Below are 57,671 nucleotides of genomic sequence, written 5' to 3' on the forward strand. Positions count from 1 at the left end.
TGAGAACGGCGGAGCAATATTCGACCACGGTAGCGGCGGGATAGTCCTGCTGCGGGCGGCGTAAAAGTCGTCCACCTTGAAGCCTTTCTGCCGAGTCAGGGAGGTGTGGGGATCTACAGCGTGGAACTTTATCTTCAGGTCCGTCTGGCTTGCGCGGATGGCATGAGCCAACGGGCGGCGGCGAAGCGTTTCAATGTGTCGCGCGAAACGGTACGCAAGATGCTGTCGTTTTCATCGCCGCCGGGTTACCGGCGCCAGTCCGTACCGCAGCGCCCGAAGCTGGACGGGTTTGTGGCGATCATTGATGGATGGCTTGAGGGTGACCGCAGTGTCCCGCGCAAGCAACGCCATACGGCGAAGCGGGTATTCGACCGTTTGCGCACCGAGCATGGTTTCACCGGCGGCTATACGATCATCAAGGATTACATCCGGGAGCGCGAACAGCGCAGCCGGGAGATGTTCGTGCCGCTGGCGCACCCTGCGGGAGATGCGCAGGCCGATTTCGGGGAAGCGCTGGTGGAGATCGGCGGGGTGGAGCAGAAGGCCTACTTCTTCGCGCTCGATCTGCCGCACAGTGATGCCTGCTATGTGCGGGCCTATCCGGCGGCGGTGGCGGAGGCCTGGGTGGACGGACACGTGCATGCCTTCGCGTTTTTCGGCGCGGTACCGCGCTCGATCGTCTATGACAACGATCGCTGCCTTGTGACGAAGATCCTGCCCGACGGCACGCGGCAGCGTGCCACGCTGTTCAGCGCTTTCCTGTCACATTACGTGATCCGCGACCGCTATGCTCGCCCGGGCAAGGGGAACGAGAAAGGCAATGTGGAGGGGCTGGTAGGCTATTGCCGGCGCAACTTCATGGTGCCGATCCCGAAGTTCCCGACCTGGGAGGCGTTCAACCTGTGGCTGGAGGAGCAATGCCGCAAGCGCCAGCAGGACAAGGTGCGCGGGCAGAGCGAGACGATCGGTGAGCGGCTGCAGCGCGATCTCGCGGCCATGCAGCCTCTGCCCGCTACACCCTTCGAGGCCTGCGATCAGAAAGGCGGGAGGGTCTCCTCGCAATCCCTGGTGCGCTACAGGACCAACGATTATTCGGTTCCGGTGGCCTGGGGCCATCAGGAGGTCTGGATCAGGGCCTATGTCGATGAGGTGGTGATCGGCTGCCGCAGCGAAGTCATCGCCCGTCATCCTCGTTGCTATGCCCGCGAGGAGGTTGTCTTCGACCCGCTCCATTATCTCCCGCTGATCGAGCAGAAGATCAACGCATTCGACCAGGCTGCGCCTTTGCAGGGCTGGGACCTGCCCGAAGCGTTCACGACACTGCAGCGGTTGATGGAAGGGCGCATGCACAAACATGGCAGGCGCGAATATGTGCAGGTACTGCGCCTGCTGGAAACGTTCACCCTCGCCGATCTCCAGGCGGCGGTCGAACAGGCCATCGATCTTGGCGCCATCGGCTTCGATGCCGTCAAGCACCTCGTCCTGTGCCGGATCGAACGCGTACCGCCCAGGCTGGACCTGGACGTCTATCCCTTCCTGCCACGCACCACGGTCGAGAAGACCTTTGCCAGAGCCTATCTGAGCCTGCTCTCCGACCGGCAGGAGGCCGCATGAGCGATCAGGCCCCGGAGATCCTTCTCGCTCACCATCTCAAGGCGCTCAAGCTGCCTACGTGCCTGCGTGAGCATCACAAGCTCGCGCGGCAATGTGCCGCTGAAGGCGTCGATCATATCCGCTTCCTCGCCCGCCTCGTCGAGATGGAAATGATCGACAGGGAGCGTCGCATGGTCGAGCGGCGCATCAAGGCCGCGCGCTTCCCCGCCGTCAAAAGCCTCGACAGCTTCGACTTCGCCGCCATCCCCAGGCTCAACAAGATGCAGGTGCTCGAGATGGCGCGCTGCGAGTGGATCGAGCGGCGTGAGAACGCCATCGCTCTGGGGCCATCAGGCACCGGAAAGACGCACGTAGCGTTGGGGCTCGGACTGGCAGCATGCCAGAAAGGACTGTCGGTGGGCTTCACCACCGCGGCAGCGCTGGTCAGCGAAATGATGGAGGCCCGCGACGAGCGCCGTCTTCTGCGCTTCCAGAAGCAGATGGCCGGATACAAGCTGCTCATCATCGACGAACTGGGCTTTGTGCCGCTCTCCAAGACCGGCGCCGAACTGTTGTTCGAGCTGATCTCCCAGCGTTACGAACGCGGCTCCACCTTCATCACCAGCAACCTGCCCTTCGACGAATGGACCGAAACCTTCGGATCTGAGCGTCTCACAGGCGCGCTCCTCGATCGCCTGACCCATCACGTCAGCATCCTCGAGATGAACGGCGAAAGCTATCGCCTCGCGCACAGCCGGGCCCGCAAGGCCAAAACCAGACCCTGAAAATTACACCAATGCCGGGGGGAGTGGCCCTCGGGCTACGCCCTCACGCCACTCCCCCCGGCATGTAACACGATGGCCTGGTTTTACGCCGCCGAATGGCCGACTTTTGCTCCGCCGTTGACATTCGCGGTTGGGGGACTGTTCCGCACGTACCAGCAAGGCTAGGTCCAACGTTCCAAGACGGTGCAGAAGCCAGGGACGGGCTGGCTCTGAATAGCGTAAAAGGCTGTGAACTGCTTTCTTGGCCGACATCCACAAGGCTCGTCCGCGACGATCGGGCGCCATATCATGTTTGATATGGCCATAGGCCTGGAGAGCAAGACTTTCCCGCCTGCCCGGAGGCCTGCGGCCGACGACAGTCAATGAACTGTTCAGGATTTCGTGGCGATGCTGGAAAGCCTCACCCGTCGTAAGCAGGGCGGCAACCGACTGCCCGTCGATCCTGTGCTTACGAGCGAACGCGTTGAGAAGCCCCAGCTCTTGCCCGAGGTCACCCGGCCGCCGCGCGCGTGCGGATGCTCCATGAAGCAGCGGCCCACCCAGTCATGCGCGTTTCCTATTCCCGTGGGCATGACCGAGGTCGAAGCAAGCAGCAGCCGCGCGTTCTCGATACCGCCCGCCGCAAGTACATAATGGCGCGCTCGGACCTTGATGCGTTCACCGGACGAATTGGCAACGTCGAGATGATCCACGACTGCGCCATTGGGAGCGACTCTGATTTCCCTTACGGTTGCATGCGTGATGATGCGACATCGCGGATGTTCCTCCAGATCCTTACAGTTTGGAAAAGAGAAGCGGCCATGCACGTCGTCGAACGTCCAGATTTTCGGACGAATGCGATCTGGATCAAAGACAGGAATGGCAATGTCTGATGCGGCCAGGCGCCCCACCATCGGCGGATCCTTCAGCCCCAGCAGCTTGCGCGCTCTACGGTAGTAGGGTTGCATTTCGGCCCAGCTGATCGGCCAGCCCGAATGGGGTATCCAGGGACGTTTCTCGAAATCGATTGGATCGAGTTCCGCGCTGCGCCCACCCCATATGGCAGTCGTCCCGCCGAAGAAGCGCAGCCGCGCGTGCTCGAGATCATAATAATCAAGACCGGAAATTTCGCCTTTGTTGAGCGCGGCTGTCCCGGGCTCATAGTCGAGGCCACCACTTTCCAGGAGCATGACATCGTGTCCCGCCTCGAGCAGAAGGCGTGCCATGCTGATACCCGCTGCGCCGGCACCGATCACACATATTTCGGTCAGGAAATCCCGGCCAGCGACCGCGCTGAGGTCACGATGCATGATTTGCTCCACGATGATCTGCGGTCCCCTGCCCGGCTCCCTCCGAAGCACAGTCTGATGGCGCATCCGAACTCTTTGTACTTGGCGCAGGATCGCCCTGCTCGACGGAGGTCTCTCCCTCGGAAAACCGAGATGCCGTCCATGATGGATCGCTGTCGGCGGAGTTTTGACCACGCGGGGCGGGCAGCTTGTATTGGCTGACGTCCTCGATCCTGGCGTTATCACCAGCCGGCTCAGTATACACTGCGCTGGTTTTTCCGCGCAATGCGTCGATCTCGCGCGCTCGGCGACGCAGATACTCTTCGCGAACTGTCGAGAATGGATCCTCCGATCTCTCGTGGACTTCGCGAGCGCGTACGCCGGCCTCTGCACGCTCATCCAGCAACCTTATCGTCGTCGTAGGGACTACGAAGGCAGGATCGTTGAACGGCGCGCCCACGGCGACTGGAAGCACCGCAAGATCAAGCATCCGCCCGGAGAGGTCGCGGACGGTGGTCGGACCGATCAACGGAAGATAGAGGTAGGCTCCCGGCCGAACGCCGTAGTAGCCGAGCGTATTGCCAAATCCGTTTACCCGGCGTGGCAGCTTAAACGGGGGCTTCGAGGCTACATCAACAAGGCCGGCGACGCCTGCGGTCGAGTTTAGGGCGAACCGTCCCGCTGTCTCCGCCGCCTTCCCGGGTTTGATTTGCAGGAGATAGTTCACGAAGTTCACCGGCTCCTGAAGGTTCCTCAGGAGATTGCGGATGCCCGAGCGCATGGGGCGTGGCACCGCTTTCCTGTAACCATCAGCTACCGGGCCAACGAAAGCCTGGTCGGCAGCCTGAACCATATTGAAAGAGGCCCTGTTGACTGCCTCGATAGGATCGTTTGATGGCGCGCGCGCCCGGCCTGTTACGATAATCGACTGTTGCCCATCGCCGTCCATGGGCGAAGGATCGGATAAGCTTTGCCCTTCGCCACCTTGCTCGACTACCTGTCGTCCGCAAATTACTTCCGTGGCCACCTCGCTTTGTGCTGACCCGGCAAAATTGGGAGACGACGGAGACAGGTTTTGATGTGTCGGACCGGGTAGAAAAGGGCCTGCAAACGCAAGGGTCAGATGGAGGATGATGGTTGGTGACGACACAGCCGGTTCCTTGCGAAAGTCGGCGGCAATCTGGTCGTGCGCCAAACGGTTCGAAGAGAGATTAGGAGCGAGCGCTCACTCTCATATAAATTTATGCTTGGCAGGATCGGCTGTCAACCACTCAACGGTGCATGGCCATAGGCGGTGCGCCAAAAAACACTTCAAACTGCGGCCGCTAACATGGCATTTTTGAGAGACGACGTCTCACTGGCATTAAGCGACCGATTGCGTGTTGCCTGTCAGGCAAAGAACGAGAATCACATCGCCCCAGTTGGATATTGGATGATGCTCGAAACTCGGGTCGAGTACCGTTTCAATGCAATCTCGAGCGCCTGCAAGAGGGCGCGAATTGCCTTGATCGAAGGCCTGCGGCAGGCGTCATATAGTCCAGCAGGATAGCGTCCGAGGGCTCCTCAGTCTTGCTCGGGATCACCGACGATATGCCGCCGGGGTTTTCGGCAAGAAGCGCCCCCGCGGCGGGAGACAGGACATAAGCGGCGCAATGTGCTTTCATAAACTTGTCCCAGTCGGGCTCGGCACGCGCTCCGATGGTTTCGTTCTTGAGAAAGCGCCGCTCCTTCATCGCGAGAACCAGTAGAAAATGTCAAAAGACCAAAGACCGCAGTTCATGATCGATTTTCTCACGGCGCTTCGCTCATCAGCTCCCAAGGATGAATGTTTCGGTGCCCTCGCCGGGGCGGAGCGGGAGATGATACTCGGTCGATAGCACTGCCTTCTATTGGACCTGACAATCAGCTGATCTGGGCAGCCGCCAGTCTTTCCCGCGCAACTTTCTGGGGGCCAGCGTTGAGGGTACGGATTGGCAACCTCGCCAGAGCAAGCATAAGTCGTGGCATCAGCCAAGCCGCGTGTTACGAAGCCTTCGTGCCGCTCGCTACCTCCTCTTCAGCGGAGGCAGAGCGTGATCGCTTCTCAGTTCTTGGCGTTCACGGGGTCTTTCTGCTCGATCCGTGCCGCCTCGGAGTCTGCCGTCACGGCCATGCAAGCCGACGCCCAGGCGTCACTGTCGTGCTTGAGTGCCAGTTGGAGATAGGCAAGCGTCACCTTCTGGACGACCGCCACCCGTTCGGGGCTTTCGTCCGTGGTCTCCGTGACCTCATAGCCCGAGATACCACCAAGCATATGCTCGCCCCTGTGAAGCGTGAGCAGCGCCTCGCCGCCCGGGCTGAGGTGGAAGGGATCGCCGAACCAGTCGGGTCCGCGCACCGTCAGCGGAGACTGATCCGCGTCACCGGCGACGACGAGCGTTCGCGTCGTCATCTCGGCAAAATTCGAGTCGAGATATGGGGTTATCTGGCGTCCGAGATCGCTGAGGTCGGCCCCGCCCCGGCCGCCGGACGCCAGGAGAATGCCGGCCTTGATCCGCCGATCGGACAGATCCTCGCCCTGCTCGCCGTCACCGATCATCCGGGCGCCAAGCAGCATGCTCACCGTCTGTCCACCGAACGAGTGGCCCACGGCCGCGACAAGGTCGCGGTCCATTCGCCCGGCAAGACCCGGCAACGCCCTTTCGGCGAGATCGAGATGGTCGAGGATCCGTTTCATGTCGTCCACGCGCGTCCGCCAGATCGATGGACGCCGCGGATCGTCGGGTGTCAGGCCGAGCCGTCTGGCGTCGAGGAAGGTTGGCTGGATCACGACAAAGCCGTGCGAAGCCCAGTAATCGGTAAGCGGGGCATAGCCGTCCATTGAAGAGCCATGGCCGTGCGCGAACAGGACGATGGGCAGCGTCTCACGGCCTTCAGGTGCCGAGATGCGCAGTTGCAGATCCTCGCCGCGCTCGGGCGCTGACAGTCTAAGTCCGCGCACCGAGTGAATGGCACGTGGGGCACTCATGTTCGCGTCGCGCAGGAGAGAGTGGCCGGCCATAGCATCAACCTTTCGAACTGAGCCGACCGGGCAATGGTCGGCGACTTTAAGTCACTACAATTGACCTGCTCCAGATATGTGACCTATTTGACCGGGACAAGAACGCATATTTTTGGAGCCAGGTCATATGGATGCGACCGCTTCGCTCAATTTGTTCGAAAACTGCAGCGGCGTGGGCGAAGTGCTGAGCCGTATCGGGGACAAGTGGACCGTCCAGGTCGTAGTCGCGCTTCATCAAGAGCCGCGCCGGTTCAATAGCCTGAAAAAGCTGGTGCCCGGCATCTCGCAGCAGATGCTGACGCGTACCCTCAAGGCGCTGGAAAGGGATGGAATGGTCAAGCGGATTGTGCACGATACGACGCCGCCGCAGGTCGAATATTCGCTGACCGAGCTTGGCCTGTCGCTTTCGGACCCTGTCCGGCGTCTCGCAGAGTGGGCGATCGCGCATCGTGATGTAATCGGGCGCTGTCGCGATGTTTTCGACACACGGTCACAGAGGTCCGCCAAAGATGGGCAGCATCGCGGCCAGTAAGTCGCAGGAATGGGCCGGTGCTGCGCCATCGTTGGCGGACGAAAGCGCCCGGCGCGAATTAGACAAAGGAATGAGGTCTTCAACCACACAGGACCAGTCGCCAGCGTCGCGACATTTCTCGATCGCGATCTTGCTGTCGAAAAGGGGGGAATGCGGATGTCAATGAACTGCGCAAACTTTTGCCAGGCTGGCTTACGCTCGACCAATGGTCGCGCGCCCTGGAGATAAACGGCTGATGGAGGCTTTCGACACGCGGTCCAGCACTAGCGCCATGCTTCGACAGCGCAGGCTTCTTTGCCTTCATCCCCTTCCTCATCCACGGTAGAGTCTGTCTGATGAACAATTCCGCGAAGCGAGCGCTCCGCTGAGTGCCGCTCAGCCCGCAAGCATAGCTCTTCTGCGGCCCCGATCGCGGCGGCCAGCGCGCAATCATCATGTTCTCGCTCATCCGGAGCTGTCCGCTCAACGATGTCGCCCCCCGGGACTGGCTTGCCGCCCTCCTCGTTCGCATCATCGATCATCCCGTCGATCGGCTTACCGATTTACTCCCATGGAGTTGGAAATCGACGGTGTTGAAGCTCGAGCCGTAATCTCATAGCATCACCCTATGGATCTTGACCCCCAACCCGAACTGATCGAATCCTCTTTTAGCCGGTCTATGGAACAGGCAGGGGTACGGCTGACCATCAACATCGTGCGGCTCGCCACCGAGCGCGGCTGGTCCCTCGAGGTCGTCAACGAGCACGGCACATCGACTGTCTGGGACGACCTCTTTGCAACCGACCGCGATGCAGATGCGGCATTCCGCGAAGTCCTCGCCAAAGAGGGCTTTGAGGCATTCATCGGCAAGTAAGCCACAAGATCCGGCAGAGAACCGCGTTCAACTGCGGCCTCTACCGGATGCATACGGTTGTCTGCGCCTGCGACTTCAGTTGCGGCGAGCGGCCCAAAACCTTCAGGAAGGCCTGTCGCTATTGCGGTGTGCTCACCCAAGCTTCGACGAAGAACTTATCAGTCGGCTGTCAGGTGATCGCGGCCGTGTCGGCGGTCAGGGCGGTGCATATAGTCAGCCTGCCAGCCGGACGTACGATGAAAACAATCGCAGATTTCTCGTGGCTCTGCGAAGCGGCCAAGGGACGTCAAGCTCCGTTGCAGCTCCGCGTCGGGCCGTCAGGGGGCAAAAGACCGACAGGCAGCGATTAAGTCGTTTCGATGCGAAAGGATTACTGTTCATTTTGGGCTGTGCACCAAATGGTGGCAGGAACCGGGCGAAGCGAGCGGAGTGCTCGACCTGGTTCCTGCCATTCGCACCGTCAGTCACGGTGAGCGTGCACGGCTCAGTCAGCGAGAAGCGCGGTGACCGTCTTGGTTTCGGTATAGTGGAGGACACCCTCCTCGCCGACCTCACGACCCCAACCCGACTCCTTGACACCCCCAAAGGGCGCGGACGGATCATTCATTCCATGCGTGTTGATCCAGACCGTGCCCGCCTGCAGACGCCGCGCAGTCAGGTGCGCGCGGGACAGATCGCGGGTCCAGATGTTCGCGGCAAGGCCGTAACGCGTATCATTCGCAGCAGCTAGGGCTTCATCGACATCATCGAAGGGCGTCGCGACCAGCACCGGACCAAATATCTCCTCGCGCACGATGCTGGAATCCGGTCCTGGATTAGAGAAGATCGTCGGTTCCACGAAATAGCCGCCCTCCCCGCCAACGCCACCGCCGGTCACGATTTCCGCGCCGCTCGATCGCCCCTGTTCGATGTAATCGAGGACACGTTCCTGCTGCGCCCGCGAAACGAGCGGACCAAGCATCGCGTCGGGGTCGCGGCCATGACCAAGTTTGAAGCTTCGTGCGGCCTGCGCCACCCCTTCGACTACGCGATCATAAACCGAGCGCTCAACATAAAGCCGGGAGGCGGCGAGGCATACCTGGCCCGAGTTGAAGAAGATGGCGAGCGCAGCGCCGATGCTCGCTTTCTCGAGATCGGCGTCTGCGAAGATCAGCGAGGGAGATTTGCCGCCCAGTTCGAGCGTGACGCGCTTCAGATCCTTCGCAGCGGTTTGCACGATCTGCTTCCCTACGCGCGTGGAACCGGTGAAGGCGATCTTGTCGATACCGGGATGCTCGACCAGGGCCTGTCCCGCCTCATGACCATAGCCAGTGACAACATTGAGCACGCCTTCGGGAAGTCCTGCCTCGAGCGCCAGTTCGGCAAGACGCAGCGCCGTAAGGGGTGTGACTTCCGACGGCTTCAGGACGATGGTACAGCCGGCTGCCAAAGCCGGCGCGATTTTCCAGGCGGCCATTGCCAGCGGATAATTCCATGGAACGATCTGCCCTACGACACCGATCGGCTCCCGGACCGAATAGCTGTGATACTGCCGCCCGTCACCGGAAATCGGGTTCACCTGACCACCGATCTTGGAAGCCCAGCCTGCCATGTAGCGAAAAATGTCGGCAGCGGCGGGAACGTCAACCGCCATCGCGTGATGGACTGTCTTCCCATTATCATAGCTTTCGAGGAGCGCGAGTTCACCTGCATTGTCCTCGATCTTGCGGGCGATCGCCTCGATGATCCTGGCGCGGTCGAGCGGCCGCATTCGCGACCATGAATGGGACTCGAAGGCAGTCCGAGCACGACGAACGGCCTTGTCTACATCCTCCGCCGTTCCGGCAGGCACGCTCGCGAAGACCTTACCCGTCGCTGGGTCTTCGATGTCGATCCGCTTGCCGGCGCCCGCTTCATATCGCTCACCGCCGATCAGCATCCTCGTATCGGGAAGCCGAACCTCAAATCCCGGTTCGCCATGCAATTGCGGATCGATCATCGTAAGCGTATTCATGTCAGGTCTCCGAAAAGAAAAAGAAGGGGTCGCGCTCGCCTTCAAAGAGCGCGACCCAGGGGAGAGTTCATAACCGGACCGAGAGGCTGAGACCGAACGTGCGCGGACGTCCAGCGAACCTCACCGTCGTGTCGGTAATCCGTGTTGCGTTCGACCAGTAATATTCATTCGTCAGGTTTCTTACGAACGCGCTGATCTTGTAGCGTTTGTTGTCGAGGTTGAGGCCTGCACGCAGATCGATCAGCGTATAGTCTGCGATGGTGAGGCCGCCTTCTGCGGTGAGCGCCGGCGATGGCGTCTGCCTTGCATCGCCAAGCACGGCCTTGGTGTCGCTCTGGAAGCTCATGTTCGCGCCAATGAATGCGCCGACATCATCACTCAAAGCCCAATCATACTGCCCGTCTATGACGATCTGGTATTTCGGCGTATAGGGGAAAGCAGAACCGCCGAAATCGGCCTGATTCCCGTAACTATCATAGTTGACGAAGCTCCCCTTGATCTTGGTGTTGAGGTAGGTCCCGCCGATGCTAAAGCGCAGGCCATCGGTTGGCGCGAGATCGAGTTGGATTTCGGCGCCCTGTACGCGTGACTTGGGAACGTTGACGAGCGCCTCAAGCGGACCGAAAATGTCGGGATTTGCAACGACCCGACCCTTCAACTGTTTGTCGCTATAATCGTAGTAGAAAACAGCGCCATTGATTTGCGCGGTTCGGTCGAGCAACGTCAGTTTTGCGCCCAACTCATAGGCAGTGACCGATTCCTGAGTGACCGGATTGAACTGGTTGGCGTCGCTCGCCGAGAGCAACGGGAAACTGCCGGACTTATATCCTTTGCTGACCGACGCGTAGAGCAGAATGTCCCTGTTCGGCTTGAAATCCAGGCCAGCCCGCCAGGACACATTGTCTTCATCGAGCGATCGACGAACTTCACCAGCGGTCAAGGTCGAAGCATCGATAGTAACGCAAGCGTCAGGTTGAATGTCGATTGGGCCGAGTCCCGCGCCTCCCCTGATGAAGTTCAGCAGATTTTCTATTCCCACGCCCAGCGCGTTACCGCGATCGGCCGTGCATCCCGCGAAGTCGATGTTGGTCTTCGTGTAACGAATGCCGCCATGCAGCGTGAAGAAGTCGCCGATGTCATAGTCGAGATTGGCGAAGACAGCTTTGTTCACGAACTTCTGTTGGGCATATTGGTAGTAACGGAAGAACGGAACGCCCACGCCGGCATCGACCAGCTGGTATGCCGAGGTTGAATCGGGGTACGCTGCTTCGTCATGCTGATAGGTCTTTTCGCGGGAATAGTTACCACCGATGATCCAGCTCAGGTCGCCCGTCTTCCCGCCCAGACGAAGCTCTTGCGAAAGCGCGGTGATACGGCCGGTCGTGTTGTAGAAATAGCCCTGGAGGGCAACGCCGTCCGGATCGATATCCGCGTCGATGTCGTATTTCGACCAGCTTGTGATCGAGGTCAGAGTGATGTCGTCGTTGAGATCGAGATCGCCACGCAAGGACGCCTGATAATACCAGTCGTCGCGTTTGGGATCCTGGCCCGGTGTCCAGTCGGCGGCCCGGTTATTGTGAGGCGCGATCGGGTAGCTGTAAAACTCTCCCGCGCGCGCCGGGTTGCCCAGCGGCACCACGCCTATGAGTTGGGCTGCCTGTCCATCACTTTTGTCGATGAAACCATTGAGGTTGAGCTCAAAGCGCAATGCGTCGGAAGGCTCGAAGTCGACGAGCAGACGGCCTGTCGTGAAATTCCGATCGCCAAGCTTTTCATCGCGTGTGTAACTGCGCTGCCAAGCACCGCCCTGCTCGGTGCGGACGGCCACGCGCGCGGTGATCGTGTCGCTGATCGGGCCGCTCACGAAACCGCCGGCTGTCACCTCGCCAAAGCGGGCGATACTCGCGTCGAGGCCAGCCTTGAACGTCGTCGTCGGCTTGGCTGCGATATAGTTGATCGCGCCACCGGTCGCATTTGACCCGAAAAGCGTGCCTTGCGGGCCCTTGAGTACCTCTACGCGCTCGAGATCGAGCGTCGCGCCGCGCGTCATGATTGAAAAGGGTATCGCGACCTGATCCTGGTAAATGCTGACCGTAGGCTTGGCAGCGAGCGAGGTATCGTAGAAGCCGATACCGCGAAGGGTGTAAACCGGCGTCGCAAAGGCGCTCTCGGTATAGTTGAAACCCGGAACGATCTTCCCAAGATCGGCAACGTCGGTGATACCTTGGTCCTGCAATTTCTCGCCTGAAGCCGCCGTGATAGACAGCGGGACATCATTGAGCGCCTGCTCTCGCTTCTGCGCGGTCACGATAATGTCGCCGATCCCGGATTCCGCTTGCGGCTCTGCGCTCGCGGTCTGGGCAATCGCCGGCGATTGCATCGCAAATACGGAACAGCCGGCAACAAATAGAATCCTTCCTCTCATAGCATTATCCTCCCTCAAGATCGCCCATATCTTACAGGCTTGTTTCCCGGACTTGATTGACCGGTCTATTGGCTATTGCCGACGGGGCGGGCACGAACCGCCTCGTCGGATATCGTAAGTCAGTTTTTGGTGAAGCGGATCGGCAAGCTCTTGTACCCGCCCACGAAGTTGGTTTCGACCAGCCGCGGCTCACCGGCCAGTTCCACGGACTTAAGATGCGGAAGCAGTTCTTCGTAAAGAACCCTCATCTCGAGCTTGGCGAGATGCTGGCCAAGACACATGTGGGGGCCAAAACCGAAGGCGATATGCTGGTTGGGCGATCGCGTTATGTCGAATCGATCGGCATCTGCGAACACTTCCTCGTCGCGACAGCCGGACGGGTAGCAGATCATCAGACGGTCCATTGCACGGATAGTCTGTCCGCGCAGCTCGGTATCCTCGGTCGCGTTGCGCATGAAATGCTTGACCGGCGCGGTCCAGCGAATGGCTTCGTCGACAAGCTTGGGTATCATTGCCGGGTCGGCTTTCACCTTGTCCCAATTCTCGGGATAGAGGAGCATGCCGTGCAACCCGCCTGCAGTCGACGAAGAGGTCGTGTCATGTCCGGCGGTCGCGATGGCGACATAATAGCCATTTGCCTCCGCCCGCGGGATCGGCAGGCCATTGACGCGGGAGTTCGCGATCAGTGAGAGCAGATCGTCGTTGGGCTGCTCCCGGCGCGCCGCGCTGAGCTTGTCGAAATAGCCGTAAAAATCTTCCAGCGTCGCAGCCCACATTTTAGCACCGACAACCGGATCGGCCGCAATTTCCGGGCGCTGCTCCTCAGGATCATGAACGCCGAAGAACTCCTGCGTCAGCTTCAGCATGCGGGGTTCATCTTCGGGGGGAACGCCGAACAGCGTCATGATCACGCGCAACGGATAGTGCAGCGCAAAATCCTTTACGAAGTCGCACTCGCCATCGAAGCTCAGCAGATTTTCGACCGACTGTCGTGCAAGAACCCGCACCTGGTCCTCGAGCTTGCTGATCTTACCGGGGAGAAACCAGTTCGAGGTCACGGAGCGGAAGCTGCCATGCTCGGGCGGATCCATATACGTCAGCGACGAGAGAATCCGCAGCGATCCATTGTTGATCTCGCGCGTAAACGCATCGGATGCCTGGTCGTTCAGCACCGGATTGTGATCGGCGTTGTGAAACAGCTTCGCGTTTTTTTCAACTTCGCGGATGTCCGCGTGCTTCGTCACGATCCACAGCGGATCGTAACCGGGTACTTCGGCTACGCCGAGCGGCATATTCTCGCGGAGCCACTTGAAGGCGCCATAGACGACCTCGTCATTGGTGTAGGATTTGGGGGAAATCACGATCCTGGCGATGTCGTCCGGAATCATGGGACGGGTGTCGGATTCAAACGTAGTGGCCATGCATATACCCTCTCCAGCGGCTTAATCAGCCCTGCTGCGTTGCGTGTGCCGCAGACGTAACACTGGACTTTGACCATCGTCAATCTTATAGGGCGGTCAGACCATTTAACCGCACCTCCGATAAAGATACGTGTAATCAGTTAGTTATCAGCAGGTGCAGAGCATCCACCCTCCGCAATTCGAATAGCGGAACCGACTTTGAATGGGAGAGACATATGCAGATACGCGCGGCAGTTTCCAGGAATGCAGGTGCGGATTTCAGCGTCGAGACCCTTGATATGCTAGATATCCAAGCCGATGAAATACTGGTGCGCGTTGTGGCCACCGGGCTTTGCCATACCGATATCGCGGTGCGCGACCAGATACTGCCGGTTCCCCTGCCGGCCGTCCTTGGCCATGAAGGGGCCGGCCTCGTAGAGGCGATCGGAGCAGACGTTCAAGGCCTCAGCGTCGGCGACCACGTCGTGCTGGGATTCGCGGCCTGCCGGCAATGCCCACAATGCATCAGCGGGCAGCCGGCCTATTGCCGCGAGTTCACACCGTTGAATTTCAGCGGACGGCGCCGGGACGGAACCTCATGTCTGCACGATCAAGATGGTGAGGTAAGCAGTCACTTCTTTGGCCAGTCGTCATTCGCGACCCATGCCATTGTAGCGGCCAAAAACGCCGTCAAAGTGACCAAGGATGCGCCGATCGAGCTCCTTGGCCCGCTTGGCTGCGGTATCATGACCGGCGCCGGTGCCGTCTTCCACGCTTTGCAACTGAAGCAGGGTGAAAGCCTGCTCGTCACTGGAGGCGGCCCCGTCGGACTAAGCGCGGTGATGGCGGGAGTGGTCAGAGGGGCGGATATGATCCTGGTGTCCGACCCTCTTCCCTCGCGCCGCGCAATGGCTATCGATCTCGGCGCCACCCACGTGATCGATCCAGCAGCCGGGGAACTCGCGGAGCAGGTTCGTGCTATTGTGCCAGCCGGCGTCGAGAACGTGCTCGACACCTCCGGCATAGCCCCGGTCATCGAAGCCGCGGTTGGTGCTCTGGCCGTGCGTGGCAGGCTGGCGACGGTTGGCGTGCCCAGGTCTGCCGATGCTGCAGTTTCGCTCAATATCCTGCAGATGCTCTCGCTGGGCATTCAAATTAGCGGCGTCACCGAAGGGAACGCCGATCCCCAGACCTTTCTTCCGCAGCTTGTCGACCTTTTCCTGGCAGGCAAGTTTCCGATCGATCGCATGATCAGCTCATATCGCCTGGATCAGATCAACGAGGCCATCGCCGATCAGCATGCCGGCCGGTGCGTGAAGGCCATTCTCACGATGTAGCCGGGAGTTCGTCGGGCGGCGGCCGATCGCTGCCGCCCGTATGCAGTTTCTCGAGATGCCGGAAAAATGCACGCTGTCGAAGCAATCCAAAGAAATCGAGCATAAGAGGCAAGGCCTGCTCGATAAGATCTGCCGCTTCGCGCGTTGTGACACGCTCGTTCGTCCGCTCGAAGAACGTTTGGGCCTCCCAGCTGCCGACAAACTCCGCGGCCTTCGTGTAGAAGCCCAATATATCAGGTGAGTAAGTCAGTCGCTGGTCGAAGCCGGCCTTACGCATCTGGCCCCAGATACGGACGAGATGCACTGCGGAGATGGAAAGTGCTTCACCATCCGATGTCTCAATAATCTCCAATATACCGATCCTGGCAAGGATATGGGCATCCTCCAGCGCTTGCGGATACTCCCGCTCTAGCGTGGTGATCAGCACCGGTTGCCCATCCCCACCCGTGCGGTGATCAACTAATTGCTCGAGCTGATCGAATGCCGCGGCATCAAGCCGAGCCTCGGCCGCCTCGCCGTCCATAAGGGCACGAATCTGGGAAAGCGTGAGGCGATTTTCTCGCTGAAGGCGGCGTATAGCCGCGATGGCCTGGACATGCTCCTCGCCATAGATCGCAATTGTCCGGCGGGGTCGCGCGGGTTCGGGGATCAACCCGTCTCGCAAATAGACGCGAATCACCTCCCTATGGACCCCGGTCCGTTGCTCAAGTTCGCGCATCTTCATAGAGTTCTCTAAAGCATGGGACAGGAGAGCGAGCAATGCGTGCTCTCGCTACGCTGACGACAGCCAGAAGGCGGCTCATGCCGTCTGACGCAAAGCGTCGCGTTCAAACTCAAATTGCGCCTAGGCAACAACCACTATCCTGACCGCACCGAAGCGAGGCACGGGGGGGCGCTACATCTCCGTCGCAGATCTGCCCCCGATCAGGAAGCCAACGGATCTTCCGATGGAAATATCAGCGCGTGGAACAGGCGGGTTTCAAACTGATAAATCTGAGAGCGGGCTTTCTCATCGGCATTCTCCGTCCCGTGAGCGGCCATCCGCGAAGAAACGATCTCTCTTAACCCGGCGCGATAACTGGCAAGGCGGTCGCGAAAATTTGGATTACGGGCTGCCTCGAGAAATAGTTCGACGCGCGCAAGGGCGCGGGTCCGATTTCCCGGAGCTGTAAAATGCTCGAACAGCTTGTCAAAATCGACAGATCCGTCTGCCCGAAGGCGCTCACGCGAGTCTGCCAGATCTGCGCTCAGCACTGCGTCCATGGCTAGTTCGAGCAAAGCTTCTCTCGTGCGACAATAATATGCCGTCGAACTCGACGGCAAACCGGCTGCGGCATCGACGGCACGGTGAGTGAGGCCACGCGCGCCCTTTTCCGCAAGGGTATCGATGGCGGCCCTGGCGATAACTTCTCTGCGGTCGTTGCGCATATCTCTCCTTACAGAACCTATACAGATGTATTGCCATGAGCCTATACAGATGTATAGACCCATCAATGTGCGGCGCGGTCGCCCTTTCGACGAGGTTTGGAGATCATCATGGACATGGCGGGACGTGCCGGCAGTGTTGGCGCAGGTCGATGGCTGTTGGGAATATCGGGTGCCGTCCTGGCGCTCGTCGGACTGGTCCTCCAGATCGGCGGGATACAACTCGTCATGGTCGGTGGCTCAGGATACTACTATATTACTGGGGCGCTGCTGACCGCATCGGGTGTGCTGATTGCTCTTCGGAGAGTGTCTGGTGCCCTTGTTTTTGCGATCGTTCTATTTGGAACGCTCATCTGGTCGATTTGGGAAGTGGGTTTTCAGTTCTGGCCGCTTGTTCCGCGGATCGGGCCGTTTCTCATCATGAGCTTCGTTATGCTGCTTATCCTGCCCCGCCTGACCGGCGGCAGGGGCGCGAAGGTTGCAAAGCTTGGAGCTGGGGCGACCGCGCTCTTGATCGGCATGGGCGCGATCGCCATGTTCTACCCGCATGGGGTGGTCCGCAATCCATTCTCCTCGGCCGATGAGAGCGGTCCTGACGGTGAGTCACGCTGGCAGTTTTTTGGAAAAGACGCATCCGGTACAAGATATGCGCCATATAGCCAGATCACGCCCGGAAATGTCAATCGCCTGAAGGTCGCATGGACGACGCGGACCGGGGATTTGACCGCGCCGGGAGTGGAAAGCCAGAACACGCCCTTGCAGATCGGCGATACGCTCTATGCCTGCACACCCCGCAACCAGGTTCTTGCCCTTGACGCTGATACGGGGAAAATCCGGTGGCGGTTTGATCCGGGAATTCGCACTGCGGCTTACAGTCGATGCCGCGGCGTTGGCTATCATGACGCCACTTCCGTGCAATCTTCCGGACTTGTGCCTGGAAACAGAGCCGCCCCACTGCCCTGCGATCAGCGCATCATCATGACAAGCGTCAAGGCGAGAATGTACGCTATCGATGCCCGGACCGGGCGTCTGTGCACTGACTTTGGAGAAGATGGCGTTGTTGATCTGCGCAAACAGATGGGCGCAGGCAATCCAGACTTTTACTTTCAGACATCGGCGCCAACTATAGCCCGTGACCTTGTAATAGTCGGGTCCTTTGTCATGGATGGTCGCGCCGAGAAGATGCCCGGCGGCGTCATCCGGGCTTTCAATGTGCGGACCGGGCAGCTTGTCTGGGCTTTCGATGCCGGACGGCCAGATGTGACGACGCCACCACCCGCGGGCGTGGACTTTGTCGATAGCACCCCCGACATGTGGTCGACGCCTGCCTACGACGACAAGCTGGGAATGATCTATCTTCCTCTTGGTGGGGGAGCCGACGATTTCTGGGGCGCCAATCGCACTCCGGAAACCGAGGCTTACGCAACGTCAATTCTTGCGCTCGACATCACGACCGGCAAGGAACGCTGGAAATTCCAGACCGTTCATCACGATATCTGGGACTATGACGTTGCCTCGCAGCCGGCGCTGTACGACCTTCCCGATGGCAAAGGAAGCATAACGCCTGTCATAATCCAGCCGACCAAGACTGGACAGATTTTCATGCTTGATCGCAGGAATGGCAAGCCCTTTGCCCCTGTTGCCGAACGCCCTGTACCCCAGGACGGCCAGCCGGGAGATCGGATTGCGCCCACTCAGCCGCATTCGATCGGGATGCCTCAGATCGGTGTTGAGCCCCTGACCGAAGCATCGATGTGGGGCGCGACGTTCCTCGACCAACTTTCCTGCAGAATTGCCTTCAGGAAGGCGCGCTACGAAGGTCCGTTTACACCGATCACGACCAAGCCGACCATCTTCTACCCGGGCTATTACGGCGGGTTCAACTGGGGAGGTGTCTCGGTGGACGAGAAGCGTGGACTTCTGATCGTCAATGACATTCGGATGCCGCAGGTCATCTCTCTCGTGCCTCAAGCCGAGGTTGACCCGCGTGAAGTGTCGGACGCGCATGCGCTGGGGCTGTATCCGCAAAAAGGGGGGCCCTTTGCGACGCGCCATGACACCCTGATGTCGGTGTTGGGTATCCCATGCAATGCGCCGCCATGGGGCACCATGACCGCGATCGATGCGGATTCCGACCATCGCGCGCATGTATTCCGATCTGATGCCGCGCAGCGTTCCGATCTGATCGCGCGCAGGTGGATCATCTGATCGTTGGGTGAAGATGTCATTCCTGTTCGTTGTTGGTCAAGCGGCTTGAGCCGGGAGATTCCGGCGCATGGACTCGCCGGAGAGTTCGAGGCGATGAGCGTTGTGAACGAGGCGGTCCAAGATGGCGTCGGCGTAGGTCGGATCTCCGATCAGATCGAACCAGCGGGCCACAGGAAGTTGGCTGGTCACGAGGGTTGAGCGACGGCCGTAGCGGTCTTCAAGGATCTCGAGCAGGTGGTGGCGGGCATTTCCGTCGAGCGGTTCAAGCCCCCAGTCGTCCAGGATCAGCAGATCGACCCTGCCAAGGCTCTTCATGCGTGCAGCGATGCGGCCGTCCCCTTTGGCCAGCGACAGGTCGTCGATCAATCGCGGCAGGCGCGTGTAGAGGACCGAGCGATTGTCGCGGCAGGCCTTGTGGCCGATCGCACAGGCAAGCCAGCTCTTGCCGACCCCTGCGGGGCCGATGATGGCCAGGTTCTCGTGGGCGGCGATCCAGTTTCCTTTGAGCAACGTTTCGAACAGCCGGCGGTCGAGCCCGCGCGCGCTGCGATAATCAACGTCTTCAGGCACCGCATGATGCCGCAACTTGGCATGACGCAGCCGAAGCGCGAGGCGCCGATCGTTGCGCCAGGTTGCTTCATGATCGAGCAGCAGGGCCAGCCACTCGGCATGGCCGAGGCCTGCGGCGTCACCATTGCCGTCCAGTTCGGCAAAGGCATGGGCCATCCCGGTCAGCCCAAGCTGGTTCAGTTGATCAAGGGTTGGGTGTTTGAGCATCGTCGCTCCTCTCAGTGGTAATATTGGGAGCCCCGGATGTTGTCGTGCAGGATCGGCTCGCGTTCCGGGGCTTTGGACACGGGCACCTTGTCGAGCCCCTTTTCGAGGATCGATTTGACGGACGGGTAATTGCGCGCCTGGATCTCCAGCGCGCGCATCGCAGCAGCCTCAAGCCGATCGGCGCCGAAGCGTTTGGCGAGGCCGATAATACCAAGACACGAGCGGTAGCCCTGCTCGGGATGTGGTCGGTCCGCGATAATGCGCTCGACCAGCAGCGACAGCATCGGCCCGATCCGGGCAGCCTCTTCCCGGATTTTGGCCGGCGTCCATTCCAGATAGCGCCGGTGGCTCGAAGGCATATGCTCGGGCACCGTCGTATGCCGGCCATTGCCGCTGCCACGCATATGAACCGCGATGCGCTCGCCGCCCAGGAAGATCTCGACGGTGCGCGCGGTGAAGCGGGCCTCGACCTCACGACGGGCGAAGCGATGTGGCACAGAGTAATGGTGATGATCGAGGGCGATATGGTAATCGAGCCCGACACGGCATCGCTTCCACTCCGCGTGCACCCAGGGCTCGGCGGGCAGCGGCTTGAGATTGGGCGCGTCGATTTCCTCGAACAACTGGCGGCGGGTGCGACCGAACTGGCGAAGAACCCGCGTCTCATTGAGATCGGCGAGGCACTCGGCGATAGCGGCGTTGAGCTCAGCCAGGCTGTAGAAGACACGGTTGCGCAGTCGGCCTAGCACCCAGCGCTCGACAATGCCGACACAGGCTTCAACCTTCGCCTTATCGCGCGGCCTCCGGGGCCGCGCCGGCAATACGGCCGTCCCGTAATGACGGGCCATGTCATTGTAGCTGCGGTTCAGCATCGGATCGAAGTGGCAGGCCTTGATCACCGCGACCTTCGCGTTGTCGGGCACCAGCAACTGCGTGACGCCACCGAAGAAGGCGAAGGCGGCATTGTGCCCCTCGATCCAGTCGGCGAACTGCTCGGTCCAGGTCGCACAAGCGAATGACAGGCTTGAGCCGCCCAGCACCGCGACGAACAGATGGGCGTCGCGGATCTCGCCGGTTCGGCGGTTGATCACGACGGGGACCGTGTCGCCCGCATAATCGACGAACAGCTTCTCGCCACCGGCATGGCTCTGACGCATCACCAGCGACAGCCGCCCCTCCCAGCGCCGGAACAGGTCACACCACCGGCTATAGCGATATCCGTCAGGCTGAGCGGCGATATACTCTTCCCACAGGACCTGGAGCGTCACGTGCTTTCGCTTCAGTTCGCGCGCCACCAACGACCAGTCCGGTTCCGGCTGCTTGCGGCGTCCGGGCTTCACGCCCGGAATGCCGTACAGCCTGGCCTCCAGCTCCGCTTCGGTCATGTCATCGGGAACCGGCCACGCAAGACCCGCCAGCCTCAGCCGCCTGATCGTGTCCCGAACAGTCGTTGGACCCACGCCTGTGCGTTCGCCGACAACTCGTGTGGAAAGCCCGGCATCCAGGCTCAAATGCAATATCTCGCGCACTTGGCGCATCGAAACCCTCCTCGTCGGCATCCATTCCTCCGGTCGCTATGCGACCGTAGAAATGACCCAACGATCAGGTTCTCCACATCTCAAACTGCGCGCGATCAGCTCGGAATACTGCGCGGACAATTCTCGGAACGCTGCGCGCGATCAATTCGGAAGCCCGCGCGCCATCAAATCGGAATGGTGCGCGCGATGACCTCGGAATCCGCAGCGATCGATTTGCGCAGCCGTCAGATCGTGTGGCAACGGCCGATGGGCTCGATAAAGGATTCCGTGCTGCCGGTTGGCATCAAATCTCCTCTGCCCATGCCGGTCGGCATGCCCACCCTGGGTGGTCCGATCAGTACGCGTTCCGGCATCACATTCTACGCGGGCACGCAGGACTTTTATCTTCGCGCACTCGATACGCGCACCGGTGAGGAGCTTTGGAAGGGGAGACTGCCCGTGGGAGCACAGGCAACCCCGATGACATATGTCTCGCCCAAGACCGGCAAGCAGTATGTCCTGGTTTCTGCGGGCGGCGCCCGTCTTTCGCCTAATCGTGGCGATTACATTATCGCATACGCCGTAACGAGGTGAGAATGTCGCTGTGGGGCGACCGGGAGGCAGCCCCTTAGCCATTAAATGCGTAATCCAGAAAAGGCTGGCGAATAGGCGGCTGCCTATCGATCTAGATCAGTCTTGGCGAGGTGGAGCGCCGCGACGAATGGTAGGATTTTTAATCGCTTTTCGTATTTTCAATTAGTGCGGCCCCGCGATGATACCTACCCTATCCTGCAAAATGCTATTCTGCGAGAGGGACATGAGATGCTGATAGGTGCTCCGAATTTTCGCGATCTCGGTGGCCATGCCGCGAGGGGCGGCACGGTCCGGACAGGCAAAGTCTACAGGTCGAGCCAACTCTCCCACTTGACCGATGCCGACCAAGAGTCGGTGCGACAAATGGGCCTGAGAAGCATCATCGACCTTCGCTCGGAACGCGAACGGATGGCGCAGCCTACACCCGTGACCCTCAGGACGGCAGGCGACTACCTGTCTCCAAAGTCTGACACCGACTTCATTTTCAACCGCATTTTCGCCAAAGCGGAGAAGACCGCAGCTGCCTGGACTTTAGGATTTTCGACCTTCTACAGTCTGATGCTGGATGAATATGCGCCTGAATTTATCGCGATGTTTCGTGCGGTTTCGGACGGGGATTTACCGGTCCTGATCCATTGCTCAGCGGGCAAGGATCGCACTGGCGCGGCAGCCGCCCTGCTACTTGATTTCCTGGGTGTCCGACGCGAAACCATTCTTGACGACTATATTCGCAGCAGCTCCGCATTAAACGGTGACATGCATTTCAAGAACATGCTCTCCGATGCCAAGCTACATCTCTACGCCGATCTTCCACTTGAATGCCGCGAGGTCATACTTGGCACAAAACCTGTTTATCTCGAGTGTCTGTTCGCGACCCTTGACGACCGGTTCGGGTCGGTCAGCGGCTATCTCGCTCACCATGGGTTCAGCGCTGCTGAACGTGATCGGATCGCCGAAGTATTGATCTGACATGGACACTCGGCATGAGTGTGGACGCGCAACGCGGATAGAGCGGAACAGGATTGTGTCGGTAGCCCGCCGAAATTGCGCGTCGACGCACGCGCTGCTTCGCTTCCAATCGCCAAGGGTTTCGAGAACCAGCTTTTTGCCTTTCGATGCAGTTTGCTGTGTCGCCAAGGGGACGCTTCGTCTTGACAATCGAGTTCGCTCGGAAGGGAGCGCTGCCGCTCCCCTCCTAACCTATTCCAAGCACGCCGTAAAACCGTTGCGATCCTAGAATGACGTGATAACACTGCGTGCTATGGCACCTTGCTTGAGCTCCTTATAGGCATCGTTAATTTCCGTGATGTTGATCTCGCGCGAGATCAGGTCATCGAGGTTGAGTTTCCCCTGGAGGTAGAGCTGGGCATACATAGGGATGTCGTGCTTGATGTTCGCCGATCCCATGTAGACGCCGCGGAGATCGACCTGGTTGGTCAGCAGATCAACCGTCACATTGACGTCGATCGTCTTCATGGGTGAATGCACGCCGATGAGATATGCGCTGCCGCCCTTGCACGCCATCTTGATCGCCTGTTCCGACGTGGCCTTGATGCCGACCACCTCAAATGCATGGTCGACCCCGCCTTCGATCAACATGCGCACCGCCTCCACGCTGTCACCAGCCGACGCATCGACAAAGTCGGTCGCGCCGAAGCGACGCGCCAGTTCCTCCTTTTTCGGCTGCATGTCGATGGCAATGATCCGCGCCGCTCCCGCCAGCTTGGCGCCCGAAATGACGTTGAGCCCGACACCGCCGATGCCGATCACCGCGACCGTGTCCCCAGGACGCACGGCCGCGGTGTTGATGGCGGCGCCGGCGCCCGTGATGGTGCCGCAACCGAGCAGCGATGCCTGCGCGAAGGGGAGTTCCTTGGGTACCAGGGCCAGTTGGTTCTCATGCACCAAGGCGCGCTCGGCAAACGCCCCGGTACCGAAAACTTGCGTGACACCGGCTCCGTCCCGCGTCAGTCGATGCGCGTGGTCGGGATCGTCCCGCAGCGTTTCTTCGGGATGCGTGCACTGATAGGTGCGCCCGCCGATACAGGCCCGGCAATGGCCGCAAAACTGGATCAGCGACCCTACGACATGATCGCCTATCGCGAATTCCCGCACCTCCGGACCGATGGCGAGGACAACCCCTGCCAGTTCATGCCCCAACACGGCGGGCAGCGGAACACCGAAATCCTGTTCGGCGAAATGCAGGTCCGAATGGCAGAGGCCCGATGCCTTGACCTCCACCAGAACTTCCCGCCCGCGCGGCGCATCGATCTCGATCTCCTCGATCTGGAACGTGCCATCGAGGCTATTGAGAATGGCGGCTTTCATGATGTTCTCCTAGTCGGGTTCAAGCGGGATGAGAGGGGGTCAGGCAATCGACGATGCGGCGCATGTCATCGATCCGTTCCATGTCACGGCAAAGCCCGACAAGCATGTCCAGCTTGTCCGCCGGGAGCTGGACGGCGGCGAAAGGGGCGCAGCGGCGCAGCTTGCCCGCCAGATCGTCCCAGGTCATCGGGTTGCGCGTATGTCCCTTCACATAAGGGGTGACATGGGTGAAACGGCGTCCATCGGAGAGTGTGATTGCGACCGTGAAGCCCTCGAACTGATCGGCATGATCGGGATCGGCGACGATATGCACCCGTCGCATCAGTTCGCGCCGCTCTGCATTCATGATCCGGTCAGGGTGCAGGTCCTCGAGGAAGAAACCACCGGTCATCGCGGCAGCGGCAATCGTATAGGGCGCGCTGAACATTGCCTCCGGCACGGAGCGCGGGTTCCATTTCGCCGCCGCCGGCTCGAATGTCATGCGTGCGCTCGTACTGCCGACGCAGTCGATGCGATCGATATCGCGCCAGTCCAGTCCCTCGCCTTGAATGATAGCAACCGTGCTGGCGATGAAGCTGTGGGTAAATTTACACGCGGAATAGGGCTTCATCGACAGCCCTCCGGCCAACTGCCAGTGGGTCCCCAGATCCTCGGTCAGCAATTCGGGCCGCACATCGTCCCACGCGACATGCCGCAATATGCCACTCGGCACGCCCTGGAATATGCCGCGCGGCGCCGTCACGCCGCGGCGGGTCAGCAGTACCGCCTTTACCGCCGTATCCCCGGCAAAGCTGTGCTGCACGCGCGCCATCTGCGTACCTTCAGAATATTTATTATATTCCGACATGCCATGGACAGTATAGGCCATACCTAACGCATTCCATGTTTCGTCGGCATCCAGGCCGAGGATACGCGCCACCGAAGCGGTTGCGCAGAGCGGCCCGTTCCATTCGCCTGGCATACCCCATGTCGTGTGGTAGCGCACAAGGTTCAGCGCTGCGCTGGCGCGCACGCCGACTTCAGCGCCTGTGACATAGGCAGTCAAAAAGTCCTTTCCGCTGACCGCTCCGTCTGCAATGCCCAGCACCGACAGCATGGCGGGCACATTCCATTCCGTCACATGACCGCCGGTTTCATGCACATCGCCCATATCGATCGCGCGCGCCATTACGCCATTTGCAAAAGCAGCCATGGGAGCGGGTACCTGGTGCCCGTGTATCAGGACGGTGGCTTGCGGCGCGCCGCCCCACTCGGCAACCTGGTCGGCAATGGCGGGGCAGACTTCCCAACCGGACCCCGCAACAGTGACCGCCAGCGTATCGAGGATCGCACGCTTGGCCAGGTCGATCACCGGCACGGGAATGTCCTGATAGCGTGTCTCAGCCACCATCTTCGCCAAAGGTCCGGCAGGATCATGCTCGGGCAGGACAGGATTCTCGTGCTTCATGATACCATCATCGCAGGGATGTCGGGTAAATCCTGCCCGTCGGGGTCCAGCCCGGTAGCCGCGAACCATGTTCGCTCACGTATCGATTGTGCCGCACCATAAGCCAGCACAGCATCTCGTGCGGCGGGCGCCAACGCGACCTTGCCGTCTTCGCCGAGGATGATCCGGTCGATCAGGCCGCCAAGGACCAGGATACCATGCTCGACCGCAGCCAGATCCCGCTTGTCGACCGCCTTCCCCGCCTCGATCGCCGCGGCCAGCTCCTCGACATAAAATGGATCGACCGAAGGCAGCATCGCCTCTGCGAGCGCCACCATGGCATCGAAGGATCCCCCTTCGAACGCCGCAGCCCAGCGCCATTGCTCGCCAATCATCCGCAGATGGCCGATACACAGGCCGATCTGATCCTTTGCCAGCCGTTCGCGTGGGCCGAGCGCCGGCAGGACCACCTGTTCCAGCGACTTGACGATGTTGGCAATGCGCAGGTCAATGCTTGGCAGCATGGCTCAATCCTTCCCGATCAGCTGGACGATGTGGTGAAGGAAGACAGCGCCAGCCGATCCCAGCCAAGTCAGCACCACTTCCTGATGATTATTGCTGGCGGCAGCTGCCCGCATCGCCTGTCCCAGGTCCATGACCGCGCATTTGTAGGCGTTGAGTACCTCGTAGTAGCGAAGCCTGGCCGGATCGATGACATTGCCGGACGCAGCCTCATACTGGGTAATGAAATCTTCGCGCGGCAGCAGGCCACTGACCAGAAAGACACCGTCATCACCCCAGGCGCCGAACAGCTTCTGCATGGTCCAGGCGATATCCTCGTGAAAGTCACCGATATGAGCCAGTTCCCAGTCCAGCACGGCTGTGAACCGTCCGCTCGGCTCCTCGAACAGGAAGTTGCCCATGCGCAGGTCGCCATGGACCAGCATCGGGGAATCGCACGGGGGGGCATTCTCACGCAGCCAGCGCTCCGCCAGCGTAACGACGGGTACCGGCTCCACCAGGCAATCCCACCATACCTGCGACCACCAGTTGACCTGCCAGATCGCCGCCTGGTTGCTGTTGGGGCGCGGTGCGTCGAAATAGCGCAGGTTCGCGCTTGCCCAGTCGAACCGGTGGGTCGTCGCCAGCGCATCGACATATTGGGGCGCGAGCCGATCAATGAGCGCTCCCAGCCGACCGCCCATGCCCGACACGCCGGCGCTACCGCCCTCGCTGGGCTGGGTCACTCCGCCGACAAAACCAAGGATCACCGCAGGCTGTCCCAGCAGGTCTCCATCGGCGTCGAACCAGCGCACGGATGCCACGGGCATATGCTCGCGCATGACCATCTGGATCTCGCCCTCCCGACCGCGACAGGTCTGGGCGATCGCCTCCAACGGGTCCATGCGCAGAACCAGTCGCTCGCCTGTGCGGTCGCCCCGATGCGTGAGGGTAAAGGCGAACTGCTCTTTCGACGCGCCTCCAGACATGCGCTCGACGTCGGTGACGGCAACGCCTCTCAGGTTCTTCGCAGCGAAAAACCCTTCCAGCATGGCCGTGACCTGGACATCGGATTTCGGCCGATAGGGTCCGGTGTCGCGGAGGCGGACGGTGCGTTCCAGCACATGGCGGATCCGCGGCTCCATTTCGGAGCGATCCCAGATGTCGACATCATCGCGGCCCGCGAGCGGCGTCCGCATGGTAGCGTCCTCCCTCACCATGCAAAGCGCTCGACATAGGGTGTCGCGAATTTCAGATAGTCGCGGTTCCAGCAGAACTCGCACCAGCCGGTGCCTTCCTCGCCATCGATCGTTGCGGTGACAACGGACTCGTTCAGCAGCACCACCGGGTCGAGATCCAGCTGATATTTGGCGAATGCCTTGCAATCGACGAAGACCGATCGACCGTCCGTATCCGTCACGGTCACGCGAAAGCGATCGTGCATCATATCGGCATCGAAATCGATGTCGTAATCGACGCTCGCGACATGGCGCATCACGCCGTCCTTGTAGAGATATCCCCGCGTTTCAACCTTGCCGAAGGACATCATCTCGAAGAAATGGACCGACACGCTTGGCGTCGTCGCATGGATCCACTTATAATGCTGATTGAGGCCCCAGACACGCGGCCCCCAGCTATGGTCCCGGATCATGAAGTCGTTGAGCGGATAGTCGCGCCCATCGACACGCAAGTTGCCCTGAATGATGCCATGCTGTTCGGTGCGATCATCACCATAATAAGGCGGGTTGCCCTTGGGGTGGGAACTGAACGCATAGGGGGGATGGATCGCTTTCCACTGGCCTTCGAACTGGATACGGTCCCCGACCCAGCCCAGATCTATGGTCTTGAACGGTTCGCGCACTGCCATGAGCAGCGGACCGAAACGCCAGTCGTCAAAGTCCATGTCCGGCGGCACCATCTGCTCAATCTCTTCCTCGATCGGCGCCTCGAAGGCGGGGCCGAACAGGTGAAGACGACCCTTGGCATGGCCGTTGGCGCGTACAGTGGGATAGTAGAAGCCGGCGATACCATATTGCGGCAGTACGAACTGGTGCGTCGCCGATTCCCGGCCATCATCCGCCAGCTTGTGGCGATAGGCATGCTCGACAGGGAAGGCGGCAAATTCTTTCGTGGTTTCCGGCATCTCTGGGTTCCTCTCCTTATCTCATTTTCCCCGGCCGCAGGCGTCAGTCCGCCCCTGCGAAAATCTCCTCAATAGCCGGAAGGTCGTCGCGATCGGGATCGAGCCGGTTCGCCTTGAACCAGGTCCGCTCACGCCGCGCGTGACGCAGACCATAAGCAAGCACCGCGTCGGTTACCGCCTGACTTAGCGGCGCATGATCATCGCCACCCAAAATGAAAGCATCGACGGCGTTTCCCAGGTCGATATTGGCTTGCTCTAACGCGGTGATGCTGACGCGATCGCATGCCTGTGCGGCAGCCAGCGCGTTCTCGAGCCGGGATGCGACCGATGCTGGGGCGTCGGACAAGAGTTCGCGCGCCAACCCGGCCAAATCATCGAGGCTTACCTGCTCGTAGAGCAGCGCGGATTTCCACTGGTCGCCCATCATCCGCAGATGACCGGCCACCAGCATCGCCTGATCCCGCGCCTGCCGCTGTTCGCGAGGCAACGCAGGCAGGATCACCTGTTCCAGTGCCTTGATCATGTTGGCGATGCGCAGGTCGATATTGGGTAGCATGGATCAAGCCTCCCTGATCAGCGTGACGAGTTGCTCGAGGAAGACGGCCCCGGCCGAGCCGAGCCATGTCAGGATGATATCCTGGTGGTTGTTGCTCTGCGTCGCGGCGCGCATCGCCTGGCCGAGGTCGATGACCGCGCACTTGTAAGCGTTCAGCACCTCATAATAGCGCAGCTTCACCGGATCGATGCGATTGCCGGAAGCCTCCTCATAGGCGCGAAAAAAGTCCCCGCGCGCAATGAGGCCGCAGACAAGGAAGTCGCCATCCTCCGTCCATGTCCCGAACAGCCGCTGGATGGCCCAGGCGATATCTTCATGGAAATCGCCGATATGGGCGAGCTCCCAATCAAGGACGGCGGTGAATTTTCCGCTCGGTTCTTCGAACATGAAATTGCCCAGCCGCAAGTCGCTATGTGTCATCACTGGGTGTTCGCACACCGGCGCATTCTCGCGCAGCCAGCGTTCGGCGTACGTGAGCAATGCCACCGGCTGAACCACGCCATCCCACCAGACTTGCGACCACCAGTTGACCTGCCAGATGGCGGCCTGGCGCGTGCCGGCTTGCGGCGCGGCATAGAAGGAAAGATCGGCACCCCGCCAGTCGAAGCGATGTACCTGTGCCAGGGCGTCGATAAACTGGGGGGTCAATTTGGCTGACCACTCGTCATAGCGTGTACCGATGCCCGAAAAGCCATGGCCGGTGCCCTGCGTGGGCTCGGTGACGCCGAGCACGAAGCCCAGGATGATCGCGGGCTGGCCCATTATCTCTCCATCGGCATCAACGCTGCGTACCGACGCGACCGGCAATGTCCCGACAAAGGCCTGATGGATCTGCGCCTCGCGGCCGCGGCAGGTCTGGGAGATTGCCTCCAACGGGTCCATCCGCAGGACAAGCCGTTCGCCCGTTTCATCTTCGCCGTGACGCAAAGTGAAGGCGAACTGCTCCTTCGAAGCCCCCCCTGCCAGGCGGAACACGTCGGAGATGGTGACTTTTTCCAGTCCCTCGGCCGTGAAGTAGCGCGTGAGCATGGCGACCACTTCTTCGTCCGATTTCGCGGCGTAAGGACCTTTCGCGCGATCGCGTACCGTCCGGTCGAGAATTTCCCGGATTCGCGGCTCCATGTCGTCGCGGTCCCAGATGTCAATGCCGTCCACGACCGGCATGTGGAGAATGTCGCTCATGTCAGTTGCCATTGCCTTCCCAGGGGAACCGGAAACCGCCCTCCCCCATGCCGTAGCCGATGGTCCCATCGCTCAGCCGGTACTCCATCATCTGTTCGACCATCACGAAGGTGTCGAAGGGAAATTGCCAGCGAAACAGCGGCTTGGCCGTGAATTCCCACAGACGATCATCTTCGTCCCACACCTTCCAGTGGACATGACGGAAGCCCATCTCGTCGGCCTCATAGTCGATAACTTCCTCGACCTTGCCGATATGATGCCAGCGTTCGCCGTCGTGCAGAATCTTCTGATAGCTGTCGCCATGTTCGGTGATGGCGTGGACGGCGACGCAGGACATGCCATTGTCGAAGATCGGCCAGGCCAGGCGATAATGCTGCACCCCTGCCCAGTTACGCGGACCACAGCTGATGTCACGGAAACCCGCGTCGTCGATCTCGATGATTTCGCCGCCGCGCACGCGGACCGTACCGGTCACGTCGCAGGCGCCCTCCAGATGGATGAAGGCAAGCTCGCGGGCGATCGCATCGTCGCTGCCCTCGCTAGGCACAATGCTGTCACCCATCGCAAAGCGCTGGTTCCACACGAGGTCGACGCCGAAATCCTCTGTATCGATCGTGATGCGGCACGCCTGGAGCGGCTGGACGGCTTCCAGGCGCACACCCGCTACCGTCACCCCGCCCTCGGGACGGTCGCTTGTATAGGGGAGGTGCATGTTCAGCCGTGTGAACAGCGGCTTTCCATCCTTGAAGAATATGGCAAAACCATTGGTTTCTCCCATATTCTCCATGAAGCCGAAGCGGATGAAGCCGCCGAGCTTCGCGTTGCGATCGTAAAAATTGAAATAGTAGCTCTGGCTCCATTTCGGGATGGCCGGATTGGGTATGTGACGTTCGCAATTTTCAGTCATATAAGCGTTGGTCAGCTCGGTCATCATGCCCTCATTTCATGCTTGGACGATGCGGCCGCCATGAAGACGGCCGCACCCAGATCAGTTGAAATTGAACCCCAATGTTACGCCGTAGGTCGCAGGCCGCCCGGCGAAGCGCGCAGAGCTGTCATTGGCGGGAATTACGTTGGTCCAGTAGTATTCATTGAAGATGTTTTTGCCCCACAGGCTAACGCGCCAGCGATCGCCGTCGGAAACATAGCCGATGCGGGCATCCACGGTCGCGTAGCCGTCGATCTTGTAAATGTGATCAACACCCGGCTTCAGGATCGTGGCCGGCGACACCGGGAAGGTGATCCGGCGACCGCCCAGCGTCGCGTCGGACGCGCTGCGGCCGGTTACCGTGAAGCCGATGAACGGCGATCCGCCATTGGGCATGCGAACCTTGTAATCGACATTGAGCGAGCCAGACCATTTCGGCGTGAAGGGCAGCGGGTCGCCCCGGAAGTCATCAGCCGCACCAATGACATTGACGCCACTGTAGCGCTGCACCTTGGAATCCAGGAAGGTGCCCGCGGCGGTGATCGTCAACCCTTCGGTGGGGCGAAGCGTGATGTCCGCCTCCGCGCCCTGAATGCGTGATTTAGGGACATTGACCAGCACGTCGAGGATGCCGAAGATCGGATCAGGCGTCTTGCCGCGAATCTGCTTGTCGCGATAGTCATAGTAGAAGGCAGCGAGGTTCAGGCCGACCTTGCGGTCGAACAATTGCGTCTTTACGCCCGCCTCATAGGCCGTAACCGATTCCTGTGTTACCGGTGACAGGGCCGCGTAGGTCGCAGCGGCCAGACTGGGGAACGAACCCGCCTTGTAGCCGCGCGAGGCATTGGCATAGATCAATGTCTGCGGCGTCACCTGATAGTCGATGCCGGCGCGCCAGGATACATTGTCCTGCTTGAGCGTCCGTACATAGGGCTCGCCCGGCGTGTTGGTCTCGTTCAGCGAATAGCAGTCGGTCTGCCCGATAGGCGTGAAGGGCACGGTGCTCAGCAACGAGCCCAACAGGTTGAACAGATCCGCAACATTGCCGTCGCCCGCGGCATAGCCGCAGATATTTGCGTTGTTGCGGCTCTGCGTATAACGCGCCGCAGCCTTTAGCGTCAGCTCCTCGGTCAGTTTATATTCGGCATTGCCGAAGAATGCGTAATTCTCGATCTTCTGCTTATTGGTGACACCGCTGGCGTTGATGTACAGATTGTCGGGATTATAATTGGTGCTGTCGATGTAGCGCAGGATCTGGTTCTCGAATGTTGTGCTCTTCTCGTAGTTGGCACCCACGATCCACCGGAATGTGCTGGCCTGGTCGTTCGCCAGCCGCAGTTCCTGGTTGAACGAGTGGATGTACCCGTCATTCTTCTCCAGATCGAAGACGATGAGGCTCATGCCATCGCCATCTGTCACCTGATCCTGCTTGTAGTCGTCATAGGACGTCAGCGAAGTCAGCGTAAGATTATCGGTCAGATCGATATCCGTGCGGAGGGCCGCCTGGAAGAATTTCCGATCCGCGCGCGGCCTGAGTGCTCCAGTCGACCAGTCGGCTGCCCGTGCGTTATCGCGCGGAAAGGGATAGGCCAGCAGCGCGGGCGAGGCATAGGCCGGAATTTGTCCGAACTTGAGAACCAGCTGCTGCGCCTGAGGATCGGACTTGTCGCGCCAGCCGTTGACGTTCAGTGAGAAACGGACCGTGTCGGCAGGATTCCAGTCGAGTAGAAGGCGACCAGCATAATAATTCTGTTCGCCCAACTTATCATCGCGCGTGTAACTCTTTTGCCAATCGTCCGAATGGAGTGCCGTTCCGGCGAGCCGGAAGCGCAGATTGTCCGTGACGGGACCACTGATGAAGGCATTGCCATCGATCTGATTGAACCGCCCGTAGCTGATGTCACCGCCGGCTTCGAAGCTGCCGGTGGGTTTGGCTGCAATATAGTTTATCGCCCCGCCCGTGCTGTTCTGACCGAAGAGTGTTCCTTGCGGTCCCTTCAGCACCTCGACCCTTTCAAGGTCGAATGCGGTGTGGCTCGCCATCACCGGGAATGGCAGCGGCGTCTGATCAAGATAGACGCTGACCGCCGGATAGACGCCCAGCGAACTCTCATTGAAACCCACGCCGCGTAGCGTGAAGATCGGCGTATTTGCGGTACTCGATGCGAAGGCAAGGCCGGGTACCACGCTCGCAATATCCTCAAGCGAGGTGACCTTACGATCTTGCAAGGCCTCTCCCGAGACAGCCGTGATGCTAAGCCCTACCTTGTTGATATTCTCCTGCCGCTTGTTAGCCGTGACGACAATGTCGGCAGAGTCGCTGATATCGGCTTGCGGCGCGCCAGCTTGCGTTTGCTGCGCGAACGCTGGCGACTCTGTTAACAGGCACGCGAGACTTACTGATGCGAGTAACGCGCCATATTGCATTCCCATAATCCCCTCCAACATTATATTGTTTCATCAGGCGCTTAGCTTTTTTTGTTGCTGCGCCTTTCTTATATTTATGATGACTACATTGCGCCGGATCGGCAGCTATCTCTCGCTTCACAATCGAACGATCCGGAGGGTGTAAGTCGATTTGCTGCCGAGATCGGCATTGGAGTTTCGACGGCGGAACCATCGGTTCCATCGGTGCAGATCTAAACCAAACCTTTTGCCAATGACTGGAAGAGCGCAGCATAAGGGCAACCATCGCCACCGCCTGTAGCAGGAAGAGATTGCGCTCAGCGATGGCAACACGGTCCATATATCGCGGTCACAACGTCGCCATAGGACTCCCCCTCAGCCTTGCCACTTACGGACAGTTACGTGTTGGATGCTTGCAACCAACTTAATCGCGCAAGCCGAAAAGCGTCAAATATAATTCGGTCGAACCATTATAAGACGGATGGATTTTGAGAGCATATAAGCCGCTGTGATAGCTAGATAATTTCAGAGCCGTCCCTAAAAATGAATACGGACTTGATGTTTGAATAGGATGGCAGATGACGATTTTCCGGGCGTCATCCTAAATCAACGTGGCACCGGCAGCCGCTTGACGCCATATCCTACGGCGCGACGGCGACCGTCGATAATTGCAGGGGCATGATGCGGATGTAAGATCGGACGAGCCTGCATCATTTGTCCAGCGAAGAGCCCATAGCCCCCCGCGGCTTCACGACGTGGTAGGCCGTTCACCACCGAGCAACAGACACCCAAACGGCGCACCAATCAATCGGAGAGGGAATGGCGCCGCGCAATGAGGAAAAATCCTTGGGCAAGTGCTGCGCTCGCCAGCAACGTTATCGCAGCGGCACCGCCAGGATTGGAACCAAAGCCGACCGAGGCTGCAGCTGCGGCTCCCACAACCATCTGAAAGAAGCCATAAAGGCCGGAAGCGGATCCTGCCATGTCGGGCCTGATTGCCGTCGCCTGTGCCAGCGCGGCGGGTCCCGCCAGTCCAACGCCACATGTGTAGAAAAACATCAGCATCGTGACGAGAAGAGCGGATGCCAGATCGAACATCATGACGATGCAAAGCGCGGTCGCAAAGACCGCACAGAGCGCGTGACCCAAGGCGAGAAGCCGCTGCGTGTGCAAGGTCGATGCGAGGCGGGACGCCATGAAGCTGCCGACCCAGGCGCCGATGACGACGATTGCGAGGCAGGCACCCGTCACTTGCGCCGACTGATTGAACTCATGTTGATACAGGAATGGCGCCGCCGCGATAAACGCATACCAGCTCGTCGTTACACATCCGCCACCCAGGGCATATCCCAGAAAGCTACGCGATCGCGCAAGCGCAGCATAATGGAGAGCGATATTGCCGCGCTGCCCCCCTGCCCTGTTCGTTTCCTGGAGTACGAAAAGCACCGAAAGAAAGGCCACACCTCCCAATAGCGCAAGCGCGAGGAGGACGGCACGCCATCCAAAGGCAGCCGCCACGATGCCTCCGATCAATGGTCCAATCCCTGGCCCAACCAGGATCGCAAGGTTCAAGCGGGCGAGATCGCGAGCCGCCTGGGAATCCATGCTCACATCGCGCACGATGGCACGAGCGATCACCATGCCCGAGCATCCGCCAAGCGCTTGCGCAAGGCGCGCCGCGATCAGGACATCCGAAGAACCGGCCATAGCGGCGACCAAGCCAGATATGATGTAAACAAAGATTCCACCAAGCAAGACAGGCCGCCTGCCGAAACGATCGGCCATTGGGCCATGAACCAGTTGGCCAACGGCGAGGCCCCAAACATAGACGCTGATGCTGAGTTGCATCTGCGCGGGCGTGGCCCTGAGATCCGCTACCGCCAACGCCAGAGCGGGCGCGAAAATATGGATCCCCAGCGTCCCGCACAGTGTGATCGTTCCGAGTAGCCAAAGAGGAGGGCGGGCGTTTGACGCACCTTCAACAGTCGATGACGTAACCATTTATCCGTGATCAATCGCCGTCTATGCGCAATCCCATCGCTCGCCCCTATTCCGGACGATATCCGGGATTGCGCGGCCCCCTTCGACGTTAGCGCCGGTCAGGCTGCAATCGAGCCGATATCTTCAGCGCTCTTGAGCGTTTCAAGCACGCGGCGTGCCTGATTGACGGCGCCATCGCTTGCGATACCGACAAAAGCACGGTCTGGTTCGTCATCGATACGCAGTTGCTGCGCCGCGAGTGTTTCTTCGTCCTCGGTGATGGTATCGAAAAACTGGTCGAACAGCACATCGGGCACGCCGCTCTCCTTGGGCGCCGTGGTACAAATCGTCCAGAGATAATGGCTCGTCGTCTCGGTTTCGGGCGTGATGAAATGGTTGTTGGCAAGCATGAAGCCATTATCGCGCTTGCCTTCATATGCGCCCGTTCCGGCGTCACAGCCGCCGGCGTTCACCCGACAGGTCATGCCGATACCGGGTTCAAAACGCACTTCCTGCCAGCGATCGACGCGCCCCTTGAAGCCGCCTGCATCGATATAGGATTTGGGCGGGATGGAATTGGGCATCTTGCGCAGCAGGGTCACCTTGCGGCCGTCGAACTCGACCTTCGTGTCAGCGCCATAATGCTGCTCGGGGTTCCCGCCGATGGTCCGCGCATGGATATAGGGAACATGGGTCAGGTCCATGATGTTATCGATGATCAGCTGCCAGTTCGCCTTCACCGGGAAGTTGTAGGGCCGCCATGTCCAGCTTGGGTCGTTATGCTCGGGGCTGTCGATGATGATATCGGGATCGGCAAGGGCAGCTTCTCCCATCCAGATCCAGATGAGATGATCCTTCTCGACAACCGGATAGGAGCGCACATTGGCGGCTGCGGGGATGCGGGATTGATTAGGTATGCGGGTACATGCGCCGCGCTTGTCGAACTCCACGCCATGATAGCAGCAGCGGATTACCTGCCCTTCCACATGGCCTGCACTAAGCGGCATGGCGCGATGACTGCACCGGTCCTCAAGGGCGGCGATCTCACCGTCCTCGGTGCGGAAAAGCGCCACCGGCTTGTCCAGAAAGCGCCGTCCAAGCACTTTGCCAGGGGCAACTTCGCTAGCGAATGCGGCGACATACCAGGTATTGTAGATGAACATCCGACCTCTCCTCAGCCAGGCGGACGACTACTCGTATGAACGCACGCAGCCGCCTCCATTAAATCATCTCGGCAAGATAGGATCACAACCCATCTGTCTGCCAATCGCATTCCAATATCGCCATAAGAAAATAGGGACGAGATTTGATCAAGCCGATGCTGCTGGTCAGCGCAGATACAGCCCCCCATTCATATCGAGCGTGGCACCCACGAAGAAACCGCCTCTGTCGGACGCGAGCAGCGCCGCGGCCGCGGCAATCTCACTCACCGTCATGAACCGGCCGATCGGCACCTCCTCCTCCACTCGGGCGATCTGCTCGGCCGACAGGCGCGCCTTTGCGGTGTCGATCGGTCCAGGAGCGATGGCATTAACGGTTACGCCTGTGCCCGCCAGATAGCGCGCGAAATACTTGGTCAACATGATCGCTCCGGCTTTCGAAGCGGCATAATGAGGCGACGCGACAGTCCCTCCGTTCTGCCCTGCGAGCGAGGTGATGTTGACGATCCGGCCATAACCGGCCTCGCGCATATGCTCGGAGAATATCTGGCAGCTCAGGAACACGCTTCGCATATTGATCTGGACGATCGAGTCGAACTCCTCGGGCGTGATATCCTGGGTGGGCGTCCGCTTGGCAAAGCCCGCATTGTTGACGACGATATCAATCCGTCCCCATTGCGACGCGATGCGGTCCCGCGCTGCGAGAAAATCCCCTTTCTCCCTGACATCAAGCTGCAGAGCAACGGCGCTTGCGCCGCTGGGATCAAGCGATGCCGCCACGTCCTGCGCTACAGCCAGATCAACGTCGCTCACGGCTACCCTACCGCCGCCCGCATGAATCTCCCGCGCGATCGCTTCCCCCACGCCGCGACCGCCGCCGGTAATAAGTGCCGTGCGGTCATTGAAGGAGAAGCTACCATTTGCGGGAAGATCGAAGCTGTCGGCCATTGGAGGATCCTGAATAGGGATGAAAGAGTTGGGGAAGGACGCATCCTCCCCCGGGGGCGAAGTGGACTTACGGTCGCACGGACAGAGTGACCCCGTATGTCCGCGGCGTGTTGGTGAAAATCTTCCAGTAGGTAGTGCCGTTGCCCGGCACTGCAAGGAAGGCGGTGATATCGTCGGCGTTGACGATCTGATAGTTATTGGTGAGGTTCTTTCCCCATATGCCCAGCGTCCAGCGCCCGTTGGCAGACTCATAGTTGAGCCGGGCATTGAGCGTCCGTCCCCTCGTGTCATTGTACAGATTGTCGTAGAGACGCAGGGTGTTCGCGTCGTCCGTGGATATACGGCTGGAATAGTTGAAGTCCGCCTGTGGAGTGAGTTTCGCGCCATTGGCCATGGCCAGGTCATAGCTCGCACCGATTGTGAAACTGTCGCGCGGAGCGAACTTGGCCGGGTTACCCGAATAGTCGAGGTTGACCAGGGGATCCCGCAATGACGTGTACTCGCCGATCAGATGGGTGTAATTGCCGGTAAGCCGCAGGCCATCCACGGGACGCAGGACCGACTCGATTTCCCAGCCCTTCATCTTAAGCGTGCCGTTGTAAGTGTGGGCGATACCACCTGCACCCGAAAAATTCTGGAGGTTCTTGGTCTTTTGCCGGAATAGCGCGACGTTGAAATCGAGCATGTTGTCGAACAACCGGGTCTTGGCGCCAATCTCATAATTTTGCGCCTTCTCAGGCTCCAACGGCAGGGTTGGATTGAGATAGGCGTTGTCGACGAAGCCGCCGGATTTGAAACCCTTTGCCCAGGTCGCATAGAGATTGACCTTGTCGACCGGCTCATATTTCAGCGTCACGCGCGGCGTGAAGGCGTCCCAGGTCTTGCCGCCCGAGGCAAACACCTCGCCCGGAAAGCCGAAACCCGGGATTGCCCCGGCATCGGTGGTCGAGAAGGCGTGGTAGTCGATCTTCTTGCGGTCGGACGTGTAGCGACCGCCGGCCACCAGCGACAATCTATCCGTGATCTCGAACGTGCCCTCGCCGAAGACCGCAATGCTTCGAATATTGCCGTCCTGCACGCGCGTGATGTTGGTCACTTCGGGATTGCGTCGCACGGTGGCATTCACTGCCGATCCCGGCAACGGGCTATAGTAGAAGATGTTCGTGGTCGAGACGTCCGCCGACAGGAAGTAGGCTCCGACCACATAGGAAAAACGGCCCGGAGCCGACGCGAAGCGGACTTCCTGCGTGAAGCTGCGATTCTTCACAACCTGTCGGCGATCGAAGACGGGCACGACCGTCGCGACCGGCACATCGTCGTTGATCGCGCGGCTGTCATTCATGCGATAGCCGGTTATGGACGTGAGCGTACCGCCGAGCAGATCAAGGTCGGCACGCAGATAGCCACCGCGCAGTCGCTGCCGATAGGGCGACCGTGCATAGTCGTTGTTGGTCCATTCGCTATCGTCATAGTTTCCAAAGGTGGCGGGAATCCGCTGAACGCCGCCGATCCCGAGACTGATGGCGCCACCATTGCCCTTCGTGAAGCTATAGTCGCCCGACAAAATGATCTTCAGCGTCTCGGTTGGCTCGAAAAGAAGCTTCCCGCGCATGGCGTAACCATCGGTCTTGCCGTAGCTGCCCGACTGGTTGGGTGTGTCGATAAGCCCGTCGGAGCTTTCGGTGCTGAAGGCGAAACGCGCGGCGATCTTGTCATCCACCAACGAGCCGTTGACCATGCCCTCGGTACGAATGAAACCGCCGTTCCCGCCTGTAGCCTGGAAGAAATAGTCGTCCTTGAAGGCGGGATTGTTGGTGATGACCGCAATAGCGCCGCCCACGACATTGCGCCCGAACAAGGTTCCTTGCGGCCCACGAAGCACCTCGACGCGGTCGGTATCGAAGAAGTTGGCATTGAGGTCGTTGTTGAAGACATAATAAACGTCGTCCATGAAATAGGCGACGGGCGTGTCGAGTGTGGCGGTTCGGAACGTGGAGACATTGCCACGGATCGCGACGATGGACAGCGACTTGTCCGAGGTATTGATCGTAATCCCCGGCATTTGCTGCGTGAGCGCTGTCGGACTGAAGACCTGGTTGTTACGCAGCATTTCTCCGCCGAAAGCAGCAATAGAAAAGGGCACCTCCCGCACCGTCGATTCGCGCCGTTGCGCCGTGACGATGATGTCCCCGGCCACGGCCTGCTGCTGAGCGTTGTCCTGCTGTTGATCTTCTGCGGACGTCTGCGCCGCGGCGGGTCCATATACGCCCGCCAGCATCATGCCAGCCAGAGCCGAGTAAAACTTGTGATTGAAAGGCATGCCGAGCATCTCCCCTATGTGTGACGGCGATTTTTCGCCTGGTCACGGGGTAAGACAGCAAGTTGAACCGACCGGCAATAGCTACGTCCCGGTTTTTGAATGGTAAGACCAAGTTTCGATTAGAGGCCGGCGAGGACGGGGGCTATCCGGTGAGCATTGGAATTATCGCGCCTCGCCGGAACTCGAGATCAGTTCACAGCGAAGCCATCAACCAAGAACGTCAAGGAAGAGCCTGAATCATGCAATCGACAGACAGCGCAGATATGACCCGGGTCGGTCCCGGAACGGTGATGGGGTCGTTCATGCGGCAATATTGGATGCCGGCATGCCTGTCCTCGGAAGTAAAGACGGACGGCGATCCGGTACGCCTGATGATCCTGTGCGAAAAGCTGATTGCTTTTCGTGACAGCTCCGGCCGGGTCGGCATCATGGACCATCGCTGCCCCCATCGGTGCGCATCGCTGTTTATCGGGCGCAACGAGGAAAACGGCATCCGCTGCGTCTATCATGGCTGGAAGTTCGACGTCGACGGCAAGTGCGTGGATATGCCGTCCGTTCCCGCGCGCATGGACTTCAAGGAAAAGGTGCACGCCAAGGCGTACAAGACCTATGAGGCGAACGGCCTGATCTGGGTCTATATGGGCGAGAATCAGGCGGCCCCGCCGCCGATCCCCGAAATCGAGGCGGCCATGCACCCCGAGGCGGAAATCTGGTGCCTGCAGCGCGACTGCAACTGGCTCCAGGCGCTCGAAGGTGACATCGACACCAGCCATGTGGGCTTCCTTCACGTCGGCGGCATCGAAGCCGACGATCTGGAGCCGGACCATCCGATGCGCCCGACCGTACTCAACCGCGCGCCGGAATATGAGGTGGCCCAGTCCGACTGGGGGGTGATGTACGGTGGCTACCGTCCCAATGACGACGGTCAGATGAGCTGGCGCATTGCCCATTATATGTTCCCCTTCTGGACGCAGACGCCCAATAACCGCTTCGTCAGCCGCGCCATCGCCCGCGCATGGGTGCCGATGGACGATGAGCATTCGATGCTTTTCGACATCACTTGCGGTGTGGACGCCGGCAACCCCGCTTACAATTCGACGCTCAAGGACGGCACGCCGCTCTTCGACCAGATCAGTTATGCGCCCAACACGACCGACTGGTTTGGCCGTTGGCGCTCGACCGACAGCGAAGCCAACGACTGGGCAATCGATCGGGAATCGCAGCGCAACGGTCATCAGTTCACCGGCATCCCGAACATCACGATGCAGGATCAGGCCGTGACCGAAAGCATGGGTCCGATCACCGACCACAGCTTCGAGAACCTCGCGCCCACCGACCAGATGATCGCACGTGTCCGCCGCCGGGTTCTTCTGGCTGCCCGCGCATTTGCCAACAAGGGCACGGTGCCGCCGGGTATCGAAAATCCCGACGTCTTCTACAAGGCGCGCGCCGGCTCCTTCCTGCACGATCCGAATGACACGCTCGCCGGAGCGTACCAGGCTGCGCTCGCCAAGGCTGTGCGTTGGCCGGTCAATGAGATCGAGGCTGCGGAATAGGCTTTAAACGGGACCGGCTATCCATGACCGGTCCCAACCCTTCATCAATATATCAGGAACAGGTGACGGTACGAGTTGGGCAAGGTCTGCGCGTCGATCAATGGCGTCTCAGACTTTTTGCCACTGCGCGCTACGCACCAAGAGGAGAGGTAGATGCGCGTAAAGCTTCGCAATATCCGCTGGGAAGCGGAAGGTATCAACAGTTACATCCTGGAGCCTTTGCCGGGCGAAAAGCTCCCCGCTTTCACTGCGGGCGCACATATCGATCTGCAGCTCGCCCCTGGCCTCGCGCGCAGCTACTCGCTCGTCAACGATCCCGCCATCCATAGCTATTACGAGATTGCGGTTCATCATACGATCGACAGCCGCGGCGGATCTCGCCACATCCACGAAAAATGGCGGGTCGGCGAGATATTGGAAATCTCGGAACCCAAGAATAATTTCCCGCTCGAGGAATCGGCATCGCATACCGTGCTGATCGGCGGCGGCATCGGCATAACGCCGATGCTGTCGATGATCTCGCGCCTCGAGGCCCTGGGCCGCAGCTGGGAACTGCACTATGTCGCCGCGGTTCCGGAACGCGCCGCTTATGTTGATCGCGTCGAGAATTTCCCGCAGGCGCAGATCGTGTTCGACGGCATTCCCGGCGGGCAACGTCTCGATCTGCGTACGATATGCGATGCCGCCCCGGCCGACGCCCATCTCTACTGCTGCGGTCCGTCGGGCATGCTGGATGCGTTCGTCGCGGTGAACGCAGCACGCCCGAAGGGGCACGCCCATATCGAGTATTTCTCGGCTGACACGGAGGTTGCGGCCGATGGCGGCTATACGCTGGAGCTGACAAAAAGCGGCAAGACTATCATGGTCGAAGAAGGCGAGACCATGCTGGACGCCCTGTTGGGCGCAGGCGTGGATATCGGCTTTGCTTGCGCCGAGGGCGTTTGCGGCACCTGCCAGGTCAAGGTACTCGAAGGGATCCCGGACCATCGTGATCATTTCCTGACCGACGAGGAGAAGGCGGCCAATACGTCGATCATGGTATGCTGCTCGGGATCGAAAACGCCCACCCTGGTGCTCGACATCTAAGGTCACGCAGGAGGCCAGCGAGTGGCCGAGCAATGATAATAAGGGGCAATGATCCCCGCTGAGGAGAAGCCTTTGGCAGTTATCGCGATTGAACGGGAGGGAGAAGGCATGCTCGATGCATTGCCTCTATCCTCATATCAGGTGTGGGCGGTCCTTATGATCGCCGCCACCGTCATACTTGACGGCCTTGATAATCAGATGCTCGGTCTGGCCGCCCCCTCCTTGCTCAAGGAGTGGGGTATCAGCCGCGATGCCTTGGGATTTGTCTTCGCGTTAGGATTTGTCGGTATGGGTATCGGCACGCTGACGTCCGGCGCCATCGGCGATCGGTTCGGGCGACGCGGAGCCCTGCTGATTGGCGTCGCGATTTTTGGCGTCGCGACGCTCGCTACCGGCTTTTCGATTGAGCTATGGCATGTCGCCCTGCTCAAGACGATCGCGGGCGTCGGTCTGGGCGGCGTTCCGGGCACAGCCAGCGCGATGATCGCCGAGTTCACGCCCGCGCGGTGGCGCAGCGTGGCCGTTACCTTTGGCGTGGTCTGTGTCTCGATCGGCGGCATATTGGGCGGCGTCGCCGCTGCTGCGATCCTGCCCGTGCTGGGATGGCGCTGGCTGTTCTATCTGGGCGGCATCATCACCCTCGCCTTCGTCACCCTCCTCTGGTTCATCCTGCCGGAATCCCCGCGTTACCTTGCCGGGCGCCCAGATCGGCGCGTCGAACTCGACGCCATCCTGCGTCGCATCCGGCATCCCGATCCTACGGCCGTGCAACCACCCGGACGTGGCGCTCAAGCGCCGCACGCTCCATTCAGCGCTCTTCTCAGGGGTGCTTTGTTGCGGGACAGCCTTTCCCTCTCGCTGGCGATGTTCTCGGGCATGTTCATGATCTACCTCATGTTCAACTGGGCGCCGACGATGCTGTTCAGCGCGGGCTTCGGTCTCCAGACCGCAAGCCTGGGCCTTACCAGCTTCAATGTCGGCGGCACCATCGGCGCGATGTTCGCCTCCCTTGCAATCATCCGCCTCGGATCACGTCCAACGCTTATCTTCATGGCCGTCGTTGGTGCGGTTGTTTGCGCCGTTCTCGCCCTACTCCCCATCGAAGGCGGACGGAACGAGCCTGCCGTCCTCGTTAGTCTGGGCGCTCTGGGCCTTTTTGCCAGCGCAGCTCAGTCAGCCATGTTCGCGGTCGGCGCACATGCGTTCCCCACCGCCGTGCGTGCCCGGGGATTGGGTCTGATGGGTGCTGCGGGACGTGCAGGCGCGATTGTCAGCGCGGTGGCCGGCGCCAGCCTGATCGGCGGCGGCAATCTGGGCTTCTTCGGCGTCCTCTCCGGCCTGATGCTGGTCAACGCCATTGGTTTCATCGCCGTGCGGGGCCATGTCCCCCGTCTCGGCCGGCAGGACACAAGCGCATGAGTGACTTCGACTATATCGTAATCGGTTCGGGATCAGCCGGTAGCCTGATGGCCAATCGCCTCTCCGCAGACCCGGCCATCCGCGTCGCCCTTATCGAGGCCGGACCATCGGACAGGAAGTGGCCGGTGAACCTGAAGACGGCGATGCCCGTCGGCAATATCTTCCTGCTCCCGCATGAGAAGTATAACTGGAAGCAGCAACTCAGCGGTAACGCAGCAATCGGAAATCGGCAGATCAACTTCCCACGTGGCAAGCTGTTCGGTGGCTGCAGCGCGATCAATGGTGGCGTTTATATTCGCGGCCAGAGGGCGGATTATGATGCCTGGGAAGAGGCAGGCAACGTCGGCTGGTCCTATGACGACGTGCTACCCGCCTTCAAGGCAGTCGAGAACTACCATGAAGGCGACAAACCTTGGCACGGGAGCGGTGGCGAACTCGACGTCGAAAAACCGCGCTCCTTCAATCCGATTGCGGCCGCCATCGTCGACGCGGCGGTCGAAGCCGGCCATCATCGCAACGATGATTTTGCAGGCGAGAGACAGGACGGCTTTGGCCGCTATGATCTCAACCAGCGAAACGGCACGCGTCTCTCCAGCGCGCGCGCGTTCCTTCATCCTGCCCTGGACCGGCCCAATCTCACCGTTATGGCCGACACGCTGGTCCGCCGGATCCTCTTCGATCGCGGCCGCGCTGTCGGCCTCGAGATCGAGCAGAGCGGTACGCGGAGCACGATCTCGTCCCGTCGTGAAATCATCCTGTGCGCCGGCGCCATCAATTCGCCGCAGCTGCTCCTCTTGTCGGGTATCGGACCCGAAGACCATCTGCGTGCGATGGGTATCAAGCCTGTTCACCATCTCCCGGGCGTGGGCGCGCATTTGCAGGATCACCCCACCGTTCATGTCGCAATGGAGAACCCTTCGGGCGAATCCTACGCCGTTTCGTCCAAGGCCCTCCCCCGCATCCTTGCGAGCCCTTTCAAATATCTCATCAAACGGGAAGGCATGTTGGCCTCCAACGTCGCGGAATGCGGCGGCTTCCTTTGTACCGACGGATCCGGGCGCCCTGACATCCAGATTACCTTCCTGGTCGGACTGAAGCTCGACGCGCGATCCGTCCCGCGGCGGCATGGCTATATGGGCCTCATACAACTCCTGCGCCCCAAAAGCGCGGGATCCGTCCGCCTGGCAAGCAACAGGCCGGAAGACAAACCGGTTATCGACCCTAATTTCTTCGCCGACCCCTATGACATGAAAACGCTGATCGCAGGCTTCCGCGAAGCGCGCCGCATCTTCGCCCAGCCCGCGCTCGCTGCCATGACCGGCAATGAGATCGAACCGGGTGCGCAACATCAAAGCGATGCAGAGATCGATGCGGCGCTGCGCAAGATCGTCAATACCGCCTATCACCCCACGGGCACGTGCAAGATGGGCCCCGACAGCGATCCAATGGCCGTGGTCGATGGCCGGCTACGAGTCCGCGGCGTCGCCGGTCTGCGCGTCGTCGATGCCTCGGTCATGCCCGAGATCATAAGCGGCAATACCAGTGCGCCGACAATGATGATCGCTGAGCGCGCCGCCCGCTTCATCCTCGAAGATGCCGTTCAATCGAACATAGCCGCCTGAACCAGAACAGGAGAGCCCCATGAATATGATGACCATTCCTCCCCGCCCCGCCCTGCTCGACACGCCCGAACAGGATATGCTGATCGGTGGCCAGCGCGTCCCTGCCCTTTCAGGAAAGAGGTTCGAAACGCGCAACCCTGCGACCGGTGACTTGCTTGCGATGGTGGCGCACGGTGGGGCAGAAGATGTCGATCGCGCCGTCAAGGTCGCTCGTGCCGCGCTCACTGGGCCGTGGGGCCGTATGAAGGGCGCGGAGCGCCAGCGCATCATGCTGCGGCTCGCCGACCTCGTCGAGCAGCATTATGAAGAACTCGCCATGCTCGACACGCTGGACCTGGGTGCGCCCTACAGCCGTACCGTGCTTGGAAAGGTGCGCGCCGGCGCGCTGCTGCGCTACTATGCCGGTCAGGCAACGCTGATTTCGGGCGAAACGCTGGACAATTCGGCACCGGGCGATGTGCTTTCACATACGCTCAAGGAGCCGATTGGCGTGGTCGCTGCGATCAATCCCTGGAATGGTCCGATCGGTATGTCGGTCTGGAAAGCCGGTCCGGTGCTGGCGTCCGGCTGTACGCTGGTCATGAAGCCGGCCGAGCAGACGCCGCTTTCGGCGCTCCGCTTCGGCGAATTGTGCCTTGAAGCGGGGGTCCCCGAGGGCGTCATCAACATCGTGACGGGAATGGGCGACGCCGGCGCCGCCCTTTCCGCACATCCTGGCGTCGACAAGATCGCGTTCACCGGCTCGACCGGCGTGGGCGAGAAAATCCTGCTCGCGGCCGCGCCCACCATGAAGCGCGTGAGCGTGGAACTGGGCGGCAAGTCCCCCAACATCGTTTTCGCCGATGCGGACCTCGACAAGGCGGTGCCGGCAGCGGCCATGGCCGTGTTCGCCAATTCAGGGCAGATTTGTTCGGCTGGTACCCGCCTCTATGTCCACTCCTCGATCCGCGAAGAATTCATGGAGCGCCTCGCCGCGTTCACGAAGACGATAAAGGTCGGCGATCCTCTGGACCCGCAGACACAGATCGGGCCGGTTGTCTCAGGCCCTCAGATGGAAAAGATCCTCGGCTTCATGGAAGGGGCTGTAGCTGAAGGCGCAAGTGCCTTGGTCGGCGGCGCCCGTCTTTCGGGCACGGGCTATGACGGTGGCTATTTCATCCAGCCGACCATCTTCGACAATGTGTCGGACACGATGACGATCGCGCGCGAGGAGATTTTCGGTCCGGTCCTTGCAAGCTTCAGCTTCGATACGATCGAAGAAGTTCTGGAGCGCGCCAATGCAACCGAGTTCGGTCTTGGCAGTGGTGTGTGGACGCGCGACCTTGCCACCGCGCATCGCATGGCGCGCGGCATTCGCGCCGGATCTGTATGGGTCAATTGCTATCAGATGCTTGATCCAGGCGTACCTTTTGGCGGCTATGGCATGAGCGGCTTCGGCCGGGAGTCGGGCCCGCATCATATCGAGGAGTATCTCGAGACCAAGGCCGTCTGGATCAAGCTGGACTAACCCATAACCTCTCAGAGCCAGCCTGAGTCCCGCAGACCGGGCTGGTTCTCCTCGGATCGCATCTGCGTCGCGGCTTCCCGGAGCATGTCGAGAAAGCGGCGCTGCGTTGCCGTCGGCCGCCAACTGCGACGCGTGGTGATGCCGACGGTTCGCTTGGTGCCTTCCAGCGGCTGGCCGATCTGCGCTAGAAGTCCGCTTCGGATCTGGAGCGCTACCTGATCGGGCGACAGCAGCGTCAGGAAATTCGTTTCCCAGAGCAGTCGGCCTATGATCATCACCGAACTGCACTCGATCGGCGTTGCGGGCATAGAGGCCCCTTTGAAAACTCGCTCCCATTGCTCCCGGGAGGGCGTGCTGGGCGGTGATACGACCCAGGGATAGGACGCGAGTTGCTCCATGGAAGGATTCTCCTGCCCCACAAGAGGATGCTGGCTGCCGGCAACGACAACCAGTCGATCTTCAACCAGTGGCAACTGATAAAGATCTGCGATCTCATAGGGGCGAAGCGCACCAACGATCATGTCGATAACCCCGTCGCGCAAAGGCTCGACCAGCTCGCGCCAACTGCCCTCAAGCACCTTGAAGGCTGCACGCGGCTCTGCGCGCACCATCTGTGCCATCGCCGCCGGCACCAGCAACGGCCTGGACAGCGGCAAGGCGCCGAACGAAATCTGCTCGCTTCCGCCGCCACCGTCGATCGCCAGTTCGACGATCGCCGCCGAGATCTCCGCGAGAGCAAGACGTGTGCCTCGCGCCAGGCGCTTACCCGCTGCATTGAGCCAGACGACACGCCCACGACGCTCAACGATCGTTGCGCCAATAACCTGTTCCAGGTCACCGACCGCGCGATGAACGGCCGTCTGCGAAAGCCCCGTGACATTTGCCGCGCCCGCGAAGCTGCCTGCTTCGGCGACCGCCAGCAGCGCGCGCAACTGGGTCATGGTCATCAGCCGATCCGGATGAAGGAATACGGCGGACAATCCCTTGGCGCCGGCCGAGAGATGCTCGATCGCCGCCAGCGCCCGGGCGACGACGATACGCCCCATGGCCGTGGCTACCATACCCCCGGATCGCCGTTCGAAGAAAGTGTAGCCGAATTGCCGCTCCAGTTTAGCCAGCCCCTGCGTCAAGGCAGGCTGTGAAAGACTGACGGCGTCTGCGGCAGCCGTGATGCTGCCATGCTCATCAATGGCGATCAGCGCGCGCAGGTGACGCAGGTTAATGTCGAATGGATCAGCAGCCATCAGAGCGCTGACCTATCCCAGGTCGAGGGCAACGCCAACCGAATTTTAAATGGACTGACCATTAAACAGATGCTAGCCCGGTCCCGTGCTTTCGCGGCCGCCCCATCAACGCTCAATGACCGGAGAAAACGTCATGGATTTCGAGCTCCCCGATGACATCAAGGAGTTTTGCGATGTCACCAAAACCATCGTGCGCGATTTGCTTCCCTACGAACCGGAGTTTCAGGCGACCGGTGTAGTTCCGCCGATCGTTCGCCAGACGCTGGTGGAGAACGGCTATTTCGGCATGGCCCTTCCAGAGGAATATGGCGGTCTCGGCCTCGGTGCGCTGGCCCAGGCGGCGGTGCAGATCGAGCTTGCCCGCCTCCCTCCGCAATTCTGGACCGAACTGCGCCCCCTCATGGGACCGGGCGCCAAGAACATCATTCATCATGCGAGCGAGGAACAGCGCGCCGCCCTGCTGCCCGGCATGGCAACAGGGGAAATTCCGATCGCGTTTGCGCTGACCGAACCCAACAGCGGCTCCGACCCGGGCTCCATGCGTACGACCGCGGTTCGCAACGCCGATGGTTGGCGCATCAACGGCAGCAAGACCTACATCTCTAATGGCAAAAAGGCGAAGCACGTCATCGTGTACGCCTACACGGACAAGTCGGCGGGTGCCCGCAACGGCATCTCGGCCTTCCTGATGCCGGCCGACACGCCCGGCTTCTCCGTCACCGGGACGATCGAGCTGATGGGCACCGCTACGCCCGGCGTGTTCGAACTCAGCTTCGATGAATGTCAGGTTCCAGCCGATGCACTGCTCGGCGAAGAGGGCCAGGGCTTCCGCTACGCCCTCGAGGGACTCAATGAAGGGCGGATCAATGTCGGCGCGACAGCGGTGGGCATGGGTGAATATGCTTTGGAGCTGGCGATCGATGAATCGAAGGTCCGCCCTGCTTTTGGCGGCGTCATCTCTGAATTCCAGGCGATCCGCCACTATCTCGCCAACATGGCCACCGACATGCGCGCTGCTCGCCTGATCTTGCTCGACGCTGCCTGGCGTTACGATCAGGGAGACAAGAGCCGCGAGCTCGCATCAATGGCAAAGCTTTTCGCGACCGAAGCGGGCAGTCGTACCGTCGATACCGCCGTACAGATCTTCGGTGGCAGTGGCTATTGCCGCGGGTTTGCGGTCGAGCGGCTCTATCGCGATATCCGCATCACCCGCATCTATGAGGGCTCTTCAGAAATCCAGCGGAACACCATCGCCCGGGAGCTGCTTCGCTAAAGATGAAAGGGGGAGCGCCGAAGGCCTCCCCCTTGTTGTCAGATCAGCTGTCCCGCAGCCTGAAGGGCATCAAGATCGTCCTGGGTTAGTCCGAGCTCCTGCGACAAAAGCGTACGTCCATGCTCACCGAGACTGGCGACGAGATTTCGAGCCTCCGCCCGCGAACCGCTCATCCGGAACGGCGGGTTGGGAACGGCATAGGCTCCTGCGCCATCGTTGATCGTGGTAAGGGCCTGGCGGGCAGCAAGCTGGGGATCCTCGAGGACCTCGGCCATTTCGCGATAGCGGCCACATGGCACGCCGTGCCCGGACAGAATCTCTTCTACCTCCTTGGACGATCGCAGGCAGGTCCATTCCTCTGCGAGCGCCAGCAGGGTCGCCCAGTTGGCATTGCGGTCGGCATTGGTCCGAAACCTCGGATCCTCCCGCCATTCGGGATGTCCTACCGCATCGCTTAGCTGCTCGAAATTGCGGGGACTGGTTGGCGCTATCATGATGAAGCCGTCCAGGGTCTTGAGCGGCGTGTAGAGGGGCCGGCGCGCGCCACCTGGGAATTGCGCCTCCTGTGTTTCGTAGACCAGCATTCCGACCATGGCCTCCAGCATGGAAAGGTCGATATACTGGCCCTTGCCCGTCTTTTCGCGTTGATACAGCGCAGCCTGGATAGCGCCGAAGGCGTGAACGCCGCCCAGCACATCTGCGATGAAGATGCCGCTTGCCGCCGGGCGCGATGCGTCATCCTGATAATGCATGTTGACCATGTCGAAGCCGCTGGTCGCATGGATGACCGGTGCATAGGCCGGGTGGTGCGCCTTGGGACCCTGCTGCCCATAACCCGAGATCGAACAATAGATGAGCCGTGGGTTGATCGCAGACAACGTCTGATAATCAAGCCCGAACCGCTGCATGACGCCGGGGCGAAAATTCTCGACGACAACGTCGAAGCGTTTGACGAGCTCGAGAATGAGGGAGCGGATCTCGGGCGATTTCAGATTGCAGGCAAGGCTGCGCTTGCCAGCGTTGAGATTTCCGAAATAGGCGCTGTAACCGTCCCGCACGGGTGGCCGGGAACGCACCTGATCGCCATCGAGCGATTCGATCTTCACGACATCCGCGCCGAGATCTGCGAGCATCCGGGTTGCAAACGGGCCCGCCATGACGCTTGTGAAATCCAGTACGCGGACCTCGTCGAGGGCGCCTCGGCTCTCATTTCCAGCGGAATCGATCATCACATCACCTGCGAATAAATAGATTGAATGGTCCTACCTATTGCAAGATTGTAGACGCCTGGTCAACGCGTCTTGCGCGTACCGCGGGTTGTCTCAACAGGTCCCGGGCTGGGCTTCGCAGCGGCCTTGAGATTCTTTCGCACATGACGATGTACGCGCTCGAGATGCCGCCGCATTTCGTTCGCGGCCGCCTCGGCGTCACGTTTGCGCAGATAGCCGATAAGCTTGAATCGCGATTCGATGAGGGATTTCTGCAGCGTCTCATAATCAGGTCCGCGGACGAATTCGTGCAGAATGGCGGACAAGGAATTGACGAAGATCCCGAACATGCGGTTTTTTGTCGCCCGGGCGAGCACTGCATAATATTGCACAGCGCATTCGTAACGCGCGTCCACCGTCGTCTCACGCCGGGTCCGCTCGGCCACTGCCTCGAGCTCAATGAAATCAGCCTCCGTGGCGCGCTCGCAGGCAAGCCTTATAATGATGTCTTGTATGGCGAGGCGCGCTTCGGTCAGTTCATCAAGCGAAACATTCCCAAGATGTACATAGTCCTGCATGGCCTGGACGATACGGTCCGGTTCGGCCGACTGGATGAACGCGCCGCCCTTGACCCCTTTGACATTCCGGATAATGCCCGCCACCTCAAGACTGCGCAGCGCTTCGCGTAGCGCGCTGCGGCTCACCTGGAACTCGGCGGCCAGTTCCCGTTCAGCCGGCAACTTGTCGCCCGATTTTAACAATCCGCTGGCGAGGCGCGCCCGGATTTGCTCGCAGATCACCTCGAAGGCGCGCTGCGTTTTTATGGGAGCAAAGCCCAGCCCATCCGCTGAATTTTTCAATGTCATCCGTTCAGAGTCCAGTTTCATGTCCAGGAAGCTTGCTTGCGCTAGCACAGTGAACAATGAACTGCCTAAAGCTTCTTGACCTCTACCATAGTCGCTCATAATGGTTGGACCATTATCACATTTGGAGGTTTCCTATGAAGATCCTCGTGCCCGTGAAGCGGGTGATTGACTACAACGTGAAGCCCCGCGTGAAGGCGGACGGCAGCGGCGTCGACCTCGCCAATGTCAAGATGTCGATGAACCCGTTCGACGAGATAGCGGTCGAGGAAGCCATCCGCCTCAAGGAAAAGGGCGCGGCGACCGAGATCGTCGCGGTGTCCATCGGCGTCGCCAAGGCGCAGGAAACGCTGCGCACCGCGCTCGCCATGGGCGCGGATCGCGCGATCCTGGTGCAGACCGACGATGAGGTCGAGCCGCTCGGCGTCGCCAAGATCCTCGCCAAGATCGTCGAGGAAGAGGCCCCCGGCCTCGTCATCCTGGGCAAGCAGGCGATCGACGACGACAGCAACCAGACCGGCCAGATGCTGGCCGCGCTGCTCGGCTGGGCGCAGGGCACCTTCGCTTCCAAGGTCGAAGTGGCCGGCGACAGCGTCAACGTGACGCGCGAAGTCGACGGCGGTCTGGAAACCGTGAAGCTCAAGACGCCGGCGATCATCACCACCGACCTGCGCCTCAACGAGCCGCGCTACGCTTCGCTGCCGAACATCATGAAGGCGAAGTCGAAGCCGCTGGCGAACAAGACGCCTGCCGATTTCGGCGTCAACGTCGCGCCGCGCCTCAGCACGCTCAAGGTCGTCGAACCGCCCACGCGCACCGCCGGCATCAAGGTCGCCGACGTCGACGAACTGGTCGCCAAGCTCAAGGCTATGGGCGTCGCCGCCTGAGGCAGATTTCAATTCCGTTCGTCCTGAGCTTGTCGAAGGACAAGTCCTTTTCTTCAAGGAGAACAGGGCTTCGACAGGCTCAGCCCGAACGGCGATAGAGGATTGAGAAGATGAAGACTCTCGTATGGGTTGAGCATGAAGGCGGCGCCGTCAAGGACGCCACCCTCTCCGCCGTCACCGCCGCTTCGAAGCTTGGCGAAGTCCACCTGATCGTCGCCGGCAAGGGTGTGGACGGCGTCGCCGCCGAAGCCGCCAAGATCGCCGGCGTGGGCAAGGTCCATGTCGCCGACGACGATGCCTTCGATCATGCGCTGGCCGAGAATGTCGCGCCGCTGATCGTGGACCTTATGGGCAGCCACGACGCATTCGTGTCGCCCGCCACGTCGAACGGCAAGAACATCGCGCCGCGCGTCGCCGCGCTGCTCGACGTAATGCAGATCAGCGACATCCTGTCGGTCGAGGGCGAGGACACATTCACGCGCCCGACCTATGCCGGCAACGCGATCGCCACGGTCAAGTCGAGCGACGCCAAGAAGGTGATCACAGTGCGCGGCACTGCGTTCGAAAAGGCCGCCAAGGACGGTGGATCGGGCACGGTCGAAGCCGTCGCCTCGACCGGCGACAAGGGTCTATCGAGCTTCGTCGGCGCGGAAATCGCCAAGCTGGAGCGCCCGGAACTGACCTCCGCCAAGATCATCGTATCGGGCGGCCGCGCATTGAAGGACAGCGAAACGTTCGAAGCGAACATCTTCCCGCTCGCCGACAAGCTCGGCGCGGCGGTCGGCGCCAGCCGTGCGGCGGTCGATGCGGGCTACGTCCCCAACGACTATCAGGTCGGCCAGACCGGCAAGATCGTCGCTCCCGAAGTTTATATCGCAGTCGGCATCTCTGGCGCGATCCAGCATCTCGCGGGCATGAAGGACAGCAAGACCATCATCGCCATCAACAAGGACGAGGACGCGCCGATCTTCCAGGTGGCCGACATCGGGCTTGTGGGGGATCTCTTCAAGATCGTGCCCGAACTCACAGATAAGCTTTCGGGCTGAGGGTACACCATGTCGACGCTGAACATTATCACGAGAGACGGAGCGGCGGTGCAGGTCACCGCTGAGCCGGGCCTGTCGCTGATGGAAATAATCCGTGAAAATGGCATCGATGAACTGATGGCGCTTTGCGGGGGATGTTGCTCGTGCGCGACGTGCCACGTTCTCATTGCGGAGGATGGCTTCGATCAGCTTCCCAAGATGAGCGCGGACGAAGACGACCTTCTCGACAGCTCCGAACATCGTACGCCCGTCTCGCGCCTTTCGTGTCAGATTGCCTGGTCCGACGAGTTGGACGGTCTCACGATCACCATCGCGCCGGAAGATTGAGACCCGGATCATGCAAACACTCACCCGCATTCCAACAGATGGACGGCTCGGTCGATGAATGAAGCGCGGAACGATCGGGAATCGATGCCCTATGATGTGGTCATCGTTGGCGGCGGCCCGGCCGGGCTTTCCGCGGCGATCCGGTTGAAGCAACTGGCCGCGCATACCGGCAGCGAGCTGTCGGTGTGCGTGCTGGAGAAAGGCTCCGAGATCGGCGCCCATATCCTTTCCGGCGCAGTGATCGATCCAAAGGCGCTCGACGAACTGCTTCCCGACTGGCGCGAGATGGGCTGTTCACTGGCGAAGGTGCCGGTGACGGACAATCAGCACTGGATGCTGACGAAGACGGGCAAGATGGCGATGCCGCACATCATGACGCCGGGCTGGATGCACAATAAGGGCACCTATACCGGATCGCTGGGCAATCTGTGCCGCTGGCTCGCCGAACAGGCCGAAGGGATGGGCGTCGAGATCTTCCCCGGCTTCGCCGCGGCGGAGATCCTCTATAACGAGGACGGCGGCGTGAAGGGTGTCGCCACCGGGGACATGGGCGTCGATCGCGAGGGGAACCACAAGGGCGACTATCAGCCCGGCCTCGAACTCCATGCCCGCTACACCTTCTTTGCCGAGGGCGCGCGCGGCCACCTGACTAAGATCCTTAAGCGCCAATTCGCGCTCGACGCCGACTGCGAGCCTCAGGTCTATGGCCTCGGCATGAAGGAGTTGTGGGATATCGATCCGGCGAAGCATCAGCCGGGCCTCGTCATCCACTCGCAGGGTTGGCCGCTGACCGACGCCTATGGCGGCGGCTTCCTCTACCATCAGGCCAATGGCCAGGTGGCGTTGGGCTTCGTGGTGGGCCTGGGCTACCGAAACCCACATCTTTACCCGTTCGAGGAGTTCCAGCGCTGGAAGCAGCATCCGGAAATCCGCAAGTTCCTGGAGGGCGGGCGCCGTGTGTCTTATGGCGCGCGGGCGATCAACGAGGGCGGCTGGCAGTCGATCCCCAAACTGGCCTTCCCCGGCGGAGCGCTGATCGGCTGTTCAGCGGGTTTCGTGAATGTGCCGCGCATCAAGGGCACGCACACTGCCATGAAGTCCGGCATGCTGGCGGCCGAGGCGGCGTTCGCGGCAGTGCAGGCCGATCGAACCGGCGATGTCCTGGCCGATTACGAGGATGCGTTGCGGTCGAGCTGGATCGCAAAGGAACTACAACTGGTCAGGAATGCCGAACCGCTGCTCGCCAAGTTCGGCGGCACGATCGGTACGCTTCTGGCCGGCATCGACATGTGGATGCGTACGCTCAGGATCGGTTTGCCCTTCACTATGAAGCACAAGGCCGACAATGAAAAAATTGGGCGCAGCGATGCCTGCGCCAGGATCGAATACCCCAAGCCTGACGGCAAGATCAGCTTTGACCGGCTGTCATCTGTGTTCCTGTCGAACACCAATCATGAGGAAGATCAGCCGGTTCACCTGCAGTTGAAGGACCCGACGATCCCGATCAGCTACAATCTGCCTCTCTATGATGAACCGGCCCAGCGTTACTGCCCAGCCGGCGTCTACGAGGTGGTCGGCCAGGATGACGGCGATCCAAAATTCCAGATCAATGCGCAGAACTGCGTCCACTGCAAGACCTGTGACATCAAGGATCCGACCCAGAACATCAACTGGGTCGTGCCCGAAGGTGGCGGCGGACCAAATTATCCCAACATGTGACGACTTCTGATCGAGATTGGCGGCATCCACGCCTCTACAAGTTCGCCGGGCGTCCCTGTGCGCCGACGAACTCTTGCAAAATCTTTCAAGAGGTTCTCGACACCGAAAAGTCAGCGGCTTCCATCAGGGCGCGTTTCAGATCGGAATCAGGGAAACATTGGAGCGCGTTTTTCGCCGCTTCGGCGTGATCTTTTGCTCGAGATAAGGTCTCTGTGATCGCGCCGCGCGACTCCATAAGGTACAGCGCGTGCCGGAGCGCGGTCTCGTCTGCAGACGTACGCCCGGAAATAACGTCGTGCCAGAAGCGGCGGACATTTGGGTCTCCGTTGCGGTATGAGAGGATGACCGGGAGGGTCACCTTTCCTTCGCGAAAATCGTCCCCCGCCGCTTTCCCCATGGCAGTGTCATTGGAAGTGTAATCGATTGCATCGTCCACGAGCTGAAAAGCTATTCCGATGTTGCGACCGTAACTATCTAACGCCTTTTCGCGATGGTCATTCTCCTCCGCGATCACAGCTGCCATGCGGCAGGCAACGGCGAAAAGATCAGCGGTCTTGGCATTTATGACGCCATAATAGTCGGCTTCAGTGCTTTCCAAGCGCCGTGCCGCCCCCAGTTGGTCGATTTCCCCGCGTACCATCTTCGTCGTGGCGCGGCTTAGAAGCTCGATGGCGCGAGAGGATTTCGTCTCGATCATCAGCTCGAAGCTCTGCGAGAGCAGGAAATCGCCGACGAAGATTGTCGCGCGATTTCCCCAGACCAGGTTAGCCGTCTTGCGACCACGGCGCAGCGAAGATCCGTCCACGACATCGTCATGCAATAGCGTTGCGCTGTGCAGAAACTCTATCGCGGCCGCCAGACTATGATGGAGCGTGCCATCATATCCGACCAGCCTGGCGCAGGCCAAAGTCAGCATGGGCCTGAGGCGTTTACCGCCGCTATTGATCAGATGTCCTGCCAATGTCGGTATCAAGCCCACTTCGCTTTGCATCCGCTTGTGGATGATATCATTCACGATGCGAAGATCGTTGCCCATCAGTGCAGCAACGGCCTCCAGCGTCGGGCCCGCCCCACTGGATTTTCTGGCTTTCAACACGGTTCCGCACCCCTGCGCATGAATCGCCTCCTATCGCGCCAGTAGAATGGGGATTTCTGCATGGCGCAGAACATAGCGAGTCGCGCCGCCAAAAATGGCTTCGCTCAGCTTGGAATGACCATAGGCCCCCATGACAAGCAGGTCAGCGTCGCGCTCGGTGCAAAAGTCCACGACGACCTGACCGGCGTCAGTCCCTTCCAGGAGGAAGAGGTCCGCGGTGACGCCGTGACAGGCGAGATGGCGAACGATCGCCCGACCCGGATCTATCCCGTCTGGCACCGGAAGACCCGCCTGGGGGACGACGACAACGGAAACCTGCTTTGCGCTGTAGAGCAGCGGAAGCGCGCCTGCGACCGCTCTGGAAGCCTCGGCGCTCGCGTTCCACGCGATGACGATGTGATCCGCCAGCCTTTCCGACCGCCATGCCGCTGGAACAAGAAGCGTAGGCCTGCCGGATGCGAAGATCATGTCCTCGGACAGGCTCAATGCTGTCTTGCGCCGAGATGGGCCATCGGCCGGGCCAACGATTGCGAGATCAGCATGCCGTGCATGGATCATCAGATCCTCACCCCAGACCCTGTCCGAGATGCGCCATTCCCCGTGGAGTTCCTCCTGGAGGAGCGCTGCCTCAAACAATGTTCGATAGCGCGCGGCAGCGGCGCGCACCTGCTCACTGTGATGTGCGAGCATATGAGCGATGCCGGTCCCAACCGCAAAGCCAGAATAGCGGTGCAGTTCGAGCGCATCGGCGACAAATACCGCCGAGAGATGGGAATGGAAGCGGGCCGCCAAAGCCGCGGCATATTCCAATCTTGATGCCCCCTCCGGAATGTCCTCCAAATAGACAACGATATCCTGTAGCGACAAGATTATCTCCTCTTAAATCGAAGTGGCAGGCTGTATTGCGCCCGCGCGCGGCTATTGCCGCATGTCCGCATGGCGCCAAGAGAGCCGAAGGCGCATGTCATGCCACTGGGCATGAGAGCTTCAACTAATCGGATTGGAAGCAAGCGACACTCTTCCAAAAGCCGCGCAAACACGCGCCTGGGGGGGATGGTCGCGCCTCCCGGATCGTTCGATCGGGTCACGATCTGCAACGCACGGCCTGGGCGCCGCGACGGTTCAGCATGGCCGTCCCGCGCGTGACGATAAGCGTTACGCCGCTCCCTGAGAATGTCGCCTCTTTCCGCGCG

Annotated in this window: 47 protein-coding genes and 1 pseudogene (1 of these 48 running past the window's edge); 19 read left to right on the forward strand and 29 right to left on the reverse strand. The window is 60.3% G+C overall.

Translation table 11 applies throughout. The annotated features are described in order from the left end of the window. The first annotated feature begins 120 nt into the window (after nt 1-120). Nucleotides 121-1,614, forward strand: a complete 1,494-nt coding sequence (gene istA, locus RLDS_RS52405) for an IS21 family transposase (protein ID WP_011950768.1) — start codon at nt 121-123, stop codon at nt 1,612-1,614. Continuing rightward, on the forward strand, nt 1,611-2,378 hold the full coding sequence (gene istB, locus RLDS_RS52410; RefSeq protein ID WP_007686288.1) for an IS21-like element ISSsp5 family helper ATPase IstB: 768 nt from the start codon (nt 1,611-1,613) through the stop codon (nt 2,376-2,378). Before istA (RLDS_RS52405) ends, istB (RLDS_RS52410) begins: the two co-directional genes overlap by 4 nt. A 371-nt stretch (nt 2,379-2,749) precedes the next feature. Here the strand turns inward: istB (RLDS_RS52410) and RLDS_RS52415 are convergent, their stop codons facing one another. The 3 genes from RLDS_RS52415 to RLDS_RS52430 all read right to left on the reverse strand — a co-directional run bounded on the left by RLDS_RS52415 (nt 2,750) and on the right by RLDS_RS52430 (nt 6,686). Beyond that, complete coding sequence (locus RLDS_RS52415) at nt 2,750-3,667, reverse strand: FAD-dependent oxidoreductase (protein WP_021228472.1); 918 nt, start codon at nt 3,665-3,667, stop codon at nt 2,750-2,752. Then, nucleotides 3,657-4,796 carry an MlaA family lipoprotein gene (locus RLDS_RS52420; protein ID WP_161626761.1) on the reverse strand — a complete coding sequence of 380 codons (1,140 nt, stop codon included), beginning with the start codon at nt 4,794-4,796 and terminating at the stop codon, nt 3,657-3,659. Before RLDS_RS52420 ends, RLDS_RS52415 begins: the two co-directional genes overlap by 11 nt. A gap of 933 nt (nt 4,797-5,729) precedes the next feature. After that, entirely contained in the window at nt 5,730-6,686 is a 957-nt protein-coding gene (locus RLDS_RS52430; RefSeq protein WP_052034221.1) for an alpha/beta hydrolase family protein, read from the reverse strand. Nucleotides 6,687-6,813: 127 nt separating this feature from the next. On the opposite strand from RLDS_RS52430, the gene RLDS_RS52435 reads away from it, so the two are divergent. The 3 genes and pseudogenes from RLDS_RS52435 (at nt 6,814) to RLDS_RS52445 (ending at nt 8,071) form a co-directional block, all read left to right on the forward strand. After that, nucleotides 6,814-7,218 (forward strand): winged helix-turn-helix transcriptional regulator, encoded by a 405-nt coding sequence (locus RLDS_RS52435; RefSeq protein WP_021228477.1) that lies wholly within the window; start codon nt 6,814-6,816, stop codon nt 7,216-7,218. Between the two features lie 296 nt (nt 7,219-7,514). Further along, a pseudogene (locus RLDS_RS57110) lies at nt 7,515-7,808 on the forward strand (transposase domain-containing protein); the annotation flags it as partial. Nucleotides 7,809-7,825: 17 nt separating this feature from the next. Next, nucleotides 7,826-8,071 (forward strand): hypothetical protein, encoded by a 246-nt coding sequence (locus RLDS_RS52445; protein WP_021228479.1) that lies wholly within the window; start codon nt 7,826-7,828, stop codon nt 8,069-8,071. Nucleotides 8,072-8,555: 484 nt separating this feature from the next. Here the strand turns inward: RLDS_RS52445 and RLDS_RS52450 are convergent, their stop codons facing one another. The 3 genes from RLDS_RS52450 to RLDS_RS52460 all read right to left on the reverse strand — a co-directional run bounded on the left by RLDS_RS52450 (nt 8,556) and on the right by RLDS_RS52460 (nt 13,910). Then, entirely contained in the window at nt 8,556-10,064 is a 1,509-nt protein-coding gene (locus RLDS_RS52450) for an aldehyde dehydrogenase family protein (RefSeq protein WP_201767516.1), read from the reverse strand. 67 nt (nt 10,065-10,131) lie between these two features. Further along, complete coding sequence (locus RLDS_RS52455; protein WP_031299150.1) at nt 10,132-12,489, reverse strand: TonB-dependent receptor; 2,358 nt, start codon at nt 12,487-12,489, stop codon at nt 10,132-10,134. Nucleotides 12,490-12,608: 119 nt separating this feature from the next. Beyond that, nucleotides 12,609-13,910, reverse strand: coding sequence for a cytochrome P450 (locus RLDS_RS52460; RefSeq protein WP_021228482.1), 1,302 nt, complete (start codon nt 13,908-13,910; stop codon nt 12,609-12,611). 215 nt (nt 13,911-14,125) lie between these two features. Between RLDS_RS52460 and RLDS_RS52465 the strand changes: the two genes are divergently transcribed. Further along, a complete protein-coding gene (locus RLDS_RS52465) occupies nt 14,126-15,226 on the forward strand; it encodes an NAD(P)-dependent alcohol dehydrogenase (protein ID WP_021228483.1) in 1,101 nt (366 codons plus the stop codon). On the opposite strand, the gene RLDS_RS52470 is transcribed toward RLDS_RS52465, so the two are convergent. Both RLDS_RS52470 and RLDS_RS52475 read right to left on the reverse strand, forming a co-directional pair. Then, nucleotides 15,216-15,950: a MerR family transcriptional regulator gene (locus RLDS_RS52470; protein ID WP_021228484.1), complete on the reverse strand. Its 735-nt coding sequence runs from the start codon at nt 15,948-15,950 to the stop codon at nt 15,216-15,218. The genes RLDS_RS52465 and RLDS_RS52470 overlap by 11 nt on opposite strands. Before the next feature lie 200 nt (nt 15,951-16,150). Beyond that, nucleotides 16,151-16,654 (reverse strand): TetR/AcrR family transcriptional regulator, encoded by a 504-nt coding sequence (locus tag RLDS_RS52475; RefSeq protein ID WP_021228485.1) that lies wholly within the window; start codon nt 16,652-16,654, stop codon nt 16,151-16,153. Between the two features lie 108 nt (nt 16,655-16,762). Between RLDS_RS52475 and RLDS_RS52480 the strand changes: the two genes are divergently transcribed. After that, nucleotides 16,763-18,859 (forward strand): outer membrane protein assembly factor BamB family protein, encoded by a 2,097-nt coding sequence (locus RLDS_RS52480; protein ID WP_021228486.1) that lies wholly within the window; start codon nt 16,763-16,765, stop codon nt 18,857-18,859. A 36-nt stretch (nt 18,860-18,895) separates the two neighbouring features. Here the strand turns inward: RLDS_RS52480 and istB (RLDS_RS52485) are convergent, their stop codons facing one another. Together istB (RLDS_RS52485) and istA (RLDS_RS52490) are read right to left on the reverse strand one after the other, a co-directional pair. Next, the gene (gene istB / locus RLDS_RS52485) at nt 18,896-19,636 is read right to left on the reverse strand and encodes an IS21-like element helper ATPase IstB (RefSeq protein ID WP_021228487.1); all 741 of its coding nucleotides are present in this window, start codon (nt 19,634-19,636) and stop codon (nt 18,896-18,898) included. Between the two features lie 11 nt (nt 19,637-19,647). Beyond that, nucleotides 19,648-21,174 carry an IS21 family transposase gene (istA, locus tag RLDS_RS52490; protein WP_021228488.1) on the reverse strand — a complete coding sequence of 509 codons (1,527 nt, stop codon included), beginning with the start codon at nt 21,172-21,174 and terminating at the stop codon, nt 19,648-19,650. 186 nt (nt 21,175-21,360) lie between these two features. Here istA (RLDS_RS52490) and RLDS_RS57115 point away from each other — a divergent pair, with 186 nt between their 5' ends. Together RLDS_RS57115 and RLDS_RS52500 are read left to right on the forward strand one after the other, a co-directional pair. Further along, complete coding sequence (locus tag RLDS_RS57115; protein ID WP_236616940.1) at nt 21,361-21,747, forward strand: hypothetical protein; 387 nt, start codon at nt 21,361-21,363, stop codon at nt 21,745-21,747. A gap of 228 nt (nt 21,748-21,975) precedes the next feature. After that, complete coding sequence (locus RLDS_RS52500) at nt 21,976-22,716, forward strand: tyrosine-protein phosphatase (protein ID WP_031299155.1); 741 nt, start codon at nt 21,976-21,978, stop codon at nt 22,714-22,716. Nucleotides 22,717-22,980: 264 nt separating this feature from the next. Here the strand turns inward: RLDS_RS52500 and RLDS_RS52505 are convergent, their stop codons facing one another. From RLDS_RS52505 to RLDS_RS52565, 13 genes are all read right to left on the reverse strand, one after another. Next, nucleotides 22,981-24,075 (reverse strand): Zn-dependent alcohol dehydrogenase, encoded by a 1,095-nt coding sequence (locus tag RLDS_RS52505; RefSeq protein WP_021228492.1) that lies wholly within the window; start codon nt 24,073-24,075, stop codon nt 22,981-22,983. Between the two features lie 19 nt (nt 24,076-24,094). Then, nucleotides 24,095-25,522 carry an MmgE/PrpD family protein gene (locus tag RLDS_RS52510; protein ID WP_021228493.1) on the reverse strand — a complete coding sequence of 476 codons (1,428 nt, stop codon included), beginning with the start codon at nt 25,520-25,522 and terminating at the stop codon, nt 24,095-24,097. Next, complete coding sequence (locus RLDS_RS52515; RefSeq protein ID WP_021228494.1) at nt 25,519-26,025, reverse strand: hypothetical protein; 507 nt, start codon at nt 26,023-26,025, stop codon at nt 25,519-25,521. The genes RLDS_RS52510 and RLDS_RS52515 overlap by 4 nt, the downstream gene beginning before the upstream one ends. Before the next feature lie 3 nt (nt 26,026-26,028). Further along, nucleotides 26,029-27,201 (reverse strand): phosphotransferase family protein, encoded by a 1,173-nt coding sequence (locus RLDS_RS52520; protein ID WP_021228495.1) that lies wholly within the window; start codon nt 27,199-27,201, stop codon nt 26,029-26,031. Nucleotides 27,202-27,215: 14 nt separating this feature from the next. Next, nucleotides 27,216-28,145 (reverse strand): DUF7064 domain-containing protein, encoded by a 930-nt coding sequence (locus RLDS_RS52525; RefSeq protein WP_021228496.1) that lies wholly within the window; start codon nt 28,143-28,145, stop codon nt 27,216-27,218. 43 nt (nt 28,146-28,188) lie between these two features. Continuing rightward, the gene (locus RLDS_RS52530) at nt 28,189-28,701 is read right to left on the reverse strand and encodes a hypothetical protein (RefSeq protein ID WP_021228497.1); all 513 of its coding nucleotides are present in this window, start codon (nt 28,699-28,701) and stop codon (nt 28,189-28,191) included. A 3-nt stretch (nt 28,702-28,704) separates the two neighbouring features. Beyond that, nucleotides 28,705-29,883, reverse strand: a complete 1,179-nt coding sequence (locus tag RLDS_RS52535) for a phosphotransferase family protein (protein ID WP_021228498.1) — start codon at nt 29,881-29,883, stop codon at nt 28,705-28,707. Nucleotide 29,884: 1 nt separating this feature from the next. Continuing rightward, complete coding sequence (locus RLDS_RS52540) at nt 29,885-30,817, reverse strand: DUF7064 domain-containing protein (protein ID WP_052034223.1); 933 nt, start codon at nt 30,815-30,817, stop codon at nt 29,885-29,887. Nucleotides 30,818-30,871: 54 nt separating this feature from the next. After that, nucleotides 30,872-33,244 (reverse strand): TonB-dependent receptor, encoded by a 2,373-nt coding sequence (locus tag RLDS_RS52545; protein ID WP_021228500.1) that lies wholly within the window; start codon nt 33,242-33,244, stop codon nt 30,872-30,874. A 777-nt stretch (nt 33,245-34,021) separates the two neighbouring features. Continuing rightward, complete coding sequence (locus RLDS_RS52550) at nt 34,022-35,218, reverse strand: Bcr/CflA family efflux MFS transporter (protein WP_031299162.1); 1,197 nt, start codon at nt 35,216-35,218, stop codon at nt 34,022-34,024. A 98-nt stretch (nt 35,219-35,316) separates the two neighbouring features. After that, a complete protein-coding gene (locus RLDS_RS52555; RefSeq protein ID WP_021228502.1) occupies nt 35,317-36,360 on the reverse strand; it encodes a Rieske 2Fe-2S domain-containing protein in 1,044 nt (347 codons plus the stop codon). A 165-nt stretch (nt 36,361-36,525) separates the two neighbouring features. After that, nucleotides 36,526-37,305, reverse strand: coding sequence for an SDR family NAD(P)-dependent oxidoreductase (locus RLDS_RS52560; RefSeq protein ID WP_021228503.1), 780 nt, complete (start codon nt 37,303-37,305; stop codon nt 36,526-36,528). Between the two features lie 67 nt (nt 37,306-37,372). Further along, complete coding sequence (locus RLDS_RS52565; RefSeq protein WP_031299164.1) at nt 37,373-39,625, reverse strand: TonB-dependent receptor; 2,253 nt, start codon at nt 39,623-39,625, stop codon at nt 37,373-37,375. Nucleotides 39,626-39,864: 239 nt separating this feature from the next. Here RLDS_RS52565 and RLDS_RS52570 point away from each other — a divergent pair, with 239 nt between their 5' ends. From RLDS_RS52570 to RLDS_RS52590, 5 genes are all read left to right on the forward strand, one after another. Further along, nucleotides 39,865-41,181 (forward strand): Rieske 2Fe-2S domain-containing protein, encoded by a 1,317-nt coding sequence (locus RLDS_RS52570; RefSeq protein WP_021228505.1) that lies wholly within the window; start codon nt 39,865-39,867, stop codon nt 41,179-41,181. Nucleotides 41,182-41,334: 153 nt separating this feature from the next. Next, nucleotides 41,335-42,267 (forward strand): PDR/VanB family oxidoreductase, encoded by a 933-nt coding sequence (locus RLDS_RS52575; protein ID WP_021228506.1) that lies wholly within the window; start codon nt 41,335-41,337, stop codon nt 42,265-42,267. A gap of 108 nt (nt 42,268-42,375) precedes the next feature. Then, nucleotides 42,376-43,686 (forward strand): MFS transporter, encoded by a 1,311-nt coding sequence (locus RLDS_RS52580; protein ID WP_052034225.1) that lies wholly within the window; start codon nt 42,376-42,378, stop codon nt 43,684-43,686. Further along, nucleotides 43,683-45,308, forward strand: a complete 1,626-nt coding sequence (locus RLDS_RS52585) for a GMC family oxidoreductase (protein WP_021228508.1) — start codon at nt 43,683-43,685, stop codon at nt 45,306-45,308. The genes RLDS_RS52580 and RLDS_RS52585 overlap by 4 nt, the downstream gene beginning before the upstream one ends. A gap of 19 nt (nt 45,309-45,327) precedes the next feature. Continuing rightward, nucleotides 45,328-46,815, forward strand: a complete 1,488-nt coding sequence (locus RLDS_RS52590) for an aldehyde dehydrogenase family protein (RefSeq protein ID WP_021228509.1) — start codon at nt 45,328-45,330, stop codon at nt 46,813-46,815. 11 nt (nt 46,816-46,826) lie between these two features. Here the strand turns inward: RLDS_RS52590 and RLDS_RS52595 are convergent, their stop codons facing one another. Continuing rightward, entirely contained in the window at nt 46,827-48,059 is a 1,233-nt protein-coding gene (locus RLDS_RS52595) for a LysR family transcriptional regulator (RefSeq protein WP_021228510.1), read from the reverse strand. 133 nt (nt 48,060-48,192) lie between these two features. Between RLDS_RS52595 and RLDS_RS52600 the strand changes: the two genes are divergently transcribed. Next, nucleotides 48,193-49,332 (forward strand): acyl-CoA dehydrogenase family protein, encoded by a 1,140-nt coding sequence (locus RLDS_RS52600; RefSeq protein ID WP_021228511.1) that lies wholly within the window; start codon nt 48,193-48,195, stop codon nt 49,330-49,332. Between the two features lie 38 nt (nt 49,333-49,370). On the opposite strand, the gene RLDS_RS52605 is transcribed toward RLDS_RS52600, so the two are convergent. Beyond that, complete coding sequence (locus tag RLDS_RS52605) at nt 49,371-50,561, reverse strand: CaiB/BaiF CoA transferase family protein (RefSeq protein WP_021228512.1); 1,191 nt, start codon at nt 50,559-50,561, stop codon at nt 49,371-49,373. A 62-nt stretch (nt 50,562-50,623) separates the two neighbouring features. Continuing rightward, the gene (locus tag RLDS_RS52610) at nt 50,624-51,427 is read right to left on the reverse strand and encodes a FadR/GntR family transcriptional regulator (protein WP_236616942.1); all 804 of its coding nucleotides are present in this window, start codon (nt 51,425-51,427) and stop codon (nt 50,624-50,626) included. A gap of 113 nt (nt 51,428-51,540) precedes the next feature. Between RLDS_RS52610 and RLDS_RS52615 the strand changes: the two genes are divergently transcribed. The 4 genes from RLDS_RS52615 (at nt 51,541) to RLDS_RS52630 (ending at nt 55,382) form a co-directional block, all read left to right on the forward strand. Then, a complete protein-coding gene (locus RLDS_RS52615) occupies nt 51,541-52,290 on the forward strand; it encodes an electron transfer flavoprotein subunit beta/FixA family protein (RefSeq protein WP_021228514.1) in 750 nt (249 codons plus the stop codon). Between the two features lie 110 nt (nt 52,291-52,400). After that, entirely contained in the window at nt 52,401-53,336 is a 936-nt protein-coding gene (locus RLDS_RS52620; RefSeq protein ID WP_021228515.1) for an electron transfer flavoprotein subunit alpha/FixB family protein, read from the forward strand. A 9-nt stretch (nt 53,337-53,345) separates the two neighbouring features. Beyond that, the gene (locus tag RLDS_RS52625) at nt 53,346-53,663 is read left to right on the forward strand and encodes a 2Fe-2S iron-sulfur cluster-binding family protein (protein ID WP_031299172.1); all 318 of its coding nucleotides are present in this window, start codon (nt 53,346-53,348) and stop codon (nt 53,661-53,663) included. Nucleotides 53,664-53,717: 54 nt separating this feature from the next. After that, the gene (locus RLDS_RS52630; protein ID WP_021228517.1) at nt 53,718-55,382 is read left to right on the forward strand and encodes an electron transfer flavoprotein-ubiquinone oxidoreductase; all 1,665 of its coding nucleotides are present in this window, start codon (nt 53,718-53,720) and stop codon (nt 55,380-55,382) included. 85 nt (nt 55,383-55,467) lie between these two features. Here the strand turns inward: RLDS_RS52630 and RLDS_RS52635 are convergent, their stop codons facing one another. From RLDS_RS52635 to RLDS_RS52645, 3 genes are all read right to left on the reverse strand, one after another. Continuing rightward, on the reverse strand, nt 55,468-56,478 hold the full coding sequence (locus tag RLDS_RS52635) for a polyprenyl synthetase family protein (RefSeq protein ID WP_031299173.1): 1,011 nt from the start codon (nt 56,476-56,478) through the stop codon (nt 55,468-55,470). A gap of 30 nt (nt 56,479-56,508) precedes the next feature. After that, nucleotides 56,509-57,345 carry a universal stress protein gene (locus RLDS_RS52640; protein ID WP_021228519.1) on the reverse strand — a complete coding sequence of 279 codons (837 nt, stop codon included), beginning with the start codon at nt 57,343-57,345 and terminating at the stop codon, nt 56,509-56,511. Between the two features lie 217 nt (nt 57,346-57,562). Beyond that, nucleotides 57,563-57,671, reverse strand: the 3' portion of a protein-coding gene (locus tag RLDS_RS52645; protein ID WP_021228520.1) for a hypothetical protein. 257 nt of this gene lie beyond the right edge of the window; 109 of the gene's 366 nt are visible here — the last part of the coding sequence; the start codon falls outside the window, past its right edge; the stop codon is at nt 57,563-57,565.

The organism is Sphingobium lactosutens DS20 (genome assembly GCF_000445105.1).
Classification (GTDB): Bacteria; Pseudomonadota; Alphaproteobacteria; order Sphingomonadales; family Sphingomonadaceae; genus Sphingobium; species Sphingobium lactosutens.

What these genes read in the sequence shown, in the direction of transcription:
- istB (WP_007686288.1), top strand. Translation starts at nt 1,611, where the DNA reads ATGAGCGATCAGGCCCCGGAGATCCTTCTCGCTCACCATCTCAAGGCG.
- RLDS_RS52415 (WP_021228472.1), bottom strand. Translation starts at nt 3,667, where the DNA reads ATGCATCGTGACCTCAGCGCGGTCGCTGGCCGGGATTTCCTGACCGAA.
- RLDS_RS52430 (WP_052034221.1), bottom strand. Translation starts at nt 6,686, where the DNA reads ATGGCCGGCCACTCTCTCCTGCGCGACGCGAACATGAGTGCCCCACGT.
- RLDS_RS52435 (WP_021228477.1), top strand. Translation starts at nt 6,814, where the DNA reads ATGGATGCGACCGCTTCGCTCAATTTGTTCGAAAACTGCAGCGGCGTG.
- RLDS_RS52445 (WP_021228479.1), top strand. Translation starts at nt 7,826, where the DNA reads ATGGATCTTGACCCCCAACCCGAACTGATCGAATCCTCTTTTAGCCGG.
- RLDS_RS52450 (WP_201767516.1), bottom strand. Translation starts at nt 10,064, where the DNA reads ATGAATACGCTTACGATGATCGATCCGCAATTGCATGGCGAACCGGGA.
- RLDS_RS52455 (WP_031299150.1), bottom strand. Translation starts at nt 12,489, where the DNA reads ATGAGAGGAAGGATTCTATTTGTTGCCGGCTGTTCCGTATTTGCGATG.
- RLDS_RS52460 (WP_021228482.1), bottom strand. Translation starts at nt 13,910, where the DNA reads ATGGCCACTACGTTTGAATCCGACACCCGTCCCATGATTCCGGACGAC.
- RLDS_RS52465 (WP_021228483.1), top strand. Translation starts at nt 14,126, where the DNA reads ATGCAGATACGCGCGGCAGTTTCCAGGAATGCAGGTGCGGATTTCAGC.
- RLDS_RS52470 (WP_021228484.1), bottom strand. Translation starts at nt 15,950, where the DNA reads ATGAAGATGCGCGAACTTGAGCAACGGACCGGGGTCCATAGGGAGGTG.
- RLDS_RS52475 (WP_021228485.1), bottom strand. Translation starts at nt 16,654, where the DNA reads ATGCGCAACGACCGCAGAGAAGTTATCGCCAGGGCCGCCATCGATACC.
- RLDS_RS52480 (WP_021228486.1), top strand. Translation starts at nt 16,763, where the DNA reads ATGGACATGGCGGGACGTGCCGGCAGTGTTGGCGCAGGTCGATGGCTG.
- istB (WP_021228487.1), bottom strand. Translation starts at nt 19,636, where the DNA reads ATGCTCAAACACCCAACCCTTGATCAACTGAACCAGCTTGGGCTGACC.
- istA (WP_021228488.1), bottom strand. Translation starts at nt 21,174, where the DNA reads ATGCGCCAAGTGCGCGAGATATTGCATTTGAGCCTGGATGCCGGGCTT.
- RLDS_RS57115 (WP_236616940.1), top strand. Translation starts at nt 21,361, where the DNA reads ATGACCTCGGAATCCGCAGCGATCGATTTGCGCAGCCGTCAGATCGTG.
- RLDS_RS52500 (WP_031299155.1), top strand. Translation starts at nt 21,976, where the DNA reads ATGCTGATAGGTGCTCCGAATTTTCGCGATCTCGGTGGCCATGCCGCG.
- RLDS_RS52505 (WP_021228492.1), bottom strand. Translation starts at nt 24,075, where the DNA reads ATGAAAGCCGCCATTCTCAATAGCCTCGATGGCACGTTCCAGATCGAG.
- RLDS_RS52510 (WP_021228493.1), bottom strand. Translation starts at nt 25,522, where the DNA reads ATGAAGCACGAGAATCCTGTCCTGCCCGAGCATGATCCTGCCGGACCT.
- RLDS_RS52515 (WP_021228494.1), bottom strand. Translation starts at nt 26,025, where the DNA reads ATGCTGCCAAGCATTGACCTGCGCATTGCCAACATCGTCAAGTCGCTG.
- RLDS_RS52520 (WP_021228495.1), bottom strand. Translation starts at nt 27,201, where the DNA reads ATGCGGACGCCGCTCGCGGGCCGCGATGATGTCGACATCTGGGATCGC.
- RLDS_RS52525 (WP_021228496.1), bottom strand. Translation starts at nt 28,145, where the DNA reads ATGCCGGAAACCACGAAAGAATTTGCCGCCTTCCCTGTCGAGCATGCC.
- RLDS_RS52530 (WP_021228497.1), bottom strand. Translation starts at nt 28,701, where the DNA reads ATGCTACCCAATATCGACCTGCGCATCGCCAACATGATCAAGGCACTG.
- RLDS_RS52535 (WP_021228498.1), bottom strand. Translation starts at nt 29,883, where the DNA reads ATGAGCGACATTCTCCACATGCCGGTCGTGGACGGCATTGACATCTGG.
- RLDS_RS52540 (WP_052034223.1), bottom strand. Translation starts at nt 30,817, where the DNA reads ATGATGACCGAGCTGACCAACGCTTATATGACTGAAAATTGCGAACGT.
- RLDS_RS52545 (WP_021228500.1), bottom strand. Translation starts at nt 33,244, where the DNA reads ATGGGAATGCAATATGGCGCGTTACTCGCATCAGTAAGTCTCGCGTGC.
- RLDS_RS52550 (WP_031299162.1), bottom strand. Translation starts at nt 35,218, where the DNA reads ATGGTTACGTCATCGACTGTTGAAGGTGCGTCAAACGCCCGCCCTCCT.
- RLDS_RS52555 (WP_021228502.1), bottom strand. Translation starts at nt 36,360, where the DNA reads ATGTTCATCTACAATACCTGGTATGTCGCCGCATTCGCTAGCGAAGTT.
- RLDS_RS52560 (WP_021228503.1), bottom strand. Translation starts at nt 37,305, where the DNA reads ATGGCCGACAGCTTCGATCTTCCCGCAAATGGTAGCTTCTCCTTCAAT.
- RLDS_RS52565 (WP_031299164.1), bottom strand. Translation starts at nt 39,625, where the DNA reads ATGCCTTTCAATCACAAGTTTTACTCGGCTCTGGCTGGCATGATGCTG.
- RLDS_RS52570 (WP_021228505.1), top strand. Translation starts at nt 39,865, where the DNA reads ATGCAATCGACAGACAGCGCAGATATGACCCGGGTCGGTCCCGGAACG.
- RLDS_RS52575 (WP_021228506.1), top strand. Translation starts at nt 41,335, where the DNA reads ATGCGCGTAAAGCTTCGCAATATCCGCTGGGAAGCGGAAGGTATCAAC.
- RLDS_RS52580 (WP_052034225.1), top strand. Translation starts at nt 42,376, where the DNA reads ATGCTCGATGCATTGCCTCTATCCTCATATCAGGTGTGGGCGGTCCTT.
- RLDS_RS52585 (WP_021228508.1), top strand. Translation starts at nt 43,683, where the DNA reads ATGAGTGACTTCGACTATATCGTAATCGGTTCGGGATCAGCCGGTAGC.
- RLDS_RS52590 (WP_021228509.1), top strand. Translation starts at nt 45,328, where the DNA reads ATGAATATGATGACCATTCCTCCCCGCCCCGCCCTGCTCGACACGCCC.
- RLDS_RS52595 (WP_021228510.1), bottom strand. Translation starts at nt 48,059, where the DNA reads ATGGCTGCTGATCCATTCGACATTAACCTGCGTCACCTGCGCGCGCTG.
- RLDS_RS52600 (WP_021228511.1), top strand. Translation starts at nt 48,193, where the DNA reads ATGGATTTCGAGCTCCCCGATGACATCAAGGAGTTTTGCGATGTCACC.
- RLDS_RS52605 (WP_021228512.1), bottom strand. Translation starts at nt 50,561, where the DNA reads ATGATCGATTCCGCTGGAAATGAGAGCCGAGGCGCCCTCGACGAGGTC.
- RLDS_RS52610 (WP_236616942.1), bottom strand. Translation starts at nt 51,427, where the DNA reads ATGAAACTGGACTCTGAACGGATGACATTGAAAAATTCAGCGGATGGG.
- RLDS_RS52615 (WP_021228514.1), top strand. Translation starts at nt 51,541, where the DNA reads ATGAAGATCCTCGTGCCCGTGAAGCGGGTGATTGACTACAACGTGAAG.
- RLDS_RS52620 (WP_021228515.1), top strand. Translation starts at nt 52,401, where the DNA reads ATGAAGACTCTCGTATGGGTTGAGCATGAAGGCGGCGCCGTCAAGGAC.
- RLDS_RS52625 (WP_031299172.1), top strand. Translation starts at nt 53,346, where the DNA reads ATGTCGACGCTGAACATTATCACGAGAGACGGAGCGGCGGTGCAGGTC.
- RLDS_RS52630 (WP_021228517.1), top strand. Translation starts at nt 53,718, where the DNA reads ATGAATGAAGCGCGGAACGATCGGGAATCGATGCCCTATGATGTGGTC.